The organism is Escherichia sp. UTM R2 (assembly GCF_048593455.1).
Taxonomy (GTDB): Bacteria; Pseudomonadota; Gammaproteobacteria; order Enterobacterales; family Enterobacteriaceae; genus Escherichia; species Escherichia coli.
In genome coordinates this window covers 3,627,167-3,684,837 of record NZ_JBFWDY010000002.1, presented here as the reverse complement: position 1 = coordinate 3,684,837, position 57,671 = coordinate 3,627,167, and the positions used below count along the sequence as shown (strand labels likewise).

At 51.2% G+C, this 57,671-nt stretch carries 47 protein-coding genes, 4 tRNA genes, 3 rRNA genes and 6 pseudogenes (2 of these 60 running past the window's edge); 36 read left to right on the top strand and 24 right to left on the bottom strand.

The window, feature by feature from the left end:
• The 12 genes from bamA to tilS form a co-directional block, all read left to right on the top strand.
• A protein-coding gene (gene bamA, locus AB4H76_RS18780; protein WP_001240896.1) for an outer membrane protein assembly factor BamA crosses the window boundary here: on the top strand, positions 1-671 show its final stretch. The gene continues 1,762 nt to the left of window position 1, outside the view; the window shows 671 of its 2,433 coding nt (coding positions 1,763-2,433); the start codon falls outside the window, past its left edge; the stop codon is at positions 669-671.
• Between the two features lie 121 nt (positions 672-792).
• Positions 793-1,278, top strand: a complete 486-nt coding sequence (skp, locus tag AB4H76_RS18775; RefSeq protein ID WP_000758956.1) for a molecular chaperone Skp — start codon at positions 793-795, stop codon at positions 1,276-1,278.
• A 3-nt stretch (positions 1,279-1,281) separates the two neighbouring features.
• Positions 1,282-2,307 (top strand): UDP-3-O-(3-hydroxymyristoyl)glucosamine N-acyltransferase, encoded by a 1,026-nt coding sequence (gene lpxD / locus AB4H76_RS18770; protein ID WP_001139279.1) that lies wholly within the window; start codon positions 1,282-1,284, stop codon positions 2,305-2,307.
• A 104-nt stretch (positions 2,308-2,411) separates the two neighbouring features.
• Positions 2,412-2,867, top strand: a complete 456-nt coding sequence (gene fabZ, locus AB4H76_RS18765) for a 3-hydroxyacyl-ACP dehydratase FabZ (protein WP_000210739.1) — start codon at positions 2,412-2,414, stop codon at positions 2,865-2,867.
• A 3-nt stretch (positions 2,868-2,870) separates the two neighbouring features.
• Positions 2,871-3,659, top strand: coding sequence for an acyl-ACP--UDP-N-acetylglucosamine O-acyltransferase (gene lpxA, locus AB4H76_RS18760; RefSeq protein ID WP_000565966.1), 789 nt, complete (start codon positions 2,871-2,873; stop codon positions 3,657-3,659).
• Positions 3,659-4,807 carry a lipid-A-disaccharide synthase gene (gene lpxB, locus AB4H76_RS18755; protein WP_000139654.1) on the top strand — a complete coding sequence of 383 codons (1,149 nt, stop codon included), beginning with the start codon at positions 3,659-3,661 and terminating at the stop codon, positions 4,805-4,807. The genes lpxA and lpxB overlap by 1 nt, the downstream gene beginning before the upstream one ends.
• Positions 4,804-5,400, top strand: coding sequence for a ribonuclease HII (gene rnhB, locus AB4H76_RS18750; RefSeq protein WP_000569430.1), 597 nt, complete (start codon positions 4,804-4,806; stop codon positions 5,398-5,400). Before lpxB ends, rnhB begins: the two co-directional genes overlap by 4 nt.
• A gap of 36 nt (positions 5,401-5,436) precedes the next feature.
• On the top strand, positions 5,437-8,919 hold the full coding sequence (gene dnaE, locus AB4H76_RS18745) for a DNA polymerase III subunit alpha (RefSeq protein WP_001294757.1): 3,483 nt from the start codon (positions 5,437-5,439) through the stop codon (positions 8,917-8,919).
• A 12-nt stretch (positions 8,920-8,931) separates the two neighbouring features.
• The gene (accA, locus tag AB4H76_RS18740; protein WP_000055746.1) at positions 8,932-9,891 is read left to right on the top strand and encodes an acetyl-CoA carboxylase carboxyl transferase subunit alpha; all 960 of its coding nucleotides are present in this window, start codon (positions 8,932-8,934) and stop codon (positions 9,889-9,891) included.
• A 98-nt stretch (positions 9,892-9,989) separates the two neighbouring features.
• On the top strand, positions 9,990-12,131 hold the full coding sequence (gene ldcC, locus AB4H76_RS18735) for a lysine decarboxylase LdcC (protein WP_001020950.1): 2,142 nt from the start codon (positions 9,990-9,992) through the stop codon (positions 12,129-12,131).
• Between the two features lie 56 nt (positions 12,132-12,187).
• A complete protein-coding gene (locus AB4H76_RS18730) occupies positions 12,188-12,577 on the top strand; it encodes a VOC family protein (protein ID WP_000901098.1) in 390 nt (129 codons plus the stop codon).
• 64 nt (positions 12,578-12,641) lie between these two features.
• Complete coding sequence (tilS, locus tag AB4H76_RS18725) at positions 12,642-13,940, top strand: tRNA lysidine(34) synthetase TilS (protein WP_000176582.1); 1,299 nt, start codon at positions 12,642-12,644, stop codon at positions 13,938-13,940.
• A 48-nt stretch (positions 13,941-13,988) separates the two neighbouring features.
• On the opposite strand, the gene rof is transcribed toward tilS, so the two are convergent.
• Positions 13,989-14,249 (bottom strand): Rho-binding antiterminator, encoded by a 261-nt coding sequence (rof, locus tag AB4H76_RS18720; protein WP_000062312.1) that lies wholly within the window; start codon positions 14,247-14,249, stop codon positions 13,989-13,991.
• Positions 14,236-14,436 (bottom strand): YaeP family protein, encoded by a 201-nt coding sequence (locus AB4H76_RS18715; RefSeq protein ID WP_000417058.1) that lies wholly within the window; start codon positions 14,434-14,436, stop codon positions 14,236-14,238. The genes rof and AB4H76_RS18715 overlap by 14 nt, the downstream gene beginning before the upstream one ends.
• A 165-nt stretch (positions 14,437-14,601) precedes the next feature.
• Between AB4H76_RS18715 and AB4H76_RS18710 the strand changes: the two genes are divergently transcribed.
• Genes AB4H76_RS18710 through nlpE form a run of 3 tightly spaced genes read left to right on the top strand, consistent with a single transcriptional unit; the run spans position 14,602 to position 16,290 of the window.
• Positions 14,602-15,147, top strand: a complete 546-nt coding sequence (locus AB4H76_RS18710) for a YaeQ family protein (RefSeq protein WP_001185290.1) — start codon at positions 14,602-14,604, stop codon at positions 15,145-15,147.
• The gene (gene arfB / locus AB4H76_RS18705) at positions 15,144-15,566 is read left to right on the top strand and encodes an alternative ribosome rescue aminoacyl-tRNA hydrolase ArfB (protein WP_000635543.1); all 423 of its coding nucleotides are present in this window, start codon (positions 15,144-15,146) and stop codon (positions 15,564-15,566) included. Before AB4H76_RS18710 ends, arfB begins: the two co-directional genes overlap by 4 nt.
• 13 nt (positions 15,567-15,579) lie before the next feature.
• Positions 15,580-16,290, top strand: a complete 711-nt coding sequence (gene nlpE / locus AB4H76_RS18700) for an envelope stress response activation lipoprotein NlpE (RefSeq protein WP_077491944.1) — start codon at positions 15,580-15,582, stop codon at positions 16,288-16,290.
• 199 nt (positions 16,291-16,489) lie between these two features.
• Here the strand turns inward: nlpE and AB4H76_RS18695 are convergent, their stop codons facing one another.
• The 7 genes from AB4H76_RS18695 to metN form a co-directional block, all read right to left on the bottom strand.
• Positions 16,490-17,314 (bottom strand): YaeF family permuted papain-like enzyme, encoded by an 825-nt coding sequence (locus AB4H76_RS18695; RefSeq protein WP_077491942.1) that lies wholly within the window; start codon positions 17,312-17,314, stop codon positions 16,490-16,492.
• Between the two features lie 52 nt (positions 17,315-17,366).
• Positions 17,367-19,085 carry a proline--tRNA ligase gene (proS, locus tag AB4H76_RS18690; protein ID WP_001260712.1) on the bottom strand — a complete coding sequence of 573 codons (1,719 nt, stop codon included), beginning with the start codon at positions 19,083-19,085 and terminating at the stop codon, positions 17,367-17,369.
• Between the two features lie 110 nt (positions 19,086-19,195).
• On the bottom strand, positions 19,196-19,903 hold the full coding sequence (gene tsaA / locus AB4H76_RS18685; RefSeq protein ID WP_000094011.1) for a tRNA (N6-threonylcarbamoyladenosine(37)-N6)-methyltransferase TrmO: 708 nt from the start codon (positions 19,901-19,903) through the stop codon (positions 19,196-19,198).
• Complete coding sequence (rcsF, locus tag AB4H76_RS18680; RefSeq protein ID WP_001202329.1) at positions 19,900-20,304, bottom strand: Rcs stress response system protein RcsF; 405 nt, start codon at positions 20,302-20,304, stop codon at positions 19,900-19,902. The genes tsaA and rcsF overlap by 4 nt, the downstream gene beginning before the upstream one ends.
• A gap of 117 nt (positions 20,305-20,421) precedes the next feature.
• Positions 20,422-21,237 carry a methionine ABC transporter substrate-binding lipoprotein MetQ gene (metQ, locus tag AB4H76_RS18675; RefSeq protein WP_000874226.1) on the bottom strand — a complete coding sequence of 272 codons (816 nt, stop codon included), beginning with the start codon at positions 21,235-21,237 and terminating at the stop codon, positions 20,422-20,424.
• Positions 21,238-21,276: 39 nt separating this feature from the next.
• Positions 21,277-21,930: a methionine ABC transporter permease MetI gene (locus AB4H76_RS18670; protein WP_001294600.1), complete on the bottom strand. Its 654-nt coding sequence runs from the start codon at positions 21,928-21,930 to the stop codon at positions 21,277-21,279.
• The gene (metN, locus tag AB4H76_RS18665; protein WP_420062614.1) at positions 21,923-22,954 is read right to left on the bottom strand and encodes a methionine ABC transporter ATP-binding protein MetN; all 1,032 of its coding nucleotides are present in this window, start codon (positions 22,952-22,954) and stop codon (positions 21,923-21,925) included. Before metN ends, AB4H76_RS18670 begins: the two co-directional genes overlap by 8 nt.
• Positions 22,955-23,141: 187 nt before the next feature.
• On the opposite strand from metN, the gene gmhB reads away from it, so the two are divergent.
• The 8 genes from gmhB to dkgB all read left to right on the top strand — a co-directional run bounded on the left by gmhB (position 23,142) and on the right by dkgB (position 30,361).
• A complete protein-coding gene (gene gmhB / locus AB4H76_RS18660; RefSeq protein ID WP_077492397.1) occupies positions 23,142-23,714 on the top strand; it encodes a D-glycero-beta-D-manno-heptose 1,7-bisphosphate 7-phosphatase in 573 nt (190 codons plus the stop codon).
• A 363-nt stretch (positions 23,715-24,077) separates the two neighbouring features.
• A 16S ribosomal RNA gene (locus tag AB4H76_RS18655) occupies positions 24,078-25,619 on the top strand.
• A 68-nt stretch (positions 25,620-25,687) separates the two neighbouring features.
• A tRNA-Ile gene (locus tag AB4H76_RS18650) sits at positions 25,688-25,764 on the top strand.
• A gap of 42 nt (positions 25,765-25,806) precedes the next feature.
• A tRNA-Ala gene (locus AB4H76_RS18645) sits at positions 25,807-25,882 on the top strand.
• A gap of 174 nt (positions 25,883-26,056) precedes the next feature.
• A 23S ribosomal RNA gene (locus tag AB4H76_RS18640) occupies positions 26,057-28,960 on the top strand.
• Positions 28,961-29,148: 188 nt separating this feature from the next.
• Positions 29,149-29,264 (top strand): 5S ribosomal RNA (gene rrf / locus AB4H76_RS18635).
• Together the 16S, 23S and 5S rRNA genes with 3 tRNA genes alongside form the textbook arrangement of a ribosomal RNA operon.
• A gap of 54 nt (positions 29,265-29,318) precedes the next feature.
• Positions 29,319-29,395 (top strand) — tRNA-Asp (locus tag AB4H76_RS18630).
• Positions 29,396-29,557: 162 nt separating this feature from the next.
• The gene (gene dkgB, locus AB4H76_RS18625; protein ID WP_000997050.1) at positions 29,558-30,361 is read left to right on the top strand and encodes a 2,5-didehydrogluconate reductase DkgB; all 804 of its coding nucleotides are present in this window, start codon (positions 29,558-29,560) and stop codon (positions 30,359-30,361) included.
• Here dkgB and yafC read toward each other — a convergent pair.
• Positions 30,358-31,272, bottom strand: a complete 915-nt coding sequence (yafC, locus tag AB4H76_RS18620) for a DNA-binding transcriptional regulator YafC (RefSeq protein WP_000648577.1) — start codon at positions 31,270-31,272, stop codon at positions 30,358-30,360. The genes dkgB and yafC overlap by 4 nt on opposite strands.
• Positions 31,273-31,512: 240 nt before the next feature.
• Between yafC and AB4H76_RS18615 the strand changes: the two genes are divergently transcribed.
• Positions 31,513-32,313, top strand: coding sequence for an endonuclease/exonuclease/phosphatase family protein (locus AB4H76_RS18615; protein WP_001230983.1), 801 nt, complete (start codon positions 31,513-31,515; stop codon positions 32,311-32,313).
• A 3-nt stretch (positions 32,314-32,316) separates the two neighbouring features.
• Positions 32,317-32,940 carry a class I SAM-dependent methyltransferase gene (locus tag AB4H76_RS18610; protein WP_000016012.1) on the top strand — a complete coding sequence of 208 codons (624 nt, stop codon included), beginning with the start codon at positions 32,317-32,319 and terminating at the stop codon, positions 32,938-32,940.
• Positions 32,941-32,987: 47 nt separating this feature from the next.
• Here the strand turns inward: AB4H76_RS18610 and mltD are convergent, their stop codons facing one another.
• Positions 32,988-34,346, bottom strand: a complete 1,359-nt coding sequence (mltD, locus tag AB4H76_RS18605; RefSeq protein WP_000644685.1) for a murein transglycosylase D — start codon at positions 34,344-34,346, stop codon at positions 32,988-32,990.
• Positions 34,347-34,417: 71 nt separating this feature from the next.
• Positions 34,418-35,173 carry a hydroxyacylglutathione hydrolase gene (gloB, locus tag AB4H76_RS18600; protein ID WP_077492736.1) on the bottom strand — a complete coding sequence of 252 codons (756 nt, stop codon included), beginning with the start codon at positions 35,171-35,173 and terminating at the stop codon, positions 34,418-34,420.
• Between the two features lie 33 nt (positions 35,174-35,206).
• Between gloB and AB4H76_RS18595 the strand changes: the two genes are divergently transcribed.
• On the top strand, positions 35,207-35,929 hold the full coding sequence (locus tag AB4H76_RS18595) for a class I SAM-dependent methyltransferase (RefSeq protein WP_001297210.1): 723 nt from the start codon (positions 35,207-35,209) through the stop codon (positions 35,927-35,929).
• Here AB4H76_RS18595 and rnhA read toward each other — a convergent pair.
• On the bottom strand, positions 35,926-36,393 hold the full coding sequence (gene rnhA / locus AB4H76_RS18590) for a ribonuclease HI (RefSeq protein ID WP_000917883.1): 468 nt from the start codon (positions 36,391-36,393) through the stop codon (positions 35,926-35,928). The genes AB4H76_RS18595 and rnhA overlap by 4 nt on opposite strands.
• Before the next feature lie 64 nt (positions 36,394-36,457).
• On the opposite strand from rnhA, the gene dnaQ reads away from it, so the two are divergent.
• Together dnaQ and AB4H76_RS18580 are read left to right on the top strand one after the other, a co-directional pair.
• Positions 36,458-37,189, top strand: coding sequence for a DNA polymerase III subunit epsilon (gene dnaQ, locus AB4H76_RS18585; RefSeq protein ID WP_420062613.1), 732 nt, complete (start codon positions 36,458-36,460; stop codon positions 37,187-37,189).
• Positions 37,190-37,321: 132 nt separating this feature from the next.
• Positions 37,322-37,398 (top strand) — tRNA-Asp (locus AB4H76_RS18580).
• Positions 37,399-37,531: 133 nt separating this feature from the next.
• Here the strand turns inward: AB4H76_RS18580 and AB4H76_RS18575 are convergent.
• From AB4H76_RS18575 to AB4H76_RS18525, 11 genes and pseudogenes are all read right to left on the bottom strand, one after another.
• Positions 37,532-38,067, bottom strand: a pseudogene (locus tag AB4H76_RS18575) (DUF4942 domain-containing protein).
• Positions 38,044-38,376 (bottom strand): annotated as a pseudogene (locus AB4H76_RS18570) (restriction endonuclease subunit M); the annotation flags it as partial. The pseudogenes AB4H76_RS18570 and AB4H76_RS18575, both read right to left, overlap by 24 nt.
• An 80-nt stretch (positions 38,377-38,456) precedes the next feature.
• Positions 38,457-38,659: pseudogene (locus AB4H76_RS18565) on the bottom strand (hypothetical protein).
• Positions 38,660-38,690: 31 nt separating this feature from the next.
• On the bottom strand, positions 38,691-39,182 hold the full coding sequence (locus AB4H76_RS18560) for a DUF5983 family protein (protein WP_000777682.1): 492 nt from the start codon (positions 39,180-39,182) through the stop codon (positions 38,691-38,693).
• A complete protein-coding gene (locus tag AB4H76_RS18555; protein WP_001194695.1) occupies positions 39,179-39,556 on the bottom strand; it encodes a TA system toxin CbtA family protein in 378 nt (125 codons plus the stop codon). Before AB4H76_RS18555 ends, AB4H76_RS18560 begins: the two co-directional genes overlap by 4 nt.
• A 50-nt stretch (positions 39,557-39,606) precedes the next feature.
• Positions 39,607-39,966 carry a type IV toxin-antitoxin system YeeU family antitoxin gene (locus AB4H76_RS18550; RefSeq protein WP_072644718.1) on the bottom strand — a complete coding sequence of 120 codons (360 nt, stop codon included), beginning with the start codon at positions 39,964-39,966 and terminating at the stop codon, positions 39,607-39,609.
• Positions 39,967-39,989: 23 nt separating this feature from the next.
• A complete protein-coding gene (locus tag AB4H76_RS18545; RefSeq protein WP_044068431.1) occupies positions 39,990-40,211 on the bottom strand; it encodes a DUF987 domain-containing protein in 222 nt (73 codons plus the stop codon).
• 20 nt (positions 40,212-40,231) lie between these two features.
• Positions 40,232-40,711 (bottom strand): RadC family protein, encoded by a 480-nt coding sequence (gene radC / locus AB4H76_RS18540; protein WP_021553292.1) that lies wholly within the window; start codon positions 40,709-40,711, stop codon positions 40,232-40,234.
• An 11-nt stretch (positions 40,712-40,722) separates the two neighbouring features.
• Positions 40,723-41,133 carry an antirestriction protein gene (locus tag AB4H76_RS18535; protein ID WP_250146760.1) on the bottom strand — a complete coding sequence of 137 codons (411 nt, stop codon included), beginning with the start codon at positions 41,131-41,133 and terminating at the stop codon, positions 40,723-40,725.
• Positions 41,107-41,637 (bottom strand): annotated as a pseudogene (locus AB4H76_RS18530) (transcriptional regulator); the annotation flags it as partial. The gene AB4H76_RS18535 and the pseudogene AB4H76_RS18530, both read right to left, overlap by 27 nt.
• A gap of 260 nt (positions 41,638-41,897) precedes the next feature.
• Positions 41,898-42,773 (bottom strand): GTPase family protein, encoded by an 876-nt coding sequence (locus tag AB4H76_RS18525; protein WP_053266523.1) that lies wholly within the window; start codon positions 42,771-42,773, stop codon positions 41,898-41,900.
• A gap of 279 nt (positions 42,774-43,052) precedes the next feature.
• On the opposite strand from AB4H76_RS18525, the gene tnpA reads away from it, so the two are divergent.
• The 8 genes and pseudogenes from tnpA to AB4H76_RS18485 all read left to right on the top strand — a co-directional run.
• Positions 43,053-43,436, top strand: a complete 384-nt coding sequence (gene tnpA / locus AB4H76_RS18520; protein WP_044067157.1) for an IS66-like element accessory protein TnpA — start codon at positions 43,053-43,055, stop codon at positions 43,434-43,436.
• Positions 43,433-43,669, top strand: a pseudogene (gene tnpB, locus AB4H76_RS18515) (IS66 family insertion sequence element accessory protein TnpB); the annotation flags it as partial. The gene tnpA and the pseudogene tnpB, both read left to right, overlap by 4 nt.
• Positions 43,657-44,862, top strand: a pseudogene (tnpC, locus tag AB4H76_RS18510) (IS66 family transposase); the annotation flags it as partial. The pseudogenes tnpB and tnpC, both read left to right, overlap by 13 nt.
• 368 nt (positions 44,863-45,230) lie before the next feature.
• On the top strand, positions 45,231-47,993 hold the full coding sequence (locus tag AB4H76_RS18505; protein WP_032670757.1) for a class I SAM-dependent DNA methyltransferase: 2,763 nt from the start codon (positions 45,231-45,233) through the stop codon (positions 47,991-47,993).
• Between the two features lie 14 nt (positions 47,994-48,007).
• Complete coding sequence (locus AB4H76_RS18500; RefSeq protein ID WP_032669192.1) at positions 48,008-50,053, top strand: DEAD/DEAH box helicase; 2,046 nt, start codon at positions 48,008-48,010, stop codon at positions 50,051-50,053.
• A complete protein-coding gene (locus AB4H76_RS18495; protein ID WP_032416088.1) occupies positions 50,046-51,224 on the top strand; it encodes a GIY-YIG nuclease family protein in 1,179 nt (392 codons plus the stop codon). Before AB4H76_RS18500 ends, AB4H76_RS18495 begins: the two co-directional genes overlap by 8 nt.
• A 182-nt stretch (positions 51,225-51,406) precedes the next feature.
• On the top strand, positions 51,407-56,359 hold the full coding sequence (locus AB4H76_RS18490; protein ID WP_121689849.1) for an AAA domain-containing protein: 4,953 nt from the start codon (positions 51,407-51,409) through the stop codon (positions 56,357-56,359).
• Positions 56,356-57,671: the 5' portion of a hypothetical protein gene (locus tag AB4H76_RS18485; protein ID WP_053266526.1), read on the top strand. It continues 121 nt past the right edge of the window; only the first 1,316 of its 1,437 coding nucleotides appear in the window; it begins with the start codon at positions 56,356-56,358; its stop codon lies beyond the right edge, outside the window. The genes AB4H76_RS18490 and AB4H76_RS18485 overlap by 4 nt, the downstream gene beginning before the upstream one ends.

The following is a 57,671-nucleotide window of genomic DNA, read 5'->3' as shown; positions in this document are numbered from 1 at the left end:
CAGATGGTTCACGTGTCAACCTGACCGGTAAAGTGACCATTCCTGGATCGGATAACGAATACTACAAAGTGACGTTAGACACGGCGACTTATGTGCCGATCGATGACGATCACAAATGGGTTGTTCTGGGGCGTACCCGCTGGGGTTATGGTGATGGTTTAGGCGGCAAAGAGATGCCGTTCTACGAGAACTTCTATGCCGGTGGTTCCAGCACCGTGCGTGGCTTCCAGTCCAATACCATTGGTCCGAAAGCAGTTTACTTCCCGCATCAGGCCAGTAATTATGATCCGGACTATGATTACGAATGTGCGACTCAGGACGGCGCGAAAGACCTGTGTAAATCGGATGATGCTGTAGGCGGTAACGCCATGGCGGTTGCCAGCCTCGAGTTCATCACCCCGACGCCGTTTATTAGCGATAAGTATGCTAACTCGGTTCGTACTTCCTTCTTCTGGGATATGGGTACCGTTTGGGATACAAACTGGGATTCCAGCCAATATTCTGGATATCCGGACTATAGTGATCCAAGCAATATCCGTATGTCTGCGGGTATCGCATTACAATGGATGTCCCCATTGGGGCCGTTGGTGTTCTCCTACGCCCAGCCGTTCAAAAAGTACGATGGAGACAAGGCAGAACAGTTCCAGTTTAACATCGGTAAAACCTGGTAAGTGTTCTCCACAAAGGAATGTAGTGGTAGTGTAGCGATGACTTTAGGCGATCAATATAAGATCGCCGGGCCACGCAAAGAACTGCACCCTCCGGTGCAAATGGGATGGTAAGGAGTTTATTGTGAAAAAGTGGTTATTAGCTGCAGGTCTCGGTTTAGCACTGGCAACTTCTGCTCAGGCGGCTGACAAAATTGCAATCGTCAACATGGGCAGCCTGTTCCAGCAGGTAGCGCAGAAAACCGGTGTTTCTAACACGCTGGAAAATGAGTTCAAAGGCCGTGCCAGCGAACTGCAGCGTATGGAAACCGATCTGCAGGCTAAAATGAAAAAGCTGCAGTCCATGAAAGCGGGCAGCGATCGCACTAAGCTGGAAAAAGACGTGATGGCTCAGCGCCAGACTTTTGCTCAGAAAGCGCAGGCTTTTGAGCAGGATCGCGCACGTCGTTCCAACGAAGAACGCGGCAAACTGGTTACTCGTATCCAGACTGCTGTGAAATCCGTTGCCAACAGCCAGGATATCGATCTGGTTGTTGATGCAAACGCCGTTGCTTACAACAGCAGCGATGTAAAAGACATCACTGCCGACGTACTGAAACAGGTTAAATAAGTAATGCCTTCAATTCGACTGGCTGATTTAGCGCAGCAGTTGGATGCAGAACTACACGGTGATGGCGATATCGTCATCACCGGCGTTGCGTCCATGCAATCTGCACAAACAGGTCACATTACGTTCATGGTTAACCCAAAATACCGTGAGCATTTAGGCTTGTGCCAGGCGTCCGCGGTTGTCATGACCCAGGACGATCTTCCTTTCGCGAAAAGTGCCGCACTGGTAGTGAAGAATCCCTACCTGACTTACGCGCGCATGGCGCAAATTTTAGATACCACGCCGCAGCCCGCGCAGAACATTGCACCCAGTGCGGTGATCGACGCGACGGCGAAGCTGGGTAACAACGTATCGATTGGCGCTAACGCGGTGATTGAGTCCGGCGTTGAACTGGGCGATAACGTGATTATCGGTGCCGGTTGCTTCGTAGGTAAAAACAGCAAAATCGGTGCAGGTTCGCGTCTCTGGGCGAACGTAACCATTTACCATGAGATCCAGATCGGTCAGAATTGCCTGATCCAGTCCGGAACAGTGGTAGGCGCAGACGGCTTTGGTTATGCCAACGATCGTGGTAACTGGGTGAAGATCCCACAGATTGGTCGCGTAATTATTGGCGATCGCGTGGAGATCGGTGCCTGCACAACCATCGATCGCGGCGCGCTGGATGACACTATTATTGGCAATGGCGTGATCATTGATAACCAGTGCCAGATTGCACATAACGTCGTGATTGGCGACAATACGGCGGTTGCCGGTGGCGTCATTATGGCGGGCAGCCTGAAAATTGGTCGTTACTGCATGATCGGCGGAGCCAGCGTAATCAACGGGCATATGGAAATATGCGACAAAGTGACGGTTACGGGCATGGGTATGGTGATGCGTCCCATCACTGAACCAGGCGTCTATTCCTCAGGCATTCCGCTGCAACCCAACAAAGTCTGGCGCAAAACCGCTGCACTGGTGATGAACATTGATGACATGAGCAAGCGTCTGAAATCGCTTGAGCGCAAGGTTAATCAACAAGACTAACGTTCCATCTTTTGTTCGCCAAACTTTACGGCCTGTCTCATTCTTACGATTGCGGCAGGCCGTGTTATTATTGTCGTTTCTTATATTTTGACAGGAAGAGTATCTTGACTACTAACACTCATACTCTGCAGATTGAAGAGATTTTAGAACTTCTGCCGCACCGTTTCCCGTTCTTACTGGTGGATCGCGTGCTGGATTTTGAAGAAGGTCGTTTTCTGCGCGCAGTAAAAAATGTCTCTGTCAATGAGCCATTCTTCCAGGGCCATTTCCCTGGAAAACCGATTTTCCCGGGTGTGCTGATTCTGGAAGCAATGGCACAGGCAACAGGTATTCTGGCGTTTAAAAGCGTAGGAAAACTGGAACCGGGTGAGCTGTACTACTTCGCTGGTATTGACGAAGCGCGCTTCAAGCGCCCGGTCGTGCCTGGCGATCAAATGATCATGGAAGTCACTTTCGAAAAAACGCGCCGCGGCCTGACCCGTTTTAAAGGGGTTGCTCTGGTCGATGGTAAAGTAGTTTGCGAAGCAACGATGATGTGTGCTCGTAGCCGGGAGGCCTGATACGTGATTGATAAATCCGCCTTTGTGCATCCAACCGCCATTGTGGAAGAGGGCGCGTCAATTGGCGCGAACGCACACATTGGTCCTTTTTGTATCGTTGGACCCCATGTCGAAATTGGTGAGGGTACCGTACTGAAATCTCACGTTGTCGTGAATGGTCATACTAAAATTGGCCGCGATAATGAGATTTATCAGTTCGCCTCCATCGGCGAAGTTAACCAGGATCTGAAATATGCTGGCGAACCGACCCGTGTGGAAATCGGCGATCGTAACCGCATTCGCGAAAGCGTCACCATTCATCGTGGCACAGTCCAGGGCGGTGGATTGACGAAGGTGGGCAGCGACAACTTACTGATGATCAACGCGCACATTGCGCACGATTGTACGGTAGGTAACCGCTGTATTCTCGCCAACAACGCAACGCTGGCGGGTCACGTATCGGTTGACGACTTCGCGATCATCGGCGGCATGACCGCAGTCCATCAGTTCTGCATCATTGGTGCGCACGTGATGGTTGGCGGCTGCTCCGGTGTGGCGCAGGACGTCCCTCCTTATGTCATTGCGCAGGGTAACCACGCAACGCCGTTCGGTGTCAATATCGAAGGGCTGAAGCGCCGCGGATTCAGCCGTGAGGCGATTACCGCTATCCGCAATGCGTATAAGCTGATTTATCGTAGCGGTAAAACGCTCGATGAAGTGAAACCGGAAATTGCTGAACTGGCGGAAACATATCCGGAAGTGAAAGCCTTTACCGATTTCTTTGCACGCTCAACGCGCGGTCTGATTCGTTAATGACTGAACAGCGTCCATTAACGATTGCCCTGGTCGCCGGAGAAACCTCCGGCGATATCCTGGGGGCCGGTTTAATCCGCGCTCTGAAAGAACATGTGCCCAACGCCCGCTTTGTTGGTGTTGCCGGGCCACGAATGCAGGCTGAAGGCTGCGAAGCCTGGTACGAAATGGAAGAACTGGCGGTGATGGGCATTGTTGAAGTGCTCGGTCGTCTGCGTCGCTTACTGCATATTCGTGCCGATCTGACAAAGCGTTTTGGCGAACTGAAGCCAGATGTTTTTGTTGGTATTGATGCGCCTGACTTCAATATTACTCTTGAAGGTAACCTCAAAAAGCAGGGTATCAAAACCATTCATTACGTCAGTCCGTCAGTCTGGGCGTGGCGACAGAAACGTGTTTTCAAAATAGGCAGAGCCACCGATCTGGTGCTCGCATTTCTGCCTTTCGAAAAAGCGTTTTATGACAAATACAACGTACCGTGCCGCTTTATCGGTCATACCATGGCTGATGCCATGCCATTAGATCCAGATAAAAATGCCGCCCGTGATGTGCTGGGGATCCCTCACGATGCCCACTGCCTGGCGTTGCTACCGGGGAGCCGTGGTGCAGAAGTTGAAATGCTTAGTGCCGATTTCCTGAAAACGGCCCAGCTTTTGCGCCAGACATATCCGGATCTCGAAATCGTGGTGCCACTGGTGAATGCCAAACGCCGCGAGCAGTTTGAACGCATCAAAGCTGAAGTCGCGCCAGACCTTTCAGTTCATTTGCTGGATGGGATGGGCCGTGAGGCGATGGTCGCCAGCGATGCGGCGCTACTGGCGTCGGGTACGGCAGCCCTGGAGTGTATGCTGGCGAAATGCCCGATGGTGGTGGGATATCGCATGAAGCCTTTTACCTTCTGGTTGGCGAAGCGGCTGGTGAAAACTGATTATGTCTCGCTGCCAAATCTGCTGGCGGGCAGAGAGTTAGTCAAAGAATTATTGCAGGAAGAGTGTGAGCCGCAAAAACTGGCTGCGGCGCTGTTACCGCTGTTGGCGAACGGGAAAACCAGCCACGCGATGCACGATACCTTCCGTGAACTGCATCAGCAGATCCGCTGCAATGCCGATGAGCAGGCGGCACAAGCCGTTCTGGAGTTAGCACAATGATCGAATTTGTTTATCCGCACACGCAGCTGGTTGCGGGTGTGGATGAAGTCGGACGCGGGCCGTTAGTTGGCGCGGTCGTCACCGCTGCGGTGATCCTTGACCCGGCGCGCCCGATTGCCGGGCTGAATGATTCCAAAAAGCTGAGCGAAAAACGCCGTCTGGCGCTCTATGAAGAGATCAAAGAGAAAGCGTTGAGCTGGAGTCTGGGCCGCGCGGAACCCCACGAAATCGACGAGCTGAACATTCTTCATGCGACCATGCTGGCGATGCAGCGTGCCGTCGCTGGGCTGCATATTGCGCCGGAATATGTGTTGATTGATGGTAACCGCTGCCCGAAATTACCGATGCCTGCGATGGCTGTGGTGAAAGGCGATAGCCGCGTACCGGAAATCAGTGCCGCGTCTATCCTGGCGAAAGTGACGCGTGACGCCGAAATGGCGGCGCTGGATATTGTTTTCCCGCAATATGGTTTTGCCCAACACAAAGGGTACCCAACCGCTTTTCATCTGGAAAAACTGGCTGAACACGGCGCGACCGAACACCATCGGCGCAGCTTTGGGCCTGTCAAACGCGCACTGGGACTTGCGTCCTGATTCTTGTGTCGAGATTAAGTAAACCGGAATCTGAAGATGTCTGAACCACGTTTCGTACACCTGCGGGTGCACAGCGACTACTCGATGATCGATGGCCTGGCCAAAACCGCACCGTTGGTAAAAAAGGCGGCGGCGTTGGGTATGCCAGCACTGGCGATCACCGATTTCACCAACCTTTGTGGTCTGGTGAAGTTCTACGGAGCGGGACATGGCGCAGGGATTAAGCCTATCGTCGGGGCAGATTTTAACGTCCAGTGCGACCTGCTGGGTGATGAGTTAACCCACCTGACGGTACTGGCGGCGAACAATACCGGCTATCAGAATCTGACGTTGCTGATCTCAAAAGCGTATCAGCGCGGGTACGGTGCCGCCGGGCCGATCATCGATCGCGACTGGCTTATCGAATTAAACGAAGGGTTGATCCTTCTTTCCGGCGGACGCATGGGCGACGTCGGACGCAGTCTTTTGCGTGGTAACAGCGCGCTGGTAGATGAGTGTGTCGCGTTTTATGAAGAACACTTCCCGGATCGCTATTTTCTCGAGCTGATCCGCACCGGCAGGCCGGATGAAGAAAGCTATCTGCACGCGGCGGTGGAACTGGCGGAAGCGCGCGGTTTGCCCGTCGTGGCGACCAACGACGTGCGCTTTATCGACAGCAGCGACTTTGACGCACACGAAATCCGCGTCGCGATCCACGACGGCTTTACCCTCGACGATCCTAAACGCCCGCGTAACTATTCGCCGCAGCAATATATGCGTAGCGAAGAGGAGATGTGTGAGCTGTTTGCCGACATCCCCGAAGCCCTTGCCAACACCGTTGAGATCGCCAAACGCTGTAACGTAACCGTGCGTCTTGGTGAATACTTCCTGCCGCAGTTCCCGACCGGGGACATGAGCACCGAAGATTATCTGGTCAAGCGTGCAAAAGAGGGCCTGGAAGAGCGTCTGGCCTTTTTATTCCCTGATGAGGAAGAACGTCTTAAGCGCCGCCCGGAATATGACGAACGTCTGGAGACTGAACTTCAGGTTATCAACCAGATGGGCTTCCCGGGCTACTTCCTCATCGTTATGGAATTTATCCAGTGGTCGAAAGATAACGGCGTACCGGTAGGGCCAGGCCGTGGCTCCGGTGCGGGTTCACTGGTGGCCTACGCGCTGAAAATCACCGACCTCGATCCGCTGGAATTTGACCTGCTGTTCGAACGTTTCCTTAACCCGGAACGTGTCTCCATGCCTGACTTCGACGTTGACTTCTGTATGGAGAAACGCGATCAGGTTATCGAGCACGTAGCGGACATGTACGGTCGTGATGCGGTATCGCAGATCATCACCTTCGGTACAATGGCGGCGAAAGCGGTGATCCGCGACGTAGGCCGCGTGCTGGGGCATCCGTACGGCTTTGTCGATCGTATCTCGAAACTGATCCCGCCCGATCCGGGGATGACGCTGGCGAAAGCGTTTGAAGCCGAGCCGCAGCTGCCGGAAATCTACGAAGCGGATGAAGAAGTTAAGGCGCTGATCGACATGGCGCGCAAACTGGAAGGGGTCACCCGTAACGCCGGTAAGCACGCCGGTGGGGTGGTTATCGCGCCGACCAAAATTACCGATTTTGCGCCGCTTTACTGCGATGAAGAGGGCAAACATCCGGTCACCCAGTTTGATAAAAGCGACGTTGAATACGCCGGACTGGTGAAGTTCGACTTCCTTGGTTTGCGTACGCTCACCATCATCAACTGGGCGCTGGAGATGATCAACAAGCGGCGGGCGAAGAATGGCGAGCCGCCGCTGGATATCGCTGCGATCCCGCTGGATGATAAGAAAAGCTTCGACATGCTGCAACGCTCGGAAACCACGGCGGTATTCCAGCTTGAATCGCGCGGCATGAAGGACCTGATCAAGCGTCTACAACCTGACTGCTTCGAAGATATGATCGCCCTAGTGGCACTGTTCCGCCCCGGTCCGTTGCAATCAGGGATGGTGGATAACTTTATCGACCGTAAACATGGTCGTGAAGAGATCTCCTATCCGGACGTACAGTGGCAGCATGAAAGCCTGAAACCGGTACTGGAGCCAACCTACGGCATTATCCTGTATCAGGAACAGGTCATGCAGATTGCGCAGGTGCTTTCTGGTTATACCCTCGGTGGCGCGGATATGCTGCGTCGTGCGATGGGTAAGAAAAAGCCGGAAGAGATGGCTAAGCAACGTTCTGTATTTGCTGAAGGTGCAGAAAAGAACGGAATCAACGCTGAACTGGCGATGAAAATCTTCGACCTGGTGGAGAAATTCGCTGGTTACGGATTTAACAAATCGCACTCTGCGGCCTATGCTTTGGTGTCATATCAAACGTTATGGCTGAAAGCGCACTATCCTGCGGAGTTTATGGCGGCGGTAATGACCGCCGATATGGACAACACCGAGAAGGTGGTGGGTCTGGTGGATGAGTGCTGGCGGATGGGGCTGAAAATCCTGCCACCAGATATAAACTCCGGTCTTTACCATTTCCACGTCAACGACGACGGCGAAATCGTGTATGGTATTGGCGCGATCAAAGGGGTCGGTGAAGGTCCGATTGAGGCCATCATCGAAGCCCGTAATAAAGGCGGCTACTTCCGCGAACTGTTTGATCTCTGCGCCCGTACCGACACCAAAAAGTTGAACCGTCGCGTGCTGGAAAAACTGATCATGTCCGGGGCGTTTGACCGTCTTGGGCCACATCGCGCAGCGCTGATGAACTCGCTGGGCGATGCGTTAAAAGCGGCAGATCAACACGCGAAAGCGGAAGCTATCGGTCAGGCCGATATGTTCGGCGTGCTGGCCGAAGAGCCGGAACAAATTGAACAATCCTACGCCAGCTGCCAACCGTGGCCGGAGCAGGTGGTATTAGATGGGGAACGTGAAACGTTAGGCCTGTACCTGACCGGACACCCTATCAACCAGTATTTAAAAGAGATTGAGCGTTATGTCGGAGGCGTAAGGCTGAAAGACATGCACCCGACAGAACGTGGTAAAGTCATCACGGCTGCGGGGCTCGTTGTTGCCGCGCGGGTTATGGTCACCAAGCGCGGCAATCGTATCGGTATCTGCACGCTGGATGACCGTTCCGGGCGGCTGGAAGTGATGTTGTTTACTGACGCCCTGGATAAATACCAGCAATTGCTGGAAAAAGACCGCATACTTATCGTCAGCGGACAGGTCAGCTTTGATGACTTCAGCGGTGGGCTTAAAATGACCGCTCGCGAAGTGATGGATATTGACGAAGCCCGGGAAAAATATGCTCGCGGGCTTGCTATCTCGCTGACGGACAGGCAAATTGATGACCAGCTTTTAAACCGACTCCGTCAGTCTCTGGAACCCCACCGCTCTGGGACAATTCCAGTACATCTCTACTATCAGAGGGCGGATGCACGCGCGCGGTTGCGTTTTGGCGCGACGTGGCGTGTCTCTCCGAGCGATCGTTTATTAAACGATCTCCGTGGCCTCATTGGTTCGGAGCAGGTGGAACTGGAGTTTGACTAATACAGGAATACTATGAGTCTGAATTTCCTTGATTTTGAACAGCCGATTGCAGAGCTGGAAGCGAAAATCGATTCTCTGACTGCGGTTAGCCGTCAGGATGAGAAACTGGATATTAACATCGATGAAGAAGTGCATCGTCTGCGTGAAAAAAGCGTAGAACTGACACGTAAAATCTTCGCCGATCTCGGTGCATGGCAGATTGCGCAACTGGCACGCCATCCACAGCGTCCTTATACCCTGGATTACGTTCGCCTGGCATTTGATGAATTTGACGAACTGGCTGGCGACCGCGCGTATGCAGACGATAAAGCTATCGTCGGTGGTATCGCCCGTCTCGATGGTCGTCCGGTGATGATCATTGGTCATCAAAAAGGTCGTGAAACCAAAGAAAAAATTCGCCGTAACTTTGGTATGCCAGCGCCAGAAGGTTACCGCAAAGCACTGCGTCTGATGCAAATGGCTGAACGCTTTAAGATGCCAATCATCACCTTTATCGACACCCCGGGGGCTTATCCGGGCGTGGGCGCAGAAGAGCGCGGTCAGTCTGAAGCCATTGCACGCAACCTGCGTGAAATGTCTCGCCTTAGCGTACCGACTATTTGTACCGTTATCGGTGAAGGTGGTTCTGGCGGCGCGCTGGCGATTGGCGTGGGCGATAAAGTGAATATGCTGCAATACAGCACCTATTCCGTTATCTCGCCGGAAGGTTGTGCGTCCATTCTGTGGAAGAGCGCTGATAAAGCGCCGCTGGCGGCTGAAGCGATGGGTATCATCGCTCCGCGTCTGAAAGAACTAAAACTGATCGACTCCATCATCCCAGAACCGCTGGGTGGTGCTCACCGTAACCCGGAAGCGATGGCGGCATCGTTGAAAGCGCAACTGTTGGCGGATCTGGCCGATCTCGACGTGTTAAGCACTGAAGATTTAAAAAATCGTCGTTATCAGCGCCTGATGAGCTACGGTTACGCGTAATTCGCAAAAGTTCTGAAAAAGGGTCACTTCGGTGGCCCTTTTTTATCGCCACGGTTTGAGCAGGCTATGATTAAGGAAGGATTTTCCAGGAGGAACACATGAACATCATTGCCATTATGGGACCGCATGGCGTCTTTTATAAAGATGAGCCCATCAAAGAACTGGAGTCGGCGCTGCTGGCGCAAGGCTTTCAGATTATCTGGCCACAAAACAGCGTTGATTTGCTGAAATTTATCGAACATAACCCTCGAATTTGCGGCGTGATTTTTGACTGGGATGAGTACAGTCTCGATTTATGTAGCGATATCAATCAGCTTAATGAATATCTCCCGCTTTATGCCTTCATCAACACCCACTCGACGATGGATGTCAGCGTGCAGGATATGCGGATGGCGCTCTGGTTTTTTGAATATGCGCTGGGGCAGGCGGAAGATATCGCCATTCGTATGCGTCAGTACACCGACGAATATCTTGATAACATTACACCGCCGTTCACGAAAGCCTTGTTTACCTACGTCAAAGAGCGGAAGTACACCTTTTGTACGCCGGGGCATATGGGCGGTACCGCCTATCAAAAAAGCCCGGTTGGCTGTCTGTTTTATGATTTTTTCGGCGGGAATACCCTCAAGGCTGATGTCTCTATTTCGGTTACCGAGCTTGGTTCGTTGCTCGACCACACCGGGCCACACCTGGAAGCGGAAGAGTACATCGCGCGGACTTTTGGCGCGGAACAGAGTTATATCGTTACCAACGGAACATCGACGTCGAACAAAATTGTGGGTATGTACGCCGCGCCATCCGGCAGTACGCTGTTGATCGACCGCAATTGTCATAAATCGCTGGCGCATCTGTTGATGATGAACGATGTAGTGCCAGTCTGGCTGAAACCGACGCGTAATGCGTTGGGGATTCTTGGTGGGATCCCGCGCCGTGAATTTACTCGCGACAGCATCGAAGAGAAAGTCGCTGCCACCACGCAGGCACAATGGCCGGTTCATGCGGTGATTACCAACTCCACCTATGATGGCTTGCTCTACAACACCGACTGGATCAAACAGACGCTGGATGTCCCGTCGATCCACTTCGATTCCGCCTGGGTGCCGTACACCCATTTTCATCCGATCTACCAGGGGAAAAGTGGTATGAGCGGCGAGCGTGTTGCGGGAAAAGTGATCTTCGAAACGCAATCGACCCACAAAATGCTGGCGGCGTTATCGCAGGCTTCGCTGATCCACATTAAAGGCGAGTATGACGAAGAGGCGTTTAACGAAGCCTTTATGATGCATACCACCACCTCGCCCAGTTATCCCATTGTTGCTTCGGTTGAGACGGCGGCGGCGATGCTGCGTGGTAATCCGGGCAAACGGCTGATTAACCGTTCGGTGGAGCGGGCGCTGCATTTTCGCAAAGAGGTCCAGCGGTTGCGGGAAGAGTCTGACGGTTGGTTTTTCGATATCTGGCAACCGCCGCAGGTGGATGAAGCCGAATGCTGGCCCGTTGCGCCAGGCGAACAGTGGCACGGCTTTAACGATGCGGATGCCGATCATATGTTTCTCGATCCGGTTAAAGTCACTATTTTGACACCGGGGATGGACGAACAGGGCAATATGAGCGAGGAGGGGATCCCGGCGGCGCTGGTGGCAAAATTCCTCGACGAACGTGGGATCGTAGTAGAGAAAACCGGCCCTTATAACCTGCTGTTTCTCTTTAGTATTGGTATCGATAAAACCAAAGCAATGGGATTATTGCGTGGGTTGACGGAATTTAAACGCTCTTACGATCTCAACCTGCGGATCAAAAATATGCTACCCGATCTCTATGCTGAAGATCCCGATTTCTACCGCAATATGCGTATTCAGGATCTGGCGCAAGGGATCCATAAGCTGATTCGTAAACACGATCTTCCCGGTTTGATGTTGCGGGCATTCGATACTTTGCCGGAAATGATCATGACGCCACATCAGGCATGGCAGAGACAGATTAAAGGTGAAGTAGAAACCATTGCGCTGGAACAACTGGTCGGTAGAGTATCGGCAAATATGATCCTGCCTTATCCACCGGGCGTACCGCTGTTGATGCCAGGAGAAATGCTGACCAAAGAGAGCCGCACGGTACTCGATTTTCTACTGATGCTTTGTTCCGTAGGGCAACATTACCCCGGTTTTGAAACGGATATTCACGGCGCGAAACAGGACGAAGACGGCGTTTACCGCGTACGAGTCCTAAAAATGGCGGGATAACTTGCCAGAGCGGCTTCCGGGCGAGTAACGTGCTGTTAACAAATAAAGGAGACGTTATGCTGGGTTTAAAACAGGTTCACCATATTGCGATTATTGCGACGGATTATGCGGTGAGCAAAGCTTTCTACTGCGATATTCTTGGTTTCACGCTGCAAAGCGAAGTCTATCGCGAAGCGCGCGACTCGTGGAAAGGGGATTTGGCGCTTAATGGGCAATATGTGATTGAGCTTTTCTCTTTTCCGTTCCCGCCGGAGCGCCCCAGCCGACCGGAAGCTTGCGGCCTGCGTCATCTGGCTTTTAGCGTTGATGACATCGATGCGGCAGTGGCGCACCTTGAAAGCCATAACGTGAAGTGTGAAGCCATCCGTGTCGATCCATACACGCAAAAACGCTTCACCTTCTTTAACGATCCGGACGGGCTGCCGTTGGAACTGTATGAGCAGTAAGGCTTGTCATCGCCGCATTTGCCCGGTAACGTGCCGGGCATTGCTACTGTAAAATCGCACCATCATGACACTCACGCTCAATAGACAACTTCTCACCTCACGCCAGATTCTGGTGGCCTTTAGCGGCGGGCTTGACTCCACCGTTCTGCTGCATCAGTTGGTGCAGTGGCGGACGGAAAATCCGGGCGTCACTCTGCGCGCTATTCATGTGCATCACGGTTTAAGTGCCAATGCCGATGCCTGGGTTACGCATTGCGAAAACGTCTGCCAACAGTGGCAGGTGCCGCTGGTGGTCGAACGCGTACAACTTGCGCAAGAGGGGCTGGGGATTGAGGCCCAGGCGCGGCAGGTGCGTTATCAGGCATTTGCCCGCACCTTGTTGCCCGGTGAAGTGCTGGTCACCGCGCAACATCTCGACGATCAATGTGAAACTTTTCTGCTGGCGCTAAAACGCGGTAGCGGTCCTGCCGGGCTTTCGGCTATGGGGGAAGTTTCGGAGTTTGCCGGAACACGGCTTATCCGCCCGTTGCTCGCCCGCACGCGGGGGGAACTGGAGCAGTGGGCATTAGCGCATGGTTTACGCTGGATTGAAGACGAAAGTAATCAGGACGACTCATACGATCGTAACTTTCTGCGCCTGCGTGTAGTGCCGTTATTGCAGCAGCGTTGGCCGCATTTTGCCGAAGCAACGGCTCGCAGCGCCGCACTTTGTGCTGAACAAGAGAGCCTGCTGGATGAATTGCTGGCAGATGATTTAGCGCACTGCCAAACGCCGCAGGGGACGCTGCAGATTGCGCCAATGCTGGCGATGAGTGATGCCCGTCGCGCGGCAATTATCCGCCGCTGGCTGGCAGGGCAGAATGCACCGATGCCTTCCCGCGACGCGCTGGTGCGGATCTGGCAGGAAGTGGCGCTGGCGCGGGAAGATGCCTCCCCCTGTTTACGCTTTGGCGCGTTTGAAATACGCCGCTATCAATCGCAACTGTGGTGGATTAAATCCGTTGCCGGGCAAAGCGAAACCATTGTGCCGTGGCAGACGTGGCTACAACCGCTGGAATTACCGGCGGGGCTGGGAAGTGTACAGCTTACTGCGGGAGTCGATATTCGCCCTCCGCGTGCAGACGAAGCGGTCAGCGTGCGTTTCAAAGCGCCAGGATTGCTGCATATTGTCGGTCGCAACGGCGGACGTAAGCTAAAGAAAATCTGGCAAGAGCTGGGCGTGCCGCCGTGGCTACGTGACACCACGCCACTGCTGTTTTATGACGAAACGCTGATTGCGGCGGCAGGGGTATTTGTGACGCAAGAAGGTGTGGCTGAAGGTGAGAATGGCGTAAGTTTTGTCTGGCAGAAAACGCTTAGTTAAGTGAAAGCCGGATAAGACGCATCAAACGTCGCATCCGGCGAAAGTCAATCAGGACTCGCTCACCACCACCGTACCGATTTCCGGGTGGCTAAAGCTGGTAATTTTATCCAGACGTAGCTCACGGGTTTCGCCAGCGGCCTCGACGACCAGATACTCCACATTTTTGCGGGAGACTAAATCGCTGGCTTTTGCCTGCAATTTTTCGCCATCTTTCAGCTCAAGTGTCAGCATTAAATGATGCTGGCAGGCGAGCTCAAGATTATCGTAATCATCACAATTGATTGGTTGATACGTATCATTCATTGACATAATCGCTCACCAGTAAGTTTGCCGCAGCGTATGCTGCTTTTTCCCTGACAGCCTCAGAAAGGGCGTCGTCGGCAGCCATTTCATTCAGCACTTTCAAAACGCAGCCCAGCGCGTCCGGAACGTATCCTAAGTCTCCGCTGGCGATTTCCGCGTACCGCTTGCGTATTAACTCACAATATTTTTCCACATGCCCTCCTGTCAGCACTCTGACTTAACCGTGGATGCAAGTCTAAGCCTACGAAGATAAACTCTGTTTCGCAAGGTGACTATACCACACTCATTTCTGCAATATCAGCGCCGCAACTGCACGTATTCCGTTACAATGGCCTCCTGATTCGAAAGGAGTTTTCTTATGGCGCTTAAAGCGACAATTTATAAAGCGACGGTTAATGTGGCCGATCTCGACCGCAACCAGTTTCTCGATGCCTCTCTGACGCTGGCGCGCCACCCTTCAGAAACCCAGGAGCGTATGATGCTGCGCTTGCTGGCGTGGCTGAAATATGCTGATGAACGTCTGCAATTTACCCGTGGTTTGTGTGCCGATGATGAGCCGGAAGCGTGGCTGCGTAACGATCACCTGGGCATTGATTTGTGGATTGAGCTGGGGCTGCCGGATGAGCGGCGGATTAAGAAAGCCTGCACCCAGGCCGCAGAAGTGGCGCTGTTTACCTATAATAGTCGGGCGGCGCAAATCTGGTGGCAGCAAAATCAGAGCAAATGTGTGCAGTTTGCCAATCTTTCCGTCTGGTATCTGGACGATGAACAACTGGCGAAAGTAAGCGCCTTTGCCGATCGTACCATGACGCTGCAGGCAACGATTCAGGATGGCGTGATCTGGTTATCGGACGATAAGAATAATCTGGAAGTTAACTTAACCGCCTGGCAACAACCTTCATGATTGTGATTTCCCGACATGTTGCTATTCCCGATGGTGAGCTTGAGATCACCGCCATTCGTGCGCAGGGCGCGGGCGGGCAGCATGTTAATAAGACCTCAACGGCCATTCATCTGCGTTTTGACATTCGGGCGTCCAGCCTGCCAGAGTATTACAAAGAGCGTCTGCTCGCCGCCAGCCATCATTTGATCAGCAGTGATGGCGTGATTGTCATTAAGGCACAGGAATACCGCAGTCAGGAACTGAACCGCGAAGCCGCGCTGGCCCGGCTGGTGGCAGTGATTAAAGATTTAACAACAGAACAAAAAGCCCGACGACCCACGCGGCCCACCCGTGCATCGAAAGAGCGCAGGCTGGCATCGAAAGCACAAAAATCAAGCGTGAAAGCGTTGCGCGGCAAAGTGCGCAGCGGTCGGGAATAAAAAGAAGGAATGGATGGTGAAAAAAGCGATAGTGACAGCGATGGCTGTAATCAGCCTCTTTACTCTGATGGGATGTAATAATCGGGCCGAAGTTGATGCGCTTTCTCCGGCGCAGGCTGCCGAACTGAAACCGATGCCGCAAAGTTGGCGCGGCGTGCTGCCGTGTGCTGATTGCGAAGGAATCGAAACCTCTCTGTTCCTCGAAAAAGACGGAACATGGGTGATGAATGAGCGTTATCTCGGTGCTCGTGAAGAACCTTCCTCCTTCGCTTCCTACGGTACATGGGCGCGAACCGCTGACAAGTTGGTATTAACCGACAGCAAAGGTGAAAAGTCATATTATCGGGCGAAAGGCGATGCGCTGGAGATGCTCGATCGTGAAGGCAATCCGATTGAATCGCAGTTCAACTATACGCTGGAACCGGCACAATCCAGTTTACCTATGACGCCGATGACCCTGCGAGGCATGTATTTTTATATGGCTGATGCGGCGACCTTCACTGATTGCGCGACCGGAAAACGTTTCATGGTAGCGAATAACGCAGAGCTGGAGCGTGGCTACCTGGCTGCGCGCGGTCACAGTGAAAAACCGGTGTTACTGTCAGTAGAAGGTCACTTTACGCTTGAGGGTAATCCGGATACCGGTGCGCCGACTAAAGTATTGGCACCCGATACGGCAGGGAAATTTTACCCCAACCAGGATTGCAGTAGTTTGGGGCAGTAACCCGTCTTGAGACAGAAACAAACGCAAAACAGGCCAGAAGGATATATTTCAACATTTTGAATTTGCACGTTTTTTGTAGGCCGGATAAGGCGTTTACGCCGCATCCGGCAATGGTGCTCAACGCCTGATGCGACGCTGGCGCGTCTTATCATGCCTACAACCCCCCTCATACCTTAAGGCGGATAAGGCATTTACTTTATCACCGGGTCAAACCAACAAAGCGACCCGCCTTGATATAAATCCCAGGCTTCAGGTGCCCAACATACTGTAACTGCGTTTCTGGCTTAAACGCAGAGACATCGCCAGTACGCATATGCATCAGATCGGCAGGGCTAATCCAGCCTGATTGCGCCAGCATAAGCGGATGCCCGGCTTTGGCAAATGCATCAGTGACAAATTCCGAACAAAACCACGACTTTTTGTCTCCTTCGCCCACACTGCTTAACTGCGCTTTCGCCAGGCCGCTGACGCACTGTTGGCGAAAATCCTCGGAGAACGGATTCAGTGAGCACATCTGGCGAGTCACCATAAAGGGAATAAATTCGACAATGCCGCGATAGTTATAACCGCTATCTTTGATTTTATTGGCAAACGCGGTGATATCTGTGGCTTGTTGCGGGGTAAGATCCGGGACTCGTAAGACGAAAAGCTTATCACTATGCTTCATCGCTTTTTTAAGGGAAACAATCTGGACGCCAGCGCCTGTCGCTTCTGCAACGTTATTATCACCCAGAAAGATTGCAACGTGACTCACAGAGGAAGTGCTGAAGACGCGGATTCCAAATGAGGTTACCCCAAGGCTTGAGGAGAACAGCAAATCGCCGGGTTTGAGATCAGGTGCCGTTATTTCTTTTATTGATTGTTCGGTGAAAGAGCTTTGATGCTGGAATTTGACTGCCCATGTTTTCGCCCCGGCATCTACCGCTGTGGCTGATGAGTCTGGCTGGCTGATATCTACGGTACAGGCCGAAAGTAAAAGAAAGCTGGGGAGAAGCAGGCGGTAGTACGCCTTTGGTTTATCCATTTTATACAATCCATGTAAAAAAGGGCCCTGAAATTCAGGACCCTTTCTGGCATCAGCCTTTAATCTGTTTCACCAGATATTCGACGATGTCACCAGTCTTAATTAACTGTTTCTCGCCGTTGCGACGATATTTATATTCGATATCGTCGTTGTCGAGGTTACGGTCGCCCAGCACAATAGTGTGCGGAATACCGATCAGTTCCATATCAGCAAACATCACGCCCGGACGCTCTTTGCGGTCATCCAGCAGCACTTCGATACCTTGTGCACGCAGTTCACTGTACAGTTTCTCAGCAAGCTCCTGTACGCGGAAGGATTTGTGCATGTTCATCGGCAGAATCGCCACCTGGAACGGTGCGATCGCGTCAGGCCATACGATGCCGCGTTCGTCGTAGTTCTGCTCAATCGCCGCAGCCACAACGCGCGTTACCCCGATACCGTAGCAACCCATAGTCAGGATTTGGTTACGGCCATCTTCACCCTGTACGGAGGCTTTCAGTGCTTCGGAGTACTTGGTACCCAGCTGGAAGATGTGACCAACTTCGATACCACGTTTGATCAGCAGCGTACCCTGGCCATCCGGGCTTGGATCGCCAGCCACCACGTTACGGATATCCGCAACTTCCGGGGTAGCGACATCGCGATCCCAGTTGATGCCGAAGTAGTGTTTACCATCGATGTTAGCACCAGCAGCGAAATCACTCATCGCCGCAACGGTACGGTCAATCACCACCGGAATCGGCATGTTTACCGGACCCAGTGAACCCGGACCGGCTTTAACCACAGCACGAATTTCTTCTTCGGTCGCGAAAGTCAGCGGGCTTGCAACCTGCGGCAGTTTTTCTGCTTTAACTTCGTTCAGCTCGTGGTCACCGCGCACCAGCAGCGCAACTAACGGGAAGCTACTGCCTTCAACCGCTTTAACCAGCAGAGTCTTAACCGTTTTCTCAATCGGCAGATTGAACTGTTCAACCAGTTCCGCGATGGTTTTCGCGTTCGGCGTATCAACCAGCGTCATTTCCTGGGTAGCCGCAGCGCGCGGTTCTTTCGGCGCGATAGCTTCTGCCAGTTCAATGTTCGCTGCATAGTCAGAGGTGTCGGAGAAGACCACATCGTCTTCACCGCTCTGCGCCAGCACCTGGAATTCGTGAGAGGCGCTGCCGCCGATAGAACCGGTGTCGGCCTGTACGGCGCGGAAATCCAGCCCCATGCGGCTGAAGATTTTGCTGTAGGCCGCATACATTGCATCGTAGGTTTCCTGCAGGGATTCCTGGGAAGTATGGAAAGAGTAAGCATCTTTCATCAGGAATTCGCGGGAACGCATGACGCCGAAACGCGGACGCACTTCGTCGCGGAACTTGGTCTGGATCTGATAGAAGTTCAGCGGCAGCTGTTTGTAAGAGCTAAGCTCGTTACGAATCAGGTCAGTGATAACTTCTTCATGAGTTGGGCCGAGTACGAACGGACGCTCGCCACGGTCAACAAAACGCAGCAGTTCCGGACCGTACTGTTCCCAACGACCACTCTCTTGCCACAAATCGGCTGGCTGAACCACCGGCATCGACACCTCGATTGCACCGGCGTTGTTCATCTCTTCACGCACGATGTTTTCGACTTTTTTCAGAACGCGCACGCCGGTCGGCAGCCAGGTATATAACCCGGAGGCCAGCTTGCGGATCATCCCGGCGCGCAGCATCAGCTGATGGCTGATCACCTCGGCGTCGGCAGGTGTCTCCTTGAGAGTGGAGAGCAGGTATTGGCTAGTACGCATGTTGTTACGGTTCCAGTTGGAAGGTAGAACAGGCTCAAGGCGAGCCTGGGACAAAAAAAGTGATTTAGTTTACCAGTGCAAAAGAAATGTCAAAAGAGAAGGGCGTGAATTTAACGCGGTTCCAGCGCAAAGACTTCAAAACCTGCGTCGGTGACGCGCCAGCGAACGTTAAAATCATGTAGCCAGACGGCATAGGTTTTGCCCGTTTCCTCACCTTTACGATAGGCCGGGCGCGGGTCCTGCGCCAGTACTTCGCGGATAAACAGCGTTAACTGCGGATAACGCTTCTCCAGCGTCAAAAGCTGCTTTTCGACCTCTGCGGTAAAACTCACCGCCATCTCTGCAGCTGGCGCACTTTGCGCATAGCTGGCACTGGCATCGGGAAGCGATTCGGCAAAGGGGAGATACGGTTTGATATCCACTACCGGCGTACCATCGACCAGATCCAGACTGCCGAGCTTCAGAATCACGCTGTCTTTATGGCAAACAACCTCTTTCAGCTCTACCAGCGACATGCCAATTGGGTTAGGGCGGAAAGTAGAGCGTGTTGCGAAAACCCCCATTCTGGCGTTACCGCCGAGGCGCGGTGGACGCACAGTCGGACGCCAGCCGCCTTCCATCGTTTGATGAAAGACGAAAAGGATCCATAAATGGCTGAACGCTTCCAGGCCGCGAACGGCGTCGGCCTGGTTGTAGGGAGCAATGAGATGCAGTTCGCCGTTGGCGCTTTTTACCAGACCTGGCTGGCGCGGAACGGCGAATTTTTCTTTATAGGGCGAGCGAATAACGCCTATTTGCTCGAACTGGAAACTGCTCATTTCGCCGTAATGTTAAGCGCAGAACCGATACATACAGCCTGACGATAGCAGCCCGGCGTACCGCTGGTGACTTCGCAGCTATGCAGTAATACAGCATTGGCTTTCATTTTAGAGGCGTTGATTTGCATCCGCTTACGTGCGGTTGGAATGCTCGGCGGAGAGTCCTGATTAGAGGCCTGGCAAGAGTCGCCACTGACTTCACCGAGATCGCGGAACGGTTTGCCGACTAATTCTTCTGCATTGGTATAAATTCGGACCGGCGTGGCGCGCGGCGCTTTCGGTTTTGCAGGCTCCGCTTTCGGCTGGGGTGCAGTGCTTTGAACGGGTTCGACAGGGGATCTGCTTAACATGGAACAGCCGCTTAGCATGAGTGCTACTAAACAGATCGGTAAAGCACGCATAGTATTTCCTCAATGTATGATCAAAACGTCAATATTGAATCAGGAGCTTGTAAAAATGACAAGACGGGCAAGCGCCCGTCCTGAATGATATTACAAATTGTGGAAACAGCCTAAAAATTACCAGCCTTTAACAGCGCCGCCGTTAAACACTTTGTTTGCTGCTTCGTAAACTTCGTCAGACTGATAAGCCTGAACGAATTTCTTCACGTTCTCGGCGTCTTTGTTATCTTCACGCGTTACGATCAGGTTTACGTACGGGGACTCTTTATCTTCGACAAAGATACCGTCTTTCGCCGGAGTCAGGCCAATCTGGCTGGCATAGGTGGTATTGATAACTGCCAGAGCGATTTGCGCGTCGTCCAGAGAACGCGGCAGCTGCGGTGCTTCCAGCTCAACAATTTTCAGATTTTTGGGGTTCTCAACAACATCAAGAACGGTCGGCAGCAGGCCAACGCCATCTTTCAGTTTGATCAAGCCCACTTTTTGCAGCAGCAGCAGTGAACGACCAAGGTTAGTTGGGTCGTTTGGCACGGCAACCTGCGAACCATCCTGCAGTTCATCCAGTGATTTGATTTTCTTGGAGTAACCAGCAATCGGATAAACAAAAGTGTTGCCTACTGCGACCAGTTTGTAGCCACGATCTTTCAGTTGCTGATCAAGGTACGGTTTATGCTGGAAGGCGTTGGCGTCGATATCGCCTTTGCTCAATGCTTCGTTTGGCAGAACATAGTCGTTGAAGGTTACCAGCTCAACGTCCAGGCCATATTTGTCTTTCGCAACTTTCTGCGCGACTTCTGCTACCTGCTGTTCGGCACCAACAATCACGCCGACTTTAATGTGGTTTGGATCTTTTTCATCCTGACCGCAGCCTACCAGTGCCAGTGATCCAATCAGGGCTCCCACTGCCGCAAAGGTTTTGAATTTGAACGCCATACCTTATTCCTTCTTCAATTATTTATGTTGTGTTGAACGTTACTTGCGAGTGACAGCCCGGACGATGCGGTCGCCTGCGAACTGAATTAAATAAACCAGAATGACCAGCAATACCAGTACCGTATTCATCACCGTCGCGTTGTAGCCGATGTAGCCATACTGATAGCCAATCTGACCTAAACCGCCGGCACCGACTGCACCACCCATCGCGGAATAACCGACCAGGGTAATCAGGGTGATAGTCGCAGCATTCACCAGACCCGGCAATGCTTCCGGTAACAGCACTTTACGGACGATCTGCATCGGCGTGGCACCCATTGCGCGGGAAGCTTCAATTAATCCGGTTGGGATCTCCAGCAGAGCGTTCTCGACCATACGGGCAATAAACGGTGCTGCACCAACGGTTAACGGAACAATCGCTGCCTGCAAACCAATCGATGTACCGACAATAACGCGGGTAAACGGAATCATCCATACCAGCAAGATAATGAACGGGATGGAACGGAAAATGTTCACAATCGCAGAAACGGTACGATACAGCTTCGCGTTAGCAATAATTTGCCCCGGACGCGTGACATAAAGTAGGACGCCAACCGGCAGACCAATCACAAAGCCAAAAAATCCGGATACGAAGGTCATTGCCAGCGTTTCCCATACGCCACGAACCAGCAGCCACATCATCGGCTCAGACATAACCCAGTACCTCTACTTTTACATGGTGTTCCTGCAGCCAGGCAATGGCGGCTTGCGTATCTTGTTGTGTGCCGTGCATTTCAGTCAGCATGATGCCGAACTTAACGCCACCGGCGTAATCCATCTGCGCGCTAATAATGTTGTTGTTGACGTTGAAACGACGCGCGGTTTCAGAAAGCAGTGGGGCATCGACCGATTGACCGGTAAACTCCAGACGCAACATCGGCACGCAGTCAGTGAATGGCTCCGCATGCAGACGTTCCTGGTAATCTTCCGGGATATCCAGATGCAGGGTAGACTGAATAAACTTCTGCGCCAGCGGCGTTTTCGGATGTGAGAACACTTCACTTACCGTGTCCTGCTCGATCAGTTCGCCGTTGCTGATGACCGCCACGCAATCACAAATACGCTTCACAACGTCCATTTCGTGGGTGATCAACAGAATCGTCAAACCCAGACGGCGGTTGATGTCTTTCAGCAGTTCGAGAATAGAACGTGTCGTTGCCGGGTCCAGCGCGCTGGTGGCTTCATCACACAGCAATACTTTGGGATTGCTGGCTAATGCACGGGCAATCGCCACACGTTGTTTCTGCCCACCGGAAAGATTCGACGGGTAGCTATCATGCTTATCGCCAAGACCAACCAATGACAGCAATTCCGTCACGCGACGTTTGATCTCGTCTTTCGGTGTGTTGTCCAGCTCCAGCGGCAGAGCCACGTTGCCAAAAACAGTACGCGAAGAGAGCAGGTTAAAATGCTGGAAAATCATACCAATCTGGCGGCGAGCTTTGGTCAACTCAGATTCTGACAGCGTGGTCAGCTCCTGGCCATCGACCAGCACGCTACCCTCGGTTGGGCGCTCCAGCAGGTTTACACAACGTATAAGCGTACTCTTACCCGCGCCTGAGGCACCGATAACGCCATAAATTTGTCCAGCTGGCACATGCAGGCTGACGTTGTTCAACGCCTGGATGGTGCGGGTGCCCTGGTGGAACACTTTGGTGATATTCGAAAGTTTTATCATTGATTATTTATTATCGTCATTAAGTTAGTCGTGGCATTTCGAATGCCTGAAACGGGCAACGCCGTCAATGAAATGGATGTTAAGGCATCCAGACGTCTAAATCAATCAGGTTTATGCGAAGAGCACTTTCTTGCAGGTCGAAACATGCGATACTAGCGTCACATGCCTTATTAAGGAGCTATAAAAGGTGGCGAAGAGCTTACCCGCAATTTTTCTTGACCGTGATGGCACCATTAATGTCGATCACGGCTATGTCCATGAGATCGACAACTTTGAATTTATCGACGGTGTTATTGACGCCATGCGCGAGCTAAAAAAAATGGGGTTTGCGCTGGTGGTAGTAACCAACCAGTCTGGCATTGCTCGCGGTAAATTTACCGAAGCACAGTTTGAAACGCTGACCGAGTGGATGGACTGGTCGCTGGCGGACCGAGATGTCGATCTGGATGGTATCTATTATTGCCCGCATCATCCGCAGGGTAGTGTTGAAGAGTTTCGCCAGGTCTGCGACTGCCGTAAACCACATCCGGGGATGCTTTTGTCAGCACGCGATTATTTGCATATTGATATGGCCGCTTCTTATATGGTGGGCGATAAATTAGAAGATATGCAGGCAGCGGCTGCGGCGAACGTGGGAACAAAAGTGCTGGTGCGTACGGGTAAACCTATTACGCCTGAAGCAGAAAACGCGGCGGATTGGGTGTTAAATAGCCTGGCAGACCTGCCGCAAGCGATAAAAAAGCAGCAAAAACCGGCATAATGATTAAAAGATGAGCGATTGAAATAAAAATGCATTTTTCCACTTGTCTTCCTGAGACGACTCCCTATAATGCGCCTCCATCGACACGGCGGATGTGAATCACTTCACACAAACAGCCGGTTCGGTTGAAGAGAAAAATCCTGAAATTCAGGGTTGACTCTGAAAGAGGAAAGCGTAATATACGCCACCTCGCGACAGTGCGCTAAAGCGCGTCGCAACTGCTCTTTAACAATTTATCAGACAATCTGTGTGGGCACTCGAAGATACGGATTCTTAACGTCGAAAGACAAAAAATGAATACCAAGTTTCAAGAGTGAACACGTAATTCATTACGAAGTTTAATTCTTTGAGCATCAAACTTTTAAATTGAAGAGTTTGATCATGGCTCAGATTGAACGCTGGCGGCAGGCCTAACACATGCAAGTCGAACGGTAACAGGAAACAGCTTGCTGTTTCGCTGACGAGTGGCGGACGGGTGAGTAATGTCTGGGAAACTGCCTGATGGAGGGGGATAACTACTGGAAACGGTAGCTAATACCGCATAACGTCGCAAGACCAAAGAGGGGGACCTTCGGGCCTCTTGCCATCGGATGTGCCCAGATGGGATTAGCTAGTAGGTGGGGTAACGGCTCACCTAGGCGACGATCCCTAGCTGGTCTGAGAGGATGACCAGCCACACTGGAACTGAGACACGGTCCAGACTCCTACGGGAGGCAGCAGTGGGGAATATTGCACAATGGGCGCAAGCCTGATGCAGCCATGCCGCGTGTATGAAGAAGGCCTTCGGGTTGTAAAGTACTTTCAGCGGGGAGGAAGGGAGTAAAGTTAATACCTTTGCTCATTGACGTTACCCGCAGAAGAAGCACCGGCTAACTCCGTGCCAGCAGCCGCGGTAATACGGAGGGTGCAAGCGTTAATCGGAATTACTGGGCGTAAAGCGCACGCAGGCGGTTTGTTAAGTCAGATGTGAAATCCCCGGGCTCAACCTGGGAACTGCATCTGATACTGGCAAGCTTGAGTCTCGTAGAGGGGGGTAGAATTCCAGGTGTAGCGGTGAAATGCGTAGAGATCTGGAGGAATACCGGTGGCGAAGGCGGCCCCCTGGACGAAGACTGACGCTCAGGTGCGAAAGCGTGGGGAGCAAACAGGATTAGATACCCTGGTAGTCCACGCCGTAAACGATGTCGACTTGGAGGTTGTGCCCTTGAGGCGTGGCTTCCGGAGCTAACGCGTTAAGTCGACCGCCTGGGGAGTACGGCCGCAAGGTTAAAACTCAAATGAATTGACGGGGGCCCGCACAAGCGGTGGAGCATGTGGTTTAATTCGATGCAACGCGAAGAACCTTACCTGGTCTTGACATCCACAGAACTTTCCAGAGATGGATTGGTGCCTTCGGGAACTGTGAGACAGGTGCTGCATGGCTGTCGTCAGCTCGTGTTGTGAAATGTTGGGTTAAGTCCCGCAACGAGCGCAACCCTTATCCTTTGTTGCCAGCGGTCCGGCCGGGAACTCAAAGGAGACTGCCAGTGATAAACTGGAGGAAGGTGGGGATGACGTCAAGTCATCATGGCCCTTACGACCAGGGCTACACACGTGCTACAATGGCGCATACAAAGAGAAGCGACCTCGCGAGAGCAAGCGGACCTCATAAAGTGCGTCGTAGTCCGGATTGGAGTCTGCAACTCGACTCCATGAAGTCGGAATCGCTAGTAATCGTGGATCAGAATGCCACGGTGAATACGTTCCCGGGCCTTGTACACACCGCCCGTCACACCATGGGAGTGGGTTGCAAAAGAAGTAGGTAGCTTAACCTTCGGGAGGGCGCTTACCACTTTGTGATTCATGACTGGGGTGAAGTCGTAACAAGGTAACCGTAGGGGAACCTGCGGTTGGATCACCTCCTTACCTTAAAGAAGCGTACTTTGCAGTGCTCACACAGATTGTCTGATGAAAATGAGCAGTAAAACCTCTACAGGCTTGTAGCTCAGGTGGTTAGAGCGCACCCCTGATAAGGGTGAGGTCGGTGGTTCAAGTCCACTCAGGCCTACCAAATTTGCACGGCAAATTTGAAGAGGTTTTAACTACATGTTATGGGGCTATAGCTCAGCTGGGAGAGCGCCTGCTTTGCACGCAGGAGGTCTGCGGTTCGATCCCGCATAGCTCCACCATCTCTGTAGTGATTAAATAAAAAATACTTCAGAGTGTACCTGCAAAGGTTCACTGCGAAGTTTTGCTCTTTAAAAATCTGGATCAAGCTGAAAATTGAAACACTGAACAACGAAAGTTGTTCGTGAGTCTCTCAAATTTTCGCAACTCTGAAGTGAAACATCTTCGGGTTGTGAGGTTAAGCGACTAAGCGTACACGGTGGATGCCCTGGCAGTCAGAGGCGATGAAGGACGTGCTAATCTGCGATAAGCGTCGGTAAGGTGATATGAACCGTTATAACCGGCGATTTCCGAATGGGGAAACCCAGTGTGATTCGTCACACTATCATTAACTGAATCCATAGGTTAATGAGGCGAACCGGGGGAACTGAAACATCTAAGTACCCCGAGGAAAAGAAATCAACCGAGATTCCCCCAGTAGCGGCGAGCGAACGGGGAGCAGCCCAGAGCCTGAATCAGTGTGTGTGTTAGTGGAAGCGTCTGGAAAGGCGCGCGATACAGGGTGACAGCCCCGTACACAAAAATGCACATGCTGTGAGCTCGATGAGTAGGGCGGGACACGTGGTATCCTGTCTGAATATGGGGGGACCATCCTCCAAGGCTAAATACTCCTGACTGACCGATAGTGAACCAGTACCGTGAGGGAAAGGCGAAAAGAACCCCGGCGAGGGGAGTGAAAAAGAACCTGAAACCGTGTACGTACAAGCAGTGGGAGCACGCTTAGGCGTGTGACTGCGTACCTTTTGTATAATGGGTCAGCGACTTATATTCTGTAGCAAGGTTAACCGAATAGGGGAGCCGAAGGGAAACCGAGTCTTAACTGGGCGTTAAGTTGCAGGGTATAGACCCGAAACCCGGTGATCTAGCCATGGGCAGGTTGAAGGTTGGGTAACACTAACTGGAGGACCGAACCGACTAATGTTGAAAAATTAGCGGATGACTTGTGGCTGGGGGTGAAAGGCCAATCAAACCGGGAGATAGCTGGTTCTCCCCGAAAGCTATTTAGGTAGCGCCTCGTGAATTCATCTCCGGGGGTAGAGCACTGTTTCGGCAAGGGGGTCATCCCGACTTACCAACCCGATGCAAACTGCGAATACCGGAGAATGTTATCACGGGAGACACACGGCGGGTGCTAACGTCCGTCGTGAAGAGGGAAACAACCCAGACCGCCAGCTAAGGTCCCAAAGTCATGGTTAAGTGGGAAACGATGTGGGAAGGCCCAGACAGCCAGGATGTTGGCTTAGAAGCAGCCATCATTTAAAGAAAGCGTAATAGCTCACTGGTCGAGTCGGCCTGCGCGGAAGATGTAACGGGGCTAAACCATGCACCGAAGCTGCGGCAGCGACGCTGATGCGTTGTTGGGTAGGGGAGCGTTCTGTAAGCCTGTGAAGGTGTGCTGTGAGGCATGCTGGAGGTATCAGAAGTGCGAATGCTGACATAAGTAACGATAAAGCGGGTGAAAAGCCCGCTCGCCGGAAGACCAAGGGTTCCTGTCCAACGTTAATCGGGGCAGGGTGAGTCGACCCCTAAGGCGAGGCCGAAAGGCGTAGTCGATGGGAAACAGGTTAATATTCCTGTACTTGGTGTTACTGCGAAGGGGGGACGGAGAAGGCTATGTTGGCCGGGCGACGGTTGTCCCGGTTTAAGCGTGTAGGCTGGTTTTCCAGGCAAATCCGGAAAATCAAGGCTGAGGCGTGATGACGAGGCACTACGGTGCTGAAGCAACAAATGCCCTGCTTCCAGGAAAAGCCTCTAAGCATCAGGTAACATCAAATCGTACCCCAAACCGACACAGGTGGTCAGGTAGAGAATACCAAGGCGCTTGAGAGAACTCGGGTGAAGGAACTAGGCAAAATGGTGCCGTAACTTCGGGAGAAGGCACGCTGATATGTAGGTGAAGCGACTTGCTCGTGGAGCTGAAATCAGTCGAAGATACCAGCTGGCTGCAACTGTTTATTAAAAACACAGCACTGTGCAAACACGAAAGTGGACGTATACGGTGTGACGCCTGCCCGGTGCCGGAAGGTTAATTGATGGGGTCAGCGCAAGCGAAGCTCTTGATCGAAGCCCCGGTAAACGGCGGCCGTAACTATAACGGTCCTAAGGTAGCGAAATTCCTTGTCGGGTAAGTTCCGACCTGCACGAATGGCGTAATGATGGCCAGGCTGTCTCCACCCGAGACTCAGTGAAATTGAACTCGCTGTGAAGATGCAGTGTACCCGCGGCAAGACGGAAAGACCCCGTGAACCTTTACTATAGCTTGACACTGAACATTGAGCCTTGATGTGTAGGATAGGTGGGAGGCTTTGAAGTGTGGACGCCAGTCTGCATGGAGCCGACCTTGAAATACCACCCTTTAATGTTTGATGTTCTAACGTTGACCCGTAATCCGGGTTGCGGACAGTGTCTGGTGGGTAGTTTGACTGGGGCGGTCTCCTCCTAAAGAGTAACGGAGGAGCACGAAGGTTGGCTAATCCTGGTCGGACATCAGGAGGTTAGTGCAATGGCATAAGCCAGCTTGACTGCGAGCGTGACGGCGCGAGCAGGTGCGAAAGCAGGTCATAGTGATCCGGTGGTTCTGAATGGAAGGGCCATCGCTCAACGGATAAAAGGTACTCCGGGGATAACAGGCTGATACCGCCCAAGAGTTCATATCGACGGCGGTGTTTGGCACCTCGATGTCGGCTCATCACATCCTGGGGCTGAAGTAGGTCCCAAGGGTATGGCTGTTCGCCATTTAAAGTGGTACGCGAGCTGGGTTTAGAACGTCGTGAGACAGTTCGGTCCCTATCTGCCGTGGGCGCTGGAGAACTGAGGGGGGCTGCTCCTAGTACGAGAGGACCGGAGTGGACGCATCACTGGTGTTCGGGTTGTCATGCCAATGGCACTGCCCGGTAGCTAAATGCGGAAGAGATAAGTGCTGAAAGCATCTAAGCACGAAACTTGCCCCGAGATGAGTTCTCCCTGACTCCTTGAGAGTCCTGAAGGAACGTTGAAGACGACGACGTTGATAGGCCGGGTGTGTAAGCGCAGCGATGCGTTGAGCTAACCGGTACTAATGAACCGTGAGGCTTAACCTTACAACGCCGAAGATGTTTTGGCGGATTGAGAGAATTTCAGCTTTGATTCAGAGTCCGAAGGATTTTGCGCTGAGACAAGGCGGCAAATGAAGCGAAGGAAAGAGCATACTGAAGTATGTGACTGACTTTCGCGAATGCAGCCGACGCAGTATCAGCACAAAAGACACAGGACAGAGCACAGGAATTTGCCTGGCGGCCGTAGCGCGGTGGTCCCACCTGACCCCATGCCGAACTCAGAAGTGAAACGCCGTAGCGCCGATGGTAGTGTGGGGTCTCCCCATGCGAGAGTAGGGAACTGCCAGGCATCAAATTAAGCAGTAAGCCGGTCATAAAACCGGTGGTTGTAAAAGAATTCGGTGGAGCGGTAGTTCAGTCGGTTAGAATACCTGCCTGTCACGCAGGGGGTCGCGGGTTCGAGTCCCGTCCGTTCCGCCACTTATTAAGAAGCCTCGAGTTAACGCTCGAGGTTTTTTTTCGTCTGTATATCTATTATTGCCAGAATCGCAAAAATCCTCTGCATTTTACGCTCTTTTTCCTCAACAGTCTGAAGCCCATAATCACCTCAGTTAACGAAAATAGCATTAAAAGAGGCATATTATGGCTATCCCTGCATTTGGTTTAGGTACTTTCCGTCTGAAAGACGACGTTGTTATTTCATCTGTGAAAACGGCGCTTGAACTTGGTTATCGCGCAATTGATACTGCACAAATCTATGATAACGAAGCCGCAGTAGGTCAGGCGATTGCAGAAAGTGGCGTGCCACGTCATGAACTCTACATCACCACTAAAATCTGGATTGAAAATCTCAGCAAAGACAAATTGATCCCGAGTCTGAAAGAGAGCCTGCAAAAATTGCGTACTGATTATGTTGATCTGACTCTAATCCACTGGCCGTCACCAAACGATGAAGTCTCTGTTGAAGAGTTTATGCAGGAGCTGCTGGAAGCCAAAAAAGAAGGGTTGACGCGTGAGATCGGTATTTCCAACTTCACGATCCCATTGATGGAAAAGGCGATTGCTGCTGTTGGCGCTGAAAACATCGCTACTAACCAGATTGAACTCTCTCCTTATCTGCAAAACCGTAAAGTGGTTGCCTGGGCTAAACAGCACGGCATCCATATTACTTCCTATATGACGCTGGCGTATGGTAAGGCCCTGAAAGATGAGGTTATTGCTCGTATCGCAGCTAAACACAATGCGACTCCGGCACAAGTGATTCTGGCGTGGGCTATGGGGGAAGGTTACTCAGTAATTCCTTCTTCTACTAAACGTAAAAACCTGGAAAGTAATCTTAAGGCACAAAATTTACAGCTTGATGCCGAAGATAAAAAAGCGATCGCCGCACTGGATTGCAACGACCGCCTGGTTAGCCCGGAAGGTCTGGCTCCTGAATGGGATTAAGCCTCTCTGACAGCTCCTCCGGGAGCTGTTTTTACATGCTCGCTAAGGAAATCGATAAAAGCCCGGATGCGCGTACTTACCGCACGGTCGCTGTAATAGACGGCACTGAATGGCATTTCCACTGGCAACACTTTATCTGCCATTAACTCCACCAATTCTCCGCGAGCGATTTCTTTGTCGATCATGTAGTCGGACAAACATGCAATCCCGTTGCCACTCAGGCAAAGCTGTTTCAGTGTTTCCCCACTATTGGATGACAAACCGTACTTCACCTCATGTAATTGTCCATCACTACAGGCTATCGGCCAGGTATTGAGGGAAGCGGGTTCAGTGAATCCCAGGCAAACATGTTGCTTTAAATCGTCGATCGTTTCTGGCTTCCCGTAGCGGGAAATATAATCGGGGGAGGCGATAATTTTTCGATAACTGTTAAATAACGGCCTGGCACGTAAGCTGGAATCCGTTAACGTACCAGCGCGTATCGCGACATCCACTTTTCTTTCGATCAAATTAATAATCGTTTCGGAGGAGACTAGCGACAAAGTGACTTCCGGATAGCGTTCACGGAAAGGCTTAATTAACGGCATCAGAAAGTGCAGCACCACTGGAGTTGCGGCATCGATCCGTAACAGTCCACGCGGTGTATTACGCGTCTCCATAATTTCTGATTCTGCCGCTGCCATCTCCTGCAAAATTGACTGTACGCGACGAAAATAACGCTCGCCTTCTTCCGTCAGGCTAAGTTGTCGCGTGGTCCGATTAAGCAGGCTAACGCCAAGTTTCATCTCCAGCTTTTTCACCGCCCGGCTTACCGCTGAGTTTGCTTGCCCTAATTGTTCCGCTGCCCGGCTAAAGCTGCCGCTTTCGACGACCGAAACAAAAATGGCGAGTTCTTCCGACGTGGCTTTCATTTTTGCTCCTGTTGCAAAATAGAAGAGATATTTTGAATTTATTTGTCATTAAACCATCAGGATGCGTGATATGTCATGCGATTTAATGTTCTCCATAATGAGCAAAATTCTGACCGGTGTAAGCACTTGCTTACATAACAATATACAATTGCTCGTTGAAAGAGTGAGCTAAAATCCCTATAACAGTAGAACCCTCCCGAGTGCGGAAGGGTTGACGTAATAGAGGTTTCAAAGTCAAAAGTGCGAAAAAACACCTATGCCATGCGCTATGTTGCCGGACAACCTGCGGAAAGGATCTTACCGCCGGGGTCTTTTGCGAGCATCGGCCAGGCATTACCACCTGGGGAACCGTTAAGTACCGAAGAGCGTATTCGGATCCTGGTGTGGAACATATACAAACAGCAACGCGCTGAATGGTTGTCGGTATTAAAGAACTACGGCAAAGATGCACATCTGGTGTTATTGCAGGAAGCGCAGACAACGCCAGAGTTAGTACAGTTTGCGACCGCTAACTATCTTGCCGCCGATCAGGTACCCGCTTTCGTGCTGCCACAACATCCTTCTGGCGTAATGACCCTTTCGGCGGCACATCCAGTGTATTGCTGCCCGTTACGTGAACGAGAACCCATTTTGCGTCTGGCGAAGTCGGCACTGGTGACGGTCTATCCATTACCTGACACCCGCCTGTTGATGGTGGTTAATATACACGCCGTCAACTTCAGTCTGGGCGTGGATGTCTATAGTAAGCAGTTACTTCCTATTGGTGATCAGATAGCTCACCACAGCGGCCCGGTCATTATGGCGGGAGATTTCAATGCCTGGAGCCGTAGAAGGATGAACGCGTTATATCGCTTTGCGCGGGAAATGTCGCTGCGCCAGGTGCGTTTTACCGATGATCAGCGCCGTCGGGCGTTTGGTCGCCCGCTCGATTTTGTTTTCTACCGTGGTCTGAACGTCAGTGAAGCTTCTGTACTGGTTACGCGCGCTTCCGATCACAATCCGCTACTCGTTGAATTCAGTCCCGGCAAGCCTGATAAATAAGGTATGTCAGGTCTGCCACAGGGCAGACCAACGTTTGTCGCTGCGCAAAACGTGAGCACGGTGGTGGCGTATGACTTATCTGCCCACATGCTGGATGTCGTGGCACAAGCTGCCGAAGTCCGGCAACTGAAAAATATCACCACCCGCCAGGGTTATGCCGAAAGTCTGCCATTTGCCGATAACGCATTTGATATTGTTATCAGCCGTTATTCTGCCCATCACTGGCATGATGTTGGTGCAGCACTGCGTGAAGTGAACCGGATATTGAAACCTGGCGGTAGGCTGATTGTGATGGACGTAATGTCTCCGGGCCACCCAGTGCGCGACATCTGGTTACAGACGGTAGAAGCATTACGCGATACCTCTCACGTACGAAACTACGCCAGCGGTGAGTGGTTGACGTTAATCAATGAAGCCAATCTGATAGTTGATAATTTAATTACAGATAAGTTACCGCTGGAATTTTCTTCATGGGTCGTGAGAATGCGTACGCCAGAAGCGTTAGTAGACGCTATTCGCATTTACCAACAGAGCGCATCGACAGAGGTGAGAACGTATTTTTCCTTGCAGACTGATGGCTCTTTCACCAGTGATATCATCATGGTAGAAGCACATAAAGCGGCATAAATAAAAAAGGCACCGGGGGAATCGGTGCCTTTTTATTATCTGGTTTGTCAGGAATCTGGCATGTTGTTGTTTTTCACAAACAACGTCAGCTTGTCGCCTGGTTGCAGATTCGCAGTGTCGCTGTTCCAGCGCATCACATCTTTGATGTTCACGCCGTGGCGTTTAGCAATGCTTGAAAGCGAATCGCCTTTGCGCACACGATACGTAATGCTATCGCTGTTGTTTGCCAACCGCTGTGCGCTACTGCCTGCACCAATCGTCAAACTTTGGCCTGGCTTCAGCTTAGATCCGCGCAGTTTGTTCCACTGCTGCAAATCTTTGGTGCTTACGCCGAGACGTGAAGCGATGCTTGAAAGCGTGTCGCCAGAGCGTACGGTGTAAACACGGCTGTTAAGCGGCGTATTGTCGGCAACCAGCGTCGACTGTACAGCAGCAATTTCGCCTGAAGCGAGAGATTCACGCAGTTGATCTGCATGCTTCTTTGGCACCATCACGTACTGCGGCCCACTTGCGCCCAGCGTGGAGCCTTTCACGCCAGCGTTGAATGTCTTCAGCTTGCTGACGGAAATCCCCGCCATATCTGCAACCTTCGCCATTTCAACCGGGCTACTCAGGTGCACACGCGCCAGAGCACGGCTTTCATCGGTCGTTGGCAGACGTACGCCATAACGCTTGCTGTTTTTGAGAATATCACTCAATGCCAGCATTTTAGGCACGTACTGCTTCGTTTCCTGCGGCAACGGTAACGACCAGAAGTCCGTGGATTTCCCACGCGCTTTGTTCGTTTTAATTGCCTTCATGACCCGACCTTCGCCGCTGTTATAAGCCGCTACGGTCAGAAGCCAGTCGCCGTCAAACATTTTGTTCAGACGCTGCATCATATTCAGCGCGGCAGTTGTTGAAGCAACAACATCGCGACGCGCGTCATAATTGCGGGTCTGTTTCAAACCATAATTGCGCCCCGTGCTCGGAATGATCTGCCAGATGCCTGCGGCATTGGCGCCAGACGTTGCGTGAGGATCAAAAGCGCTCTCCACTATGGGTAGTAGTACCAGTTCCATAGGCATGTTACGTTTTTTAACTTGCCCTGCTATCCAGTACATATACGGCTCTGCCCGTAAAGTTACATCGTGGAGATAGCTCTTATTGCGTAAATATTTCTGTTTCTGTTCGCGAATCCGGTCATTTTCCGGAATTCCCATCTTTAGCTCGTCGCCAATGAAAGCCCACAAGTCACCATCTGGCGCGATAGACGTCCCATCGTCCATCCATCGTGCCTGACTTGTAAACTTTGCTGCTTCCCCTTGACCAGCTGCAGAAAGGCTCTGTGCGTGCTGTTGAACGTTGCCGGTACTCTGGCAACCCACGAGCAGGACAGAGGCGAGTAATATCGCTTTTGCCTTCATGTGTGTGTCAATAGTTGCTTAAAAGACGACCGATCATAACGGCGAACGGAGCCGATGACAAGAAAGTTTTATCAGAACCTATCTTTCTTTGACCTTAACCATGCAAAACGCTCTTCAGGTTGTTGCAATAATGTTTCTTCATTAATTACATTAATTAAATCAATATCTTCCGTTCTTAAAAAAACATTAATTTGCCGCTCATTTTTCAGAATTACGGGTAGTGTTATTTGATTTTTTGCCCGTAACTCCTTAACTTTACGATAATAATCATTTATGGACAAATCGTGCGGAAGAATACTCAAAGCAAACTTCATATTTGATAAGGTATATTCATGAGCACAACATACCAATGTATCGTCAGGTAACACACTTAACTTTTTAAGTGATTGATACATTTGTGATGCTGTCCCTTCAAACAACCGACCACACCCACCAGAAAATAGTGTGTCGCCGCAAAATAGATAAGGTTTACTGAAGTAACAGATATGTCCTAAAGTGTGACCCGGCGTAGCAATTACACTAAATTCATGCCCCAAAACGAAGGCAGTTTCGCCATCTTTGACTACCCGTGTTGTTCCCTTATCTTGTGTCTCTTGTGGACCATACACCACAATTTGTGGAAACTTTTCCACCAGTTCTTTTACGCCGCCAACGTGATCGTGGTGATGGTGGGTGAGAAATATGGCCTCCGGTTGCCAGTTATTGGCGGCAATGGCGTTTAATACTGGCTCTGCGTCTCCGGGATCGACAATCAGGCAGCGACCTGCTTCATCATTCAAAACCCAGATGTAATTGTCATCAAAGGCGGGAATACTGTTAAGATTCATAGATTACCTCTTAGTGTGAAACGGAAGGTTGTGATGAAACCGGCAAGAGTCCCTCAAACTGTCGTGGCTCCTGATCGCTGGGGCGATTTGCCCTGGGGAGAGCTTTATCGCAAGGCGCTGGAGCGCCAGCTCAACCCGTGGTTCACTAAAATGTATGGTTTTCATCTGCTTAAGATTGGCAATTTAAGCGCAGAAATCAATTGCGAAGCGTGCGCGGTTTCTCATCAAGTGAATGTTTCTGCGCAAGGAATGCCCGTCCAGGTGCAGGCGGATCCACTTCATCTTCCTTTTGCCGATAAATCCGTTGATGTTTGTCTACTGGCACATACATTGCCGTGGTGCACCGATCCGCATCGTTTATTGCGTGAAACCGATCGGGTATTGATTGATGATGGCTGGCTGGTGATTAGTGGCTTCAATCCCATTAGTTTAATGGGATTACGCAAACTTGTGCCGGTATTGCGAAAAACCTCGCCCTATAACAGCCGGATGTTTACTCTGATGCGGCAACTGGACTGGCTCTCTTTGTTGAATTTTGAAGTGCTGCACGCCAGCCGTTTCCACGTTCTCCCGTGGAACAAACACGGAGGAAAACTATTGAATGCGCATATTCCTGCGCTTGGTTGCTTACAACTTATTGTTGCCCGGAAACGGACTATTCCTTTAACGCTAAACCCGATGAAACAGAGTAAAAACAAGCCACGAATTCGCCAGGCGGTTGGAGCCACCCGGCAATGTCGTAAACCACAAGCTTAAACTTCGACTTGGTAGCCCGTATCTTCCAGTGTGGGATTCATCGCCGCGGCACGAGCCAGTTCATCACAGCGTTCGTTTTCCGGGTGTCCGGCATGGCCTTTAACCCATTCCCATTTGATTTGATGTTGCCCTAGGGCAGCATCAAGACGTTGCCAGAGATCGACATTTTTTACTGGTTTTTTGTCTGCGGTTTTCCAGCCACGTTTTTTCCAGTTATGGATCCACTGGGTGATACCCTGGCGGACATACTGGCTGTCGGTACTCAAAATGACTTCGCAATGTTCTTTTAACGCCTCCAGCGCGACAATAGCGGCCATCAACTCCATACGGTTGTTGGTGGTGCGGGTGTAGCCTGCGCTAAAGGTTTTCTCGCGTCCGCGATAGCGTAAAATAGCGCCGTAACCCCCAGGTCCTGGATTGCCCAGACACGAACCATCGGTGAAAATTTCTACCTGTTTAAGCATCTCTGGTAGACTTCCTGTAATTGAATCGAACTGTAAAACGATAAGTCTGACATAAATGACCGCTATGAGCACTGCAATTACACGCCAGATCGTTCTCGATACCGAAACCACCGGTATGAACCAGATTGGTGCGCACTATGAAGGCCACAAGATCATTGAGATTGGTGCCGTTGAAGTGGTGAACCGTCGCCTGACGGGCAATAACTTCCATGTTTATCTCAAACCCGATCGGCTGGTGGCTCCGGAAGCCTTTGGCGTACATGGTATTGCCGATGAATTTTTGCTCGATAAGCCCACGTTTGCCGAAGTAGCCGATGAGTTCATGGACTATATCCGCGGCGCGGAGTTGGTGATCCATAACGCAGCGTTCGATATCGGCTTTATGGACTACGAGTTTTCGTTGCTTAAGCGCGATATTCCGAAGACCAATACCTTCTGTAAGGTCACCGATAGCCTTGCGGTGGCGAGGAAAATGTTTCCTGGTAAGCGCAACAGCCTCGATGCGTTATGTGCCCGCTACGAAATAGATAACAGTAAACGAACGCTACACGGGGCATTACTCGATGCACAGATCCTTGCGGAAGTTTATCTGGCGATGACCGGTGGTCAAACGTCGATGGCTTTTGCGATGGAAGGAGAGACACAGCAGCAACAAGGTGAAGCAACAATTCAGCGCATTGTACGTCAGGCAAGTAAGTTACGCGTTGTTTTTGCGACAGATGAAGAGCTTGCAGCTCATGAAGCCCGTCTTGATCTGGTGGAGAAGAAGGGCGGAAGCTGCCTCTGGCGGGCATAAATACCTGTAAAAGGCGCTAAAAATAGCGGCTTGGGCGATTTTTGCAGCAAACGATTCAAAAGATGAGAAAAACCGTTGACGAAGGGTGAGGCAATCCGTAATATTCGCCTCGTTCCCAACGGAACACAACGCGGAGCGGTAGTTCAGTCGGTTAGAATACCTGCCTGTCACGCAGGGGGTCGCGGGTTCGAGTCCCGTCCGTTCCGCCACTATTCGAGGTCATGCTATTGATTAGCATGGCCTTTTTTATGCTTGTTTTTTTTCGGTATGCCATCCAGTATGCCATTGCCGTCCGGCTTGCACTGGCTCACCTGAGATAGCTTCGGACAACTCACTCACCTCTCATCTCGCTGGCAGTGCTCCCGGATAGTGTCGGGCGATGATGTTGTTCAGCTTATCAATCAACTCAGGTCGCTTGAATACGATGTGTGCAGTTCCCTTCTGAAAATACTTAATCACAAACATCTCATCCTCGTAACGGTTACTGTGCCTGTTCTCATGGATATGATCGCTGAGACGACGGGTAACGTCAGCGCGGTTGTAGGGAACCGGTTTGCCATCAAGAAGCATCAGCATACGCTCAAGGTCAGCTAACCGGTCACGCTGCCAGCCCCAGTTAAGCCCAAATCCCCACCGATCGAACTTGACTAGTCCGGTAACGATAATTTTCGCCCCAAACTTGCAGGGGAATTTGTCTTAAAATTCCAGCTTAAACCTTTGAACACATTTATCACTCCGCGCTCAAACACCTCGCCCTTGTTCAGATGCAGTTGCTCAAACGTGCTGAGAATATTCTCTTCGCTGACGGCAGGAATGTCATCCTTTTCCAGACTGTTGTACCACTGGTCACGAGCCTGAGCATCCATGAGCGAAATCATGCCCGACTTCTTCATCAGGTCTCGCCATATGCTGCGATCGAGATTACGGGTAATAGCTTTCATCGCCGCTTCTGGTTTCTCCATCAACCAGCAGCCGCAACGGAAATCCTGCTTCATAGCCCAGTCCAGCGCGGTTTTTCCTCCGATACTGCGGGTCAGCATCGAAACATCGTCCAGTTGTTGCATGAGCACTTCAATCTGCGCCAGCGCGGCATTACGTCCCGTGACAATACGCTCAATGCTGGTGGAGCAAATCACGTCGGTGTGGCCGGTTAATACTTCGGGTTTGGTGAGAGTAAGCTCTGACATTATTTCGTTCCTTATATAAAGCAAAGCGCCAGCCGGTGAGGGCTGGCGATTATGAGTAAGTGATGAGTACTGTTCGGTGGTTAATCTGTACTGGTCTGTCGCAGAAGTTGAAGATGACGGAGATCGCGAACGTCCTGACGCGCACGTTCAATCCAGGGCAACAGCACTGCTGAATCGGTGTTGTCTTCGTCGTTGTCGAAAATAATCATGTTCCCACAATCGATGTTGTCCTGCAGCCAGTCAATCAGAACGTTGAGAGCTCTTCGGTGGTTAATTTCTCCATGAGAATATCCTGTGCTTATTGGTGAGAAGATTTACCAGTCGAAAATGTCAAATCCCGGCAGCACTTCGCCAAAGGCATCCAGATGAACAATGCCAACGGCGTAGCGACGGATAAGCGTCACTACTAACCGACGGCAGGCTTTCGACAGACCGAGACGTTTGAGGCGTAAGACCGGAAATGACCAGGCACCCAGGTGGAGCAGATAACCCGACCCGGTGTAACTAATCCATTCCGACTCACCAAAGTCTTCATTCTGGTGTGAAAGAGTAAACAGCAGAGCGTTGTCTTTCTCCGTAATATGCGCGGTACTGCACTGGATGCCATTAACGCGGGCGACGGGTGGAAGCGGATCTTCAACGACCAGCTTTCCGGGGGAGTCAGCAACGCGAAGGGAATAACCGTTATCACAGACCACATCGATCAGCGCAGCCAGTTCAATGCCGTCAATATCCACAGCGATCCGGCCCGCATTCAGGGCCAGAACGTTGATGGCGTCGGCTTCTACCGTCAGGGATAACTTCATCGATGCCCCCCACGGTATTTACCGGTGGTGATGTCGGTCACCGTTCTGTAATCGTTGCGAGTCATCAACCCGGTGGCTTTGCGGGCGCGGAGAATATCGATACTGGTGAGACGCGGCAACTGTGTTTCTGTACTGAAACCGTGACGATCGATGCGCACCAGATCGTACTTCTCCACAATAAAATTCACGGCGTCGCACAGTGATATACCGGCGTCGATATGCTCCTGAATCACACCGTCGTTGCCAAACGGCGTGTCGTTAAGCGTCAGACCGTAGTGACGATCCAACAGGTGGCTCAGAAGCCGTTGCCAGATCTCCACCGGTGACGGGCGTGATGTAGCCTCCTGCGTTGAGGATAGTGGTTGGGTTTGCATAGTGGGATCTCTTTGTTGATGGGTAAAACGAGGGTAAGTAGTAAGAAGCTTTACGCGGTTGCCGCTGGTGTCGGATAAATCGCCAGGTATACGTAACCATGCGAGCCGAGGGAGTCGGCCTCGCAGGTCAGCCCTTTTGCATAGAGCGTGACACAGTGCTGATGGCGGGGAGTGAGTTCACCGCTGGTGAGCATCAGTTCAAGCTGTTTGAGCAGCAGTGGAAATGCCTGGTCGAGATGCCGTAAATCCGCGTCGCTGAACTGTCCGGTGATGCTGGCCCGGTCAGCGAGATAATGCAGACAGTTGCCCGCCTGCACCAGCCGTGCGCCAAAACAGGGCGTGATACTGCGTTTAAGCCCCCACCAGGGTTCAGTGATATCGTGGTTTACTATCGGTGTTTTATTCGACAATTTTAACCTTCCTTAAACGTGTGTTAATTCAGCGTGACGCTGCGTAATACGACATAGTGGCCGTTGCGGTTCTGACGGCGTTCAGCGAAGACCGCGAGCACACCGCTGATATCCTGAACCTCCTGCCCGGCGTAGTGGCAGATGCTGCCAGACCATTTGTATTTACCCGTGCAGAAGGGAAACAACCGGGACTGCGGATGCTGGCGGTATATCGCCATAGCCTGACGTTTACTGATAATTTTCATTGGGTTATTCTCCTGTTGTGCTACAGCCAGCCACGATCTGCAAACGAGGTGATCTCCATGCCACCGACCACCAGGTGGTCCAGCAGGCGGATATCAACCAGGTCCAGCGCCTGCTGAATACGCGTAGTGACCTGACGGTCTGCCTTGCTGGGTTCAGCCTCCCCGGAGGGATGGCTATGGGCGACAATGACAGCGGCGCAGTTATGCTTCAGACCGGCCTTCACCACTTCGCGGGGATGGACCTGCGTATGGTTGATGGTGCCGGTAAATAGCGTTTCGTGGGCTATCAGGCGATGCTGGTTATCGAGAAAGAGCGCGGTAAACTCTTCCCGCTCCAGTGACGCGAGCTGCAGGCGTAGCCAGTCGCGGACGGCATGGCTGGAAGTAAATGACGCCCCGGTTTCACGTAGCTGGCACTCCAACAGAGATAAGGCTTTCCTGACTGTCTGCAGGTCGGCAGGGGCTAATTCACGGGCAAACAACGGTAACTGTTGCTCCATAGCGGCTGACCTCAGTCGATGATGTGCATGATGGCGTTGCATTCCGCGTGGTTGAGCGCGTAGTCCCGCAGGCGGTAGTAGTGCTCCGTCATGGCGTCGCATTCGGTACGGCAGGCATGGTGGCTGTAAGCCATCAGACAGACCGCAATCCCTGCAGCTTCAGCACTCATGTCACCGCCGTTGCCGTTCATCGTGTTAAACAGCGACCAGAGTTCATCGTTCTCCACTTCCGGGGCCATAAACGCACCGCCGTTGCTCAGCGTGTAAAAATTCCAGATGCCGCCGTTGTAGTCCGTGCTGAAGCGGTCCATCCACGCGAAGATGGTCGGCTCAAGGATTATCCACTGCGGAATGCTGCCAAAGTGCTGCGGCCAGAAGCTGATGCGGTTCTCATCGGTTATCCGGGCAAGGTGTTCCCCCACCAGAAACCACCCACCGGCGCTGAAAATCAGTCGGTAGGGGGCAAGGTTGTCGCAACGGCATCCGTCAGCCAGCAGGGGTACCTTCCTGTTTTCTGATACCGCCCTGACCAGTCGTGTGAAGATGCCTGGGCGGGAAGACGTTACGGATGCCCCCGGATGCCAGATAAGACATGGCGAGGAGTCCTTGCTGCTCAGCAATGAATTGACCAGATGGTGGTCCATATCAGGAAACAACGCGCCAGTGCCTGACTGACGGGCAAACTGCATTGCGGCCTCCTCCCGAATCTCCTGACGGCCTCCGGTCAGCAGACGGCAGCAGCCATCCTGATATTCGAGGTCGAGATAAATCAGACGCTCGCGGAAATCACGATGTAGGGTACGCTCCGAGACGCCAAACTCAGCGGCCAGTTTGCGCATATTCAGCGTTTCACCCGCGAGCAGACGGCTGATAATCAGAGAAAGCCGGACAGACAGGCGGTCATAACGACGCTCAGCCTGAGACATGTATTATCTCCGTGTTGGGTAATTGATTAATAAAGAAGGTATTACTGTAAAGGATGGGACTGACAGGTTGTGTCCGTCATACGTAGCGAAACGCCTGGTGCAAGAAGACTGTGTGGATGCAACGTCGGCAGTGGTGACGCGCTTATGACTGGTGGTATCTTTTTCTGGTTAAGACAGGTTATGTCTGCCTGAAAATAATCATCTATCAGGCTGCGAATAAACAGAGTCATCCACTACCATCCTGACGACCTTTTACTCATTCAGAAGAAAATCCAATCCCAGACAGCCCGCGCCACCGACACCACTACATCACGCACGGTACGAATCACCGCCTTCAGCGGGGCGGGCAGGAACGACGATGACTCAGCCGTATCGAACACCCGGCCTACCGCCTCACCGAAGCCGTCACGGGCCTGCGACTTTACCGGCTCCGTGCAGAGCCTCCCGTGCAGTTGTGTCGCCAGCGGGCTGGTGGCGCGGTCCGGAAGACAGCGCATCATGGTTGCCACCATCGCTTCCACGCCCCAGCCGGTCAACGCTGACACCACGCAGACCGGATGACGGGGAGTGAACATCGTGGTAATGGCGGCCTGTTTCGCCTTCAGGTTTTCCCGTTGCTGTGGTGAAGGTGTGCCGGTACGAGTATCCCATTCGTGGCTGGGTTCGATTTTGTCGGCCTGATTCAGCACGAACAGCACCTGCTGCTGGTAAGGTTGCATCACACCGTTCCAGAACTGCTCGTCCACCGACAGCGCACGGTCATCAGCTTTGATGACCCACAGCACCAGGTCAAGCTCTGGCAGCATACGCCGGTACAGGGCGCGGTATTCATGGTCCCGTTGTCCGTTCTCTCCCACGCCCGGTAAATCAACAATCACCAGACTGTGACGACCACTGCGCAGCCGGAAGCGCAGTATGTCGCGGGTGCAGGCGTTCACATCACTGACGGCGGAGACTTTCCCCCGAAAGAGTTCGTTACAGAGCGACGACTTACCGGCACCACTCTTGCCCATGATGCCAATCACCGGCTCGTAGTGGGTCAGATTCTGAATACGTTCAAGAATAAGCTGGCGAAGCGTATCGGGAAGCGACGCCAGCGGTTTTTCCAGGGCCTGAAGGCCATCAGTTTTATTCATACAGGGTTCTCAGCGTGAAAAACAAAAATTCCCGCGCTCCGGTCAGGGAGGCGGGGGATTCACGGAGATAATATCTATCTGAATTTATTTAGAATATAAGCAGGCTCATGTAACTGTAGCAGTGTCAACTTTACATCACAGCTCATGTTGGCTGGTGGTATTTTGCCAATAATAGACATTTACGCTTGGGTTTAGAGTAAGCGTTGTCTCAAAAACGTCTGGCTCTGAAACCACTATCCTGTAACTTAAGCCCCCACTTAATTTGCAGGTGGACACCTAATGCGCGCCAAAGAAAGACTTCCCCGAAAACGATATTCCCCTGAGTTTAAAATGGAACTGGTCAGGCTGGCACTTGAAAAAGAAGGAAGTGTTGCTGCGCTGGCCCGACAACATGATGTCAATGACAACCTGCTCTTTAAATGGATAAGGCTCTGGCAACGTGAAGGGCGGGTCTGCCACCCACGGAAAAACGCATCGTCGCTTCCTGCTCTCATACCCGTGCAATTTCGGGCAGAGCCATCTCCCCCAACGCCCGAACCGCCATCCTGTTCACCTCAGACTGCCTGTCACATAAAATGTCGGGGCGGAGATATAACACTGACTCATCCCTCAACTGAACTCATCACCACTGTCCTGCGCGAACTGATGCGAGGGACTGTATGATAAATCTTCCTGCAGGCACTAAAATCTGGCTGGTTGCCGGTATCACCGACATGCGCAACGGCTTCAACGGGCTGGCGGCAAAAGTGCAGACGGCACTGAAAGACGACCCGATGTCCGGCCAAGTCTTCATCTTCCGGGGCTGCAGTGGCAGTCAGGTAAAATTGCTGTGGTCTACCGGCGACAGGCTGTGTCTGCTGACCAAACGGCTGGAGCGTGGTCGCTTCGCCAGACCCGCACCCGTAAACCGTTCCCCGAATCACTCCCTCGTGACGAAAAACGGCTGTTGTCGGCGGCATCATGCTGCCCGGACTGTGGCGATTCACTGCGCTGGCTGGGTGAAGATACTGCTGAACAGCTGGAGCTGATGCGCAGCGCCTTCCGGGTTATCCGGACCGTGCGGGAAAAACACGCCTGTACAAAATGCGACGTTATCGTGCAGGCCCCCGCGCCTTCACGTCCCATCGAGCGGGGTATCGCCGGAGCGGGGCTGCTGGCCCGGGTACTGGGCTCAAAGTATGCAGAGCATACCCCGCTGTACCGCCAGTCTGAAATATATAGCCGCCAGGGTGTGGAACTGAGCCGCTCCCTCCTGTCGGGCTGGGTGGATGCATGCTGCAGGCTGCTGTCACCGCTGGAGGAGGCGCTTCGGGGCTATGTCCTGAGCGACGGCAAACACCATGTCGATGATACCCCGGTCCAGATGCTGCTGTCGGGCAATAAGAAGACGAAGTCCGGGCGATTGTGGAAGTACGTTCGTGATGACCGCAACGCCGGGTCAGCAGTCGCACCGGCGGTGTGGTTCGCTTACAGCCCGGACAGAAAAGCCATCCACCCGCAGACCCATCTTGCCGGCTTCAGGGGAGTGCTGCAGGCGGATGCGTATGCAGGATTCAACGAGTTGTACCGCGGTGGCCAGATAACGGAAGCCGCCTGCTGGGCTCACGCCCGCCGTAAAATCCACGATGTGTACGCCCGCACGCCGTCGGCGCTGACGGAGGATGCCCTGAAGCGTATCGGCGGGTTGTATGCCATCGGGGCGGAAATAAGGGGAATGCCGGCGGAGCAACGTCTTGCTGAACGTCAGCAGAAAGCGAAACCGCTGCTGAAATCCCTGGAAAGCTGGCTGCGTGAAAAGATGAACACCCTGTCACGACACTCAGAGCTGGCGAAAGCGTTCGCGTACGCCCTTAACCAGTGGCCGGCCCTGACGCACTATGCAGGCAATGGCTGGACAGAAGCCGATAACAACATCGCTGAAAAGGCGCTGCGGATGGTCAGTTTGGGGAGAAAAAACTGGCTGTTCTTCGGCTCAGACCACGGAGGTGAGCGTGTAGCGCTGATGTACAGTCTGATCGGGACGTGCAAACTAAACGGCGTGGATCCAGAAAGCTACCTTCGTCATGTGCTTGACGTCATAGCTGACTGAACAGTCAACCGGGTCAGGGTCAGCGGGGAAAACCATATTCGGTGCAACCTTAATACGTTTTAAGAAAACCAGAAATAAGAACGGAAGTTACTCACATGCGAGCGTCTCATATACCATGAATTTAGCAGTCTTTAATTGGCTGAAAATATGTATATTTTATCGAAAATATCTCAATGCTAAAATTCTCGCCATAAATACATAATAGGGCTTTCTGAAACGTGGATCTGAGACTGAATCAGCTACAGCGCTGGGTTCTATTCTGTTAAACTTACGGTCAAAAATTTCCAAGAAAACCTAGGATATGACATGAATTCACTGCACACCAGTAGCAGCAGGGCGGTCACATGCCAATGGAGAACTGTAAGCAAATGAACGCCGTAGAAATTGAACAAGCCATCACGGATCTTGCAGAGCAACCCTTTGATCCCATAGAGTTTCCTTATGCTTTCCTTGAAGCCTTTGGTAACAAGGAAACGACTATCAAACGCTTGCGAGCCGGAGCATCGAATAAGTCCGATTTGGGCGGCGTTCTTCAGACCAATAACATTCACATTTTGGCTAGTGAAGAAGGGCAAGTAACACAAATGCTTGCTTCACTCAAGGCCAGCCCGGCAACAGGCAAAGCCAAGGCCAAATTCATCCTCGCCACAGATGGAAAAGACTTCGAAGCTGAAGACCTCATCAGCGGCCAGACTGTCGCTTGTGCCTTTAAAGACTTTCCCGATCACTTCGGTTTCTTTTTGCCACTGGCAGGTATCAGCACTGTTCGGCAGATCAGCGAAGACGCCTTTGACATCCGGGCTACAAGCCGCCTGAACCGCCTTTACGTTGAACTGCTGAAAGACAACCCTGAATGGGGTACTGCGGAGCGTCGTCATGACATGAATAAGTTCATGGCGCGTCTAATATTCTGTTTTTTTGCTGAAGATACTGACATATTCATAGGCAAGGGGCGCTTTACTGACACCATTGCACAGATGAGTGAGCGCGATGCTTCTAATATGCACGAGGTCATCGGCACGCTCTTTCGTGCTATGAACACTCCAGACTATGAGCGTGCCGCAGTAGGTATTCCGCGCTGGGCTGCAGAATTTCCATATGTTAACGGCGCTTTGTTCTCAGGTACGGAAGAGGTGCCGCGCTTCAGCCGTATCGCGCGCTCCTACCTGCTTCACGTTGGCAATCTGGACTGGACCAGAATAAATCCGGACATATTCGGCTCGATGATTCAAGCAATTGCCGAAGATGAAGAGCGCGGTGAATTAGGGATGCACTACACTAGTGTTCCCAACATCCTGAAGGTACTGAACCCACTATTCCTCGACGAACTGCGTTCAAAGCTGGAAGATGCGGGCGAAAATCCACGCGCTTTGCTCAATTTGCGCAAGCGTATCGCCCGTATACGCATTTTTGATCCAGCCTGTGGTTCGGGCAACTTTTTGGTCATTGCTTATAAAGAAATGCGTGCCATTGAAGCTGAGATTAACTGGAGGCGAGGCGAACCTGATCGCCCATCTGATATTCCGGTCACAAATTTTCGTGGCATTGAGCTGCGCGACTTCCCGGCAGAGCTCGCCCGCCTTGCGTTGATTATCGCAGAATACCAGTGTGATGTACTCTATCGTGGGCAGAAGTTGGCCTTGGCCGAATTCTTGCCACTACGCAGCGAGAATTGGATCACTTGTGGAAATGCGCTGCGGATCGATTGGTATAGCTTAATGGATGTGAGTGGCTCAGGAGTTAAGGTGGTTTCAGACGATATCCTGCAAACTCCACTTGATCAAGCTGAAATCGAGTTTGAACATGAAGGCAGCGAAACATATATCTGTGGAAACCCTCCTTATAAAGGAACCAAAAATCAATCCGCTGAACAGAAGGCAGATCTATTGTTTGTCTTTTCTAAATATCCTGGAACTTTCAAAGTGCTCGACTACGTGAGCGCATGGTTCGTGAAAACTGCGGAGTACCTCTCCCATGTAAATGGAGCAGCCGCTTTCGTCAGTACAAACTCAATTTGTCAAGGGAACCAAGTTCCTGTGCTGTGGCCACTGATAATGGGACTAGGTGTCAGGATCTCGTTCGCGTACACATCTTTCAAATGGTCTAACCTTGCAACCCACAATGCTGGTGTAACAGTCGTTGTAATTGGGTTGACGCGTAGTTTTGGAACGAAGTGTAGATTATTTGAGCATCAAGGTGAGGGAATAGTCGAGAGAGAGGTAGATAATATCAATGCCTACTTGGTTCCAAATGCAGACATCTTTATAAACAAGAAATCTGATCCTCCTCCTGGCTGCGCCCCGATGGTACTTGGTAATCAGCCATACGAAGGCGGTCATCTAATTTTCGATAGTAAGGGGATTGAAGCCCTTTGCATCCCAAAGGATGTTCGAGAGACGATCACGCGCAAAATCTTAGGTTCGAGCGAGGTAATTAACGGTAGCGAGAGATACTGTCTCTGGATTGAGAATGAGAATTTTGCGCTGGCCACATCGTTTCCAGCAGTCTCAGCGCAGATCAATAAAGTCAAAGAATGGCGCTTAAAGAGCGAGCGGCAGGCAACGCGTTCTATGGCCACTCGACCGCATCAGTTTTGTGAGATGAAGTGTGGAAATCAGTCGGTAATAATTGTTCCAATCCGGAGTTCTGAGAATCGGGAATACCTTCCCGTGGCTCTATTCGATGAGCGGACTACAGTAAATAACCTTGCTTATTCGATCTATGATGGATCTTTGTTTAATTTGGCACTAATAGCATCAAGATTGCATCTAATCTGGATTAGCACCGTCTGTGGAAAGCTAGAAACACGATTTAGTTACTCAAACAAAATGGGTTGGAACACTTTTCCGGTGCCAATGCTTACAGATAAGAATAAGGAAGACTTAACACGCTGTGCCGAGGACATTTTGCTGGCGCGAGAACATCATTTCCCAGCAACAATTGCAGAGCTGTATGACCCCGAAAATATGCCCGCTGATCTACGTGCCGCGCATGCTCGCAACGACGAAGTGCTTGAACGCATCTACATCGGCCGTCGCTTTAAGAATGATACCGAGAGGCTTGAGAAGCTGTTCGACCTCTATATCAAGACGGCCACCTCGGCTGTACCGGCTAAGGGAAAAAAGAGTTAAGAAGGAGCCAACATATGAGCGTCAAGATCAATTCAGTACCATCCGTTTCCGTTACTTATGCACGCAACGGAGCATCGACCAAGGCTAATGCCCTTGGGATGCGCCCTATGCAAGAACGGGCCTATGAGAAGCGCGGAGAACAATATCTTCTCATAAAGTCGCCGCCCGCCTCTGGCAAGAGTCGTGCGCTGATGTTCGTCGCACTCGATAAACTCGCAAACCAGGGGATCAAACAGGCAATCATTGTCGTGCCGGAAAAATCTATTGGCGCGAGCTTCAACGATGAACCACTATCGCAGTTTGGATTCTGGGCTGATTGGCATGTCGAACCTAAGTGGAACCTATGCAACGCGCCCGGTAACGACAACGGTGGCAAGGTAAGAGCTTTCGGCTCTTTTCTTGAAAGTAGCGACAAGGTGCTTGTTTGCACACACGCAACCTTTCGCTTCGCGGTCGATGCCTACGGCGTAGAAGCGTTTGACGATCGCCTGATCGCCGTCGATGAATTCCACCATGTGTCAGCTAACCCGGATAACAAGCTTGGTCAGCATCTGGGGCAGTTCATCGCGCGTGACAAGACACACATCGTTGCCATGACCGGCTCCTACTTCCGGGGTGATGCGGAGGCCGTTTTGGCTCCTCAGGATGAGTCCAGGTTCGATACCGTCACCTATACCTACTACGAACAACTCAACGGTTACGAATACCTCAAGCAACTTGACATCGGCTACTTCTTCTACAGTGGCTCCTACGTCGATGACATCCTTAATGTCCTCGATCCTGACAAGAAGACCATTATCCATATACCCAACGTCAATTCGCGCGAGAGCACGAAGGATAAAATTAAGGAAGTGGAACATATTCTTGGCGCGCTTGGCGATTGGCAAGGTGCGGATCCTGCGACAGGTTTCCAGTTAGTCAAATGCCGCGATGGCCGAATGTTGCGTATCGCTGATCTGGTGGACCCAACTAGCCAAGGCAAGATTCAGGAAAGCCTTCGAGCTGTAGAAATGAAGACAGACCGTGATTATGTGGACATCATTATTGCACTTGGTATGGCGAAGGAAGGTTTCGACTGGATCTGGTGCGAACATGCGCTGACTGTGGGCTACCGTGCTAGCCTGACTGAGATCGTGCAGATTATCGGTCGCGCCACTCGTGACGCTCCGGGTAAAACCCGCGCGAGATTTACTAACTTGATCGCCGAGCCGGACGCTGTAGAGGGCGCAGTTACTGAGGCAGTCAACGATACCTTGAAAGCTATCGCGGCGAGCTTGTTGATGGAGCAGGTACTGGCTCCGCGCTTCGAGTTTAAGCCCAAGAATCCAGAAAGCGGCCCGACTCCAGGCTTTGATTATGGTGATGGAGGATATGACCCGGATAGCTGCAATTTTGGTGTTAATGAGCAGACAGGGACGTATCAAATCGAGATTAAGGGACTTGCCGAGCCCAAGAGCAAAGAAGCGGCACGCATCTGCCAGGAAGATTTAAACGAAGTGATCGCGGCCTTTGTGCAGGATAAGCCCGCCATCGAACGAGGTCTGTTCGATGAAGAGCTGATCCCTGAAGAGTTAACACAGGTTCGTATGGGTAAGATCATCAAAGAAAAGTATCCTGAACTTGATGCTGAAGATCAGGAAGCTGTACGTCAGCATGCTATCGCCGCCCTTAACCTCACGCAGCAGGCCAAGCGTATTGTCAACGGCGAGAACGATGGGACGCTCAATACTGCCCTTATTGACGGAGTGCGTCGCTTTGCGATGGACGTACGCGATTTAGACATAGACCTTATCGACCGCATCAATCCCTTTGGTGAAGCCTACGCCATACTTGCTAAGACAATGAGCGAAGATAGCTTGAAGCAGGTCGCGGCGGCCATCTCGGCCAAGCGTACCTCGATCACGCCTGAAGATGCCAAAGTGATCGCCAAGCGTGCTGCTGAATTTAAACGTGAACGTGGGCGACTCCCATCGTTAACTTCGGCGGATGCCTGGGAAAAGCACCTTGCAGAAGGTGCAGCCGCGTTTATGCGTTTTAGGGCGGAGGGACGTTATGAGTAATTCTGATTTAGACGATTTGGCGGCAGAACTTGCTGAATTTGCACCACCGGAGAAGAAAAAAGGACGTCCAGCCAGCGAGGAACGCATCATCGCAGGTTTTGAGGAAATCCAGCGCTTCGCTGACCAACATGGACGTGCGCCGCAACACGGCGAAGAGCGTGAGATCTTTGAGCGCCTCTATGCAGTGCGGCTCGACCGGCTACGCAGTCTCCCAGACTGCCGTGCCTTGCTAGAGCCGCTGGATCATCAGGGCTTGTTGGCCGGAGGGGGGGATGGAGCGGAGTCAGCGGACGAATTTATCGATATCGATAATTTGGCTGCCGAACTGGCGGATGTTACCAGCGAGGACGATATCACAGTCTTGCGTCATGTTCGTGCTAGCGCCGAAAAGCGTGCTGTACAAGGGATCGCGGATCGCAAGCCGTGCGAGGATTTTGATACATTCAAACCGCTATTTGAACAGGTGCGCAGTGATCTAAGTTCAGGGTTAAGAGTGACCCGACCTTTTGGACAGTATGCAACGATTGAAGTGGGCCATTGGTTCATCCTAGATGGTCAAACGGCTTATGTGGCTGAGGAAGGTGAAGAGTTCGATTCGCCACAGGGGAAGAAAGATGCTCGGCTGCGTGTCATTTACTCGAATGGTACGGAAAGCAACCTACTTCGGCTGTCACTGGTTCGTGCTTTGTATAAAGACGAAACAGCACGCCGAATTACCGATCCAGACATGGGGCCTTTATTCAGCGATGCTCTAGAAGAGAGCGATCTAGAAAGTGGCACCATTTATGTGTTGCGTTCGCTATCTGATAACCCTTATGTAGCTGAACATCGTGATGTCATTCACAAGATTGGAGTTACTGGCGGCAAAGTTGAGGCGCGTATTGCCAATGCGGAACACGATTCCACCTATCTGTTAGCGAAGGTCGAGGTGGTAGCTTCATACAAGCTTGCAGGCATCAACCGCACCCGGATGGAAAACCTGTTTCACAGGTTGTTCGCACCCGCACGGCTTAACATTACCATTAATGACCGTTTCGGCCATCCAGTGCAGCCCGAGGAATGGTTTCTCGTTCCGTTATTCGTCATCGATGAGGCTGTAGCACGTATCAAGGATGGTAGCATCATTGGGTATGTCTATGACCCCATGTCTGCGAAGCTGGTGAAGGCATAGGACAGAATTCACGCATTATGATGAAAATCACCAATACAGTTCGCAGGTATATTACTTCCAGAGAGAATAACGGCGATAGTGGGCATTGTTTACTTAAACTACAAAGCACTACTGAGATGATTAGTCAGGATCACTAGATAAATCAGTTTGAAGTCCTAGGGGGGATTCCGTTGGAAGTAGAAATGTGGGATGGCGGTTTACAAGAGCAAGAAGTGGCAGCTATTGAGAAAATAAAGGCTGCGTTTTCGGATAATCTATCCAAGTCTGACAAGCCTGTTCGTGGAGGTTCTATTGGCGAGCAGCTACAAAGATATGGTTATACCGTCAACGGAATGTTCCCCTGGAAAGGTTATGCAGGTTTTCGTTTTGTTGAGGCAAAAAAAGAAGGTGAATTTGATTTAGTCATTGTTACGCATTGTAATGTGATCATTGTTGAGTTGAAGGACTGGAACCATCAACCCGTAACTGCGCGCGGAGAGACTTGGTATAAGGGTGATAAGAACATGGGACGCTCGCCGGTAAGCGTGACCCGTGGCAAAAAGTTCACGTTGGACAATAAACTCAAGCGTCTGGCAGACCGTTTTACGAACAAAGGCTATGTTCCATTTGTACATTTTTTTGTTGTGATGACTGGCAATGCGGACTTCAGTGAGTTACCGGAAGAACAACTTCACCATACAATCTCGTTAACAGATTTTCTTAAATTTGCTGATCGCAACACATTCAACAACTACTTCAGACCCCATCCAGGCTCCCAGGTTCTAAACAAAGATTTTCCCCTTTTTGATAACCTTTTCTTAGGGCCTCAGACAGCGCCAAAAGCCCTGAGGGTTAATGGCTTCGAAGCTAAGGATATGATTTTCGAACATCCTAAAAAGGTGTATCGGGAATACTTGGCAAAATCAGAAATATCAGCAAATAGCGAAGCATTGCTCAGAATATGGAATTTCCGGAACATCCAAGGAACGAAAGCGTACACGCCGGAAGGAAGAGCTGAGATCGTTTCACGTGAGCGCGAAGTGTTACAGCACATCAATCACCAGAACCGTGACCTGTATAACCACTGCCTGAGGTCTCTGACGAGTTTCCAGAAAGACGAGGTGACGGCAGAGTACTGCGAAGTCTATGAGCTTCCGCCGGGCCATGTCAGGTTTAATGAATTTATCGGAAAATATGGCAAGGCCTTTTCTGATATGGACCGTTTGAATGTGGTCAAACTGCTCATTGCGAAATTTAGCGATCTCCATGAGATGAAAATTGCGCACAGGGATATCGCCGATCACAGCCTGTGGATTTCACCTTCAAAAGAAGTCGCACTTTCGAACTTTATTTCGGCGTACCACCGGCCAGCCGGAACGGTCGGCGACTACCGTAAGCTTTTATCCGTAGGCGCAGTCGAGATAAAAGATATGCTTGATGAGGGCGAGCTTACGCCTTTTCAGCAGGATGTTCATGCCCTGGGCATTGTAGCGTGGCACTTATTAAGCGGTAAGCGCATGTCGCCTAAGAGTCTTGAGACAGTACAGGACAATATGCTAAATAGTCAGCACTGGTATTCAGATGTATTACTTGATGCCGTTGCTGCAAAATTTGCTTCCGCGACTGAATTCTTCGATGCCCTGAAACAAGCCGAACCTGCGGGCAATGCGATCCCTACATTTGATGATACTGAGCTTGATCCTTATCGGCATGGTATTAACCACTCTCGCCAGTACCGGGAAGACGATGACTTTCTGGTAGAAACATCCGACAAAGAAGTCTATATCTCGGGTGGAAGACTCGTGAAGGCCTGGCTGAACGTGGGGGGGCAGGGAGACGATCCTTCAATTAATTTCCAAGTTCTGAAATTTCTAAAACAGCTTGAGCAGCTTTCTTTAGTTAAACCAACGTATCTGCCTCAAATTCGTGAATTCGGTATCGCATCCAAATCATCAAGTCTGTACATGGTCACGGATCAGGTACAGGGAGAAACCTGGGATAAAATGGTCGTCCCGAATGATGAAAAAATCGACCTCATTGATAAGTTTGTCGCCGCCGTTGAGCACTTACACAGTCTGGGGGTTTCTCACGGGGACATCCACCCAGGCAATGTGATGCTTGGGACACAGAGTCGTTCGCTTTTCCTCATCGATATCCCCGATTTTTCACCGTCCGGTGACGAACCTAAAAACCACAGCTACAGCCCTGAATACATCGATAATTGTACTTCTTTTGAACGCGACAACTATGCAGTGATGAAGATGTCCTGCGAGTTATTAGGCATGTCATGGGGGCAGGAATCAGACATTTATCCTACTATTGCGAATGCCATCCGAGCAGAGCTGGAAGATCCGGTTTTTGGGTTTAAGGATTTGGGCCGGTTTAAAAAAGCGATAGACAGTAATGACCAGGCACCAGAACAACCCCTGATAGATATCACTGTAGGAAACGCCGATGAAATAATCTCTGTCCTGCCTGATAACGGGCATCTGTATGTCAAAGTTGAGCCAAATCCTAAAGTGCCAGCTGAAGTAAAAGTGACTTTCACCGGGATAGGTGGCAGTTTTACTGCAGTGTTCAACAAGGATCAGAAGACGCTGATTCATGGTTTCAGGCCATGGGCTCGCGCCACAATTCGTAAGCAAGATATTGATGAAAGTCAGTTCGAAATTGTTACTGGCATCAGGATTATTCCCGGTAGTCCGCAGGATATGTCAGCGTTGACAGTATTGCTTAATGAAGAAGAATCTTTTACGCGGGCAATCGAGTTGATTGCCGCACCTGAAGATGTTCAGGAACAGAATCCGCTTACGCTTCAGCTAAAAGATGCTTTTGCAAGACTTGATAAGCAGGCGCTTGAACCTGATTTAAAAGAAGTGCTGGAAATCCCGACGGTGAAGCTGTGGCGCGCCATTCTGGATACTGAAACAGAATCATATCCAAACATTGAAGTCAGCGGGGAGGTGGTCCCGGTTGCAGATGCTCATGGAGAGCTTCTTCTCCCTTACTCTGCAGACGTTGACCCACTTGGCGCTTTCAGAAGTAGTGATGAAGTCGAAGCCTTACAGGTCGATCAGGAAGGTGTTGAGCGATTTATAGGTGAGGTGTCACTTAAGAAGTCGGAGCTCAAAGAGATCCGCCTGGTCAAAGTGCGTTCAGCAGCCTACAGGCTGAAGGATTCTGATATTGTCTTCTTCCGTACAAGGCAGGATCGGGCATCTTATCAGAAACGTAAACGCGCATTGGAACGTCTCCTAGATCGAGAAAGTGTGCTGCCTGACTTAATTGACCTGTTCGACCCATCCTGCAAACAGATGGCTCAAAATTATGGTATCACTCTCAGCGATGACGATTTTGCCAGATACGACCGTGAAGATCAGCACGGAAACAAGATTAGTCTGAATGAACAGCAAAGAAAGGCGTTTAACAAACTGGTCAACAATGGCCCTCTTTCCCTCCTGCAGGGGCCGCCGGGGACCGGTAAAACCGAGTTTATCGCGGCCTTTGTCCACTATCTGATCGAAAAGCAGAATACCAAACGCATTTTACTGGTCAGCCAGTCACACGAGGCTGTAAATACAGCGGCCGAGCGCATCAGAAAGCACTGTTCCCGGCTTGGTACAGAGCTGGACGTTGTCAGGTTCAGCAACAGGGAAGGGGCCGTTTCCCCTGGCCTGAAAGATGTGTATTCAAACGCGATCACAACGGAGAAGCGTGAACTATTTAATGCTGAAATTAAGTACCGTGTTGAAGCGTTGAGTGAAGCCATTGGTCTGGAGCCGGGGTTTATTTCGGGAGTTGTACTTGCGGAACTCAGATTGTTCAGGCAAATCGATCACCTTGAGAAATTGCTCTATCAAGTTAACGATTTAACGGATTCAAAAGAGATCGGTGAACTGAAAGATATTGCAGTCGAACTCGATTTTGCCATCCGCTCCAGGCTGAGTCAGGAGTATGGGATTAACCTGGATAAAGACGCGAAGGTCTCTGCAGCAAAAGACATTCTAATTTCCAGGCTGTGTAAGGATTATGGCGTCAGACCGGATGAGGCACGACGGGTAAAGGCATTAGCTAAAATATCCCGTGATATGCAGGATGCTATGTCGGGAGAGCGAGTGAATCTGGACGAGTTTTATTCGCGTTCCAGGCAGTTAGTGGCTGGCACATGTGTTGGTATTGGACAAGGGCACATTGGCATTCAGGAGAATATCTACGACTGGGTGATTATTGATGAAGCAGCACGCTCAATTGCAAGTGAGCTGGCCATTGCAATGCAGTCGGCCCGACGCATCCTGTTGGTGGGTGACCACCTGCAGCTTCCCCCGTTGTACTCAGATGCCCACAAAGCGGCATTAGCGAGAAAGCTGGGTATCAATAACTCTCGCACTGAAATTGACGAGGTATTACGAAGTGACTTTGCCCGTGCCTTCAACTCTGCTTATGGTGCGCAAGCGAGTGCAGCTCTGCTGACCCAGTACCGTATGGCTCCACCGATTGGTGATCTCGTATCGAAGACATTCTATGACAGGAAGCTTCTGAATGGAGAACGGGCAATTCCGGATGTCTATCAGCACGCTCCAGAAGCGTTATGTAGCGTCGTAACCTGGCTTGATACTGCTAATCTGGGCCACCGGGCACATCATCTTGAAGATCGCGGAACAAGCATTTACAACCGATGTGAAGCTGACGAGATTATTTCTGTTCTTAAACAGGTATCAGAGAATGAAGAATTTGTCGCTCAGCTTTCAAATCTCGTTAATAAAGATGAAGCCGCTATCGGCGTGATATGTATGTATGCCGAACAAAAGCGGCTGCTCCGTCAGAAATTCAATCAGGAAATTTGGAGCGAGGGATTTAAGGACATTGTTAAAATTGACACTGTTGACAGTTATCAGGGTAAGGAAAACCGGATCATCATCCTGTCACTGACGCGTTCGGATAAGCAGCATAGCCCAGGTTTCTTACGAGCTCCAAACCGTATAAATGTTGCGATGTCACGCGCAATGGATCGCCTGTTGATTGTGGGTAATGCCGATATCTGGAAGGGAAACAATAAAGAACTACCATTAGGCTCAGTTGTAAGTTATATGGCTGAACGAGGTCAGGAAGCTGGATACAGGTTCCTCTCCGCTCAGCAGGGAGGCAAAAAGAAATGATATCTGATAACAAAGTAACCTATCACGAGGTTGACTTCCTGCTGCCCGCACAGAGGTTTAACATTCAGTTTTCCTATGTTTCCCAGAAGGGGCTGCCATTCATCCGGGAGTTTGTGCTAAGACTTGTTCATGTAGCCTCGATGAGCAAAGCACAAATAGCAACCTATTTCGGCCTGACCCACCGTGAGACAGAGGAGGCGATTTCCGATCTTGTGCAGCGTGGCGAATTGACGCTCTCCTCAGACGGCAGACTGACTTTAACCGACAAATCAAATGGCTATTTTTCTGAGGTTGGCGAGATACCGCACCTTTCAACTATCCAGGACAGTGGTGGTACCTTATCCTTTGATTTAGCCACATTTAGCTGCTTCAGCAACCAAACTTTCCAGGACCACTGGAGGGGAGGGTTAACATTAAAGGTTGATGACAACAACATTTCTCAAAGTGAGAAACTGGTTGAGAAGCACTTTCAGTACCAGTTTAATCAAATCTTGGATAAAGGTTATCTGTCTCACTTGCAGGTTCAGGGAGGTAAAGAACAACCTTCTATCTATACAGTTAATTCTGTTAATAAGCTGCGGCAAATACCGCTCCGTTTAACAACGGAATTTAAAATGGATAACGATGGTAAGGCTGTCGAGCGTGAAGACTATGAACAGTTAAACAGTTCGGAATGTGTTCATGAGTTAATGGCTGTTGAGATAGCTAGGTTATCACGGCATAACAATACCATGAGTATTTTTAAGGCCATGGTATCCATAAACGATGACCTTACGCTTAAGCTGTTTGACTCTAAAACGAATCAACTTAATCCATTATTTATCAAGGATATGCAGGCGCTGGAAGAATACTCAGACTCTGGCAGGACGACTTTTTTAGGCCCGGTTTATTCTAAAAACAACTGGGAAAAGCTGCAGAAAGCTCTGGCACCGGTGCTCAATCAGCGTATCAGAGACAAAACCGATTATGGCGGTAGCCCGTTCGTCTGGGTAGCTCCATCAGATCCCTACTGGTCAAAGAGCGTCCGATTTATCTCAAGCCTGAGCGATTTTCTTAACAGGTCGGCTACGAAGGATAAGCGGCTGTATAAACCGGTGCTGTACGTACCCGTCCAGGATGCAGCTGATGCCTGGGTTGCCAAACAGTGGAAGCATGAACTTGGGCAATTCCACGCGTGCGCTAAAGGGCTAGTTGAAGGATTGTTAGATGGTAATGTTGAGATCCTTCATCTTGAGGATGAGTTATCTGCCGTTATCTATCATATTTCTCAACCAGAAACGCTGCCTGTGACGATGCCATTGGGCTTCATTAC

Excerpts from the sequence above, each read along its gene's own strand:
- AB4H76_RS18490 (WP_121689849.1), top strand. The coding sequence starts at position 51,407 with ATGTGGGATGGCGGTTTACAAGAGCAAGAAGTGGCAGCTATTGAGAAA.
- AB4H76_RS18505 (WP_032670757.1), top strand. The coding sequence starts at position 45,231 with ATGAACGCCGTAGAAATTGAACAAGCCATCACGGATCTTGCAGAGCAA.
- AB4H76_RS18495 (WP_032416088.1), top strand. The coding sequence starts at position 50,046 with ATGAGTAATTCTGATTTAGACGATTTGGCGGCAGAACTTGCTGAATTT.
- AB4H76_RS18545 (WP_044068431.1), bottom strand. The coding sequence starts at position 40,211 with ATGAAAATTATCAGTAAACGTCAGGCTATGGCGATATACCGCCAGCAT.
- AB4H76_RS18610 (WP_000016012.1), top strand. The coding sequence starts at position 32,317 with ATGTCAGGTCTGCCACAGGGCAGACCAACGTTTGTCGCTGCGCAAAAC.
- yafC (WP_000648577.1), bottom strand. The coding sequence starts at position 31,272 with ATGAAAGCCACGTCGGAAGAACTCGCCATTTTTGTTTCGGTCGTCGAA.
- AB4H76_RS18525 (WP_053266523.1), bottom strand. The coding sequence starts at position 42,773 with ATGAATAAAACTGATGGCCTTCAGGCCCTGGAAAAACCGCTGGCGTCG.
- lpxB (WP_000139654.1), top strand. The coding sequence starts at position 3,659 with ATGACTGAACAGCGTCCATTAACGATTGCCCTGGTCGCCGGAGAAACC.
- AB4H76_RS18555 (WP_001194695.1), bottom strand. The coding sequence starts at position 39,556 with ATGCAAACCCAACCACTATCCTCAACGCAGGAGGCTACATCACGCCCG.
- mltD (WP_000644685.1), bottom strand. The coding sequence starts at position 34,346 with ATGAAGGCAAAAGCGATATTACTCGCCTCTGTCCTGCTCGTGGGTTGC.
- metQ (WP_000874226.1), bottom strand. The coding sequence starts at position 21,237 with ATGGCGTTCAAATTCAAAACCTTTGCGGCAGTGGGAGCCCTGATTGGA.
- radC (WP_021553292.1), bottom strand. The coding sequence starts at position 40,711 with ATGGAGCAACAGTTACCGTTGTTTGCCCGTGAATTAGCCCCTGCCGAC.
- tsaA (WP_000094011.1), bottom strand. The coding sequence starts at position 19,903 with ATGAGCAGTTTCCAGTTCGAGCAAATAGGCGTTATTCGCTCGCCCTAT.
- AB4H76_RS18500 (WP_032669192.1), top strand. The coding sequence starts at position 48,008 with ATGAGCGTCAAGATCAATTCAGTACCATCCGTTTCCGTTACTTATGCA.
- gloB (WP_077492736.1), bottom strand. The coding sequence starts at position 35,173 with ATGAATCTTAACAGTATTCCCGCCTTTGATGACAATTACATCTGGGTT.
- dnaQ (WP_420062613.1), top strand. The coding sequence starts at position 36,458 with ATGAGCACTGCAATTACACGCCAGATCGTTCTCGATACCGAAACCACC.
- AB4H76_RS18730 (WP_000901098.1), top strand. The coding sequence starts at position 12,188 with ATGCTGGGTTTAAAACAGGTTCACCATATTGCGATTATTGCGACGGAT.
- rnhA (WP_000917883.1), bottom strand. The coding sequence starts at position 36,393 with ATGCTTAAACAGGTAGAAATTTTCACCGATGGTTCGTGTCTGGGCAAT.
- nlpE (WP_077491944.1), top strand. The coding sequence starts at position 15,580 with ATGGTGAAAAAAGCGATAGTGACAGCGATGGCTGTAATCAGCCTCTTT.
- rcsF (WP_001202329.1), bottom strand. The coding sequence starts at position 20,304 with ATGCGTGCTTTACCGATCTGTTTAGTAGCACTCATGCTAAGCGGCTGT.
- AB4H76_RS18710 (WP_001185290.1), top strand. The coding sequence starts at position 14,602 with ATGGCGCTTAAAGCGACAATTTATAAAGCGACGGTTAATGTGGCCGAT.
- rnhB (WP_000569430.1), top strand. The coding sequence starts at position 4,804 with ATGATCGAATTTGTTTATCCGCACACGCAGCTGGTTGCGGGTGTGGAT.
- rof (WP_000062312.1), bottom strand. The coding sequence starts at position 14,249 with ATGTCAATGAATGATACGTATCAACCAATCAATTGTGATGATTACGAT.
- dnaE (WP_001294757.1), top strand. The coding sequence starts at position 5,437 with ATGTCTGAACCACGTTTCGTACACCTGCGGGTGCACAGCGACTACTCG.
- tnpA (WP_044067157.1), top strand. The coding sequence starts at position 43,053 with ATGCGCGCCAAAGAAAGACTTCCCCGAAAACGATATTCCCCTGAGTTT.
- tilS (WP_000176582.1), top strand. The coding sequence starts at position 12,642 with ATGACACTCACGCTCAATAGACAACTTCTCACCTCACGCCAGATTCTG.
- AB4H76_RS18560 (WP_000777682.1), bottom strand. The coding sequence starts at position 39,182 with ATGAAGTTATCCCTGACGGTAGAAGCCGACGCCATCAACGTTCTGGCC.
- arfB (WP_000635543.1), top strand. The coding sequence starts at position 15,144 with ATGATTGTGATTTCCCGACATGTTGCTATTCCCGATGGTGAGCTTGAG.
- lpxD (WP_001139279.1), top strand. The coding sequence starts at position 1,282 with ATGCCTTCAATTCGACTGGCTGATTTAGCGCAGCAGTTGGATGCAGAA.
- proS (WP_001260712.1), bottom strand. The coding sequence starts at position 19,085 with ATGCGTACTAGCCAATACCTGCTCTCCACTCTCAAGGAGACACCTGCC.
- metN (WP_420062614.1), bottom strand. The coding sequence starts at position 22,954 with ATGATAAAACTTTCGAATATCACCAAAGTGTTCCACCAGGGCACCCGC.
- ldcC (WP_001020950.1), top strand. The coding sequence starts at position 9,990 with ATGAACATCATTGCCATTATGGGACCGCATGGCGTCTTTTATAAAGAT.
- accA (WP_000055746.1), top strand. The coding sequence starts at position 8,932 with ATGAGTCTGAATTTCCTTGATTTTGAACAGCCGATTGCAGAGCTGGAA.
- dkgB (WP_000997050.1), top strand. The coding sequence starts at position 29,558 with ATGGCTATCCCTGCATTTGGTTTAGGTACTTTCCGTCTGAAAGACGAC.
- AB4H76_RS18670 (WP_001294600.1), bottom strand. The coding sequence starts at position 21,930 with ATGTCTGAGCCGATGATGTGGCTGCTGGTTCGTGGCGTATGGGAAACG.
- AB4H76_RS18595 (WP_001297210.1), top strand. The coding sequence starts at position 35,207 with ATGAAACCGGCAAGAGTCCCTCAAACTGTCGTGGCTCCTGATCGCTGG.
- AB4H76_RS18695 (WP_077491942.1), bottom strand. The coding sequence starts at position 17,314 with ATGGATAAACCAAAGGCGTACTACCGCCTGCTTCTCCCCAGCTTTCTT.